This is a genomic window from Laspinema palackyanum D2c (genome assembly GCF_025370875.1).
In the GTDB taxonomy this organism is placed as follows: domain Bacteria; phylum Cyanobacteriota; class Cyanobacteriia; order Cyanobacteriales; family Laspinemataceae; genus Laspinema; species Laspinema palackyanum.
On sequence record NZ_JAMXFD010000001.1, the window covers coordinates 438784 to 490213 of the forward strand.

Here is a 51430-nt window from a genome sequence, read left to right on the forward strand (position 1 = left end):
GTCATCGGGAAGAAACGACTAAAGTCGTTACTACAAACAGGGGAAATTCAATTAATTAGTTCGTAGTGACGACTTCACGTCAATCCGGAAGAAACGACTGAAGTCGTTACTACAAACAGGGGAGAATTGCTTAAATTTTAGTCATGATTAGGCAGGGAATCACCGGATTAGTCCCGACGAATCCAGCTTAATAGCCAAGAAAATAGGGCAAAAACAATGGTACCTACGGCAATACTAATCAGGATCACCATGACAAATAATGCCACGGAGGGGGACCGATCGGGGAGATTGAGGGGGGTGAGGGGTTGATCTAAACTGAGGTAAATGGAACTGGCAGCGACAACGGCAGCAGTTCCCACTCCAACCGCGATCGCTTCAAGTTTGGTTTCCAGATGTCGTTCGCGATCGATGCGTTCGATTTCCACAATCCCCCGGATCGTGGCGATCGCGCGATCGACCAGTCCCTTGCCATGCACAAAATAATCTAAATCCGCTTTAATTCGTTCTTGAAAATAAGGCACTTCTTGGCGCGTAAAATTCTCAACAAAACTTAAATCAATCGGTTTTAAATAAAACACATCTAAATTTTGCTTGCGCTGAATTTCATCCAGGGATGCATCGTATTTTTTAGCATCAATGGCAATCGTATTCCGATTTCGTTCTAAAACCTGCTGGAGTCGGGAATACTCTAAGGCTAATCCAGGCATAATTTTTAGTTTCTGCTTCAGGCTTTCTAAATATTTATACCCAAGCCTTTTATTCGGCACTAAATTACCTATTTGTTCATTAACATCCGAAATGATTGCCTCAATTTCCTCATATTTACGATAAGTTTCCTGGTATCCACTTCGAGTGAAATCAAAACAAGTTAATATTTTATTGCGATAATAAAACAACTCAATTAAATCCCAATAGGCCGATTCAAACTTTCGTTTGAGGGTATCATCTCGAAAAAATAGAACTAAAATATGACGATAATCGGACTGACTTTCTAAGGTCTCAATATCTCCAAATTCAAAAATAGGACTGCCAAACAACCGACCTTTGTTGCTATAAGAGGGCCGCTTTTTTGGGTCCTCAATCAATTCATCCACACATTGGCAAGCCAAGTTCTTTAACCCTTCGGGAGAAAACTGTTTTTGTTCATCAGTTAAATCCGCAGTGAGGAGGAGGGTTTGGCCTAAAGAACTTTGAAGAAAATCGGGGAGTAACAGATTCGCATCGGTATTAAATTGTCCATAAATTGAAATAGGAACAGCATCGGTTTGGCGCTCATTTTCTTTTTCGGGCCGACGAATATTCAAGGCTAAGGCATAACTATCATACACCCGACGCGGACAAGCAATTCCGGTGAAATTGACGGGATATTCATCCACTTGCAGAGTGCCTTTAAAGTCGATCAGGCCGTTTTTGTGGAGATTGACGATATACCCAGGTCCTTCTTCTTTGGGGTCGTAAGCCTTGTCTCCTTTCGGTGCATAATAACCCAATAAATCCAAAGGAGTGTCATACCCATATTTGTTGAGAATTTGCCCGAGTTTTTTCCATAAATTTTCGGCCCCAGGGACGATTTGGGGTTCCGAACGAATGCTGCTTTCATGGCGCAAATGAAAGGCAAACAAATGAATATTTGGGGCGTTTACTTTTGGAAGATTCATCACTAATTTTCTATATTTCTTGATTAATGCTGTCGCCAATGAAAAGTGAAAATTGGGGGATTTACCAGCAGGGAGACTGGTTGTTTTGGTTTAAGTTCCCTCCTTTATATTCCCTTTCTTGAGCGGTTTCAAACCCTCATATCTTAGCGGAAGGGTTTATTTCCGGCAATCCGTCGAGAGGGGGAAATTATCATGTTTTGCTGAGGGCTTCTCCCACTTGGCTACGCCTAAACCCAACCCCCGATCGCCTGACTGCTGAACTTTAATTTAGGTCATGAATTGTCCTGATAATTGTGATAAAATATTAGAGTCTTAAGTCAGAAGGTTTTATCCCTCGCCATAGGGATGGGAAAACTGCAAACTAAACTTTTGTATAAGATTTTATAAAACAGTAGAGAATCTCCAATCTATGAATAGGTAAACCGATGAATGGATCCTTGAATATTTGTGCAGCCCCACGCCAGACCCGATTGCGATCGCTACCTGAATTGATTTTATCATCTTCTTGCCATCAGAGGGCTATTTTTAAACCCCGTTGACTCCCTTGAGAATCCTTCAATATCCCTCAGCTTCAATTTGCCGAACTGCCGTGAGTGCGGAATAACTCACCCCAGCAGTTCCTTCCCCGGGATGGGTGGAATCTCCCACTAACCACAGATGCGGAATTGGAGTCCGAGTGGCTAGTCCAAAGGGTCCGAACGTTGCCACACGCTGACCCACGCCTCCGACAATCCCGCGATCGCGTCCGGTAAACCGGGCCCATGTGCGCGGCGTCGCCGATTCCTGATAAACAATCGTCTCTGGATTCAGGGCAAAATACCCTCCCAACCGGGCAATTGCCTCAGTTTCATACTGTTGCTTTAACTGGGAATAATCCTCACAATTGTCCCAAATTTGCGTATCTGTAAATGAGGAAGCGGTAATCGTTGCCCTACCTTCGGGCGATCGGCCATCTCCCACCCGACTCACGGACACAAATAAAGAATTATTCTCCCCAATTTCTCCGTCATAATCATACAAAAATTGTAAATGCGGCGGACAATTCTCCGGAATCGCTTCCTGTTTCACTCCTAAATAAACCACAAATGCCCCGGATGCTGGAGGTAAATTTTCCACCCGACGCCGATACAACTGCTGAAATAGATTCTCTGAACCTTGGGGCATCTCCACCAGGTTAACAAGATTTTGCACCGGCACATTGGCCACAATTAAATCCGGTTGTTCGGTCCAAATTTCCCCGGTTTTTTGATTGAGAATCGTCACCGTGGATGCGCCTGTTTCTGTCACCTGAATCTGTTTGACCGTATGGCGCATGAACAGTTCGCCTCCATGTTTCTCTAACCCTTCGACGAGGCGATCGCTCAACACCTGCATACTCCCTTTTAAATGCGATAACCCTTGGGGAGATTGGGACACCCCTAAAGCCGTTGCTGCATACAATAGCGCCGTTTCCTGGGCATTCACCTGGGAATATAATTTCAGTTGCAAATCCAGAAAGGTTTTCAGCCGCTTGTCTTGTTTTAATCCAAACCATTTCAAGGCATCCCCTACCGTCATTAACGTAAAGGGAACCGTCACCATCGTATCGGGACGGAGGGCTTTAATTAACTGCCAAACATCCCAGAAATTCCTCGGAGGTAACACCGGATCTCGGCCTTGAAACTGCCAGGAAGCCTGAAATAAAGTAGCCATTAATTGCCAAAAAGGTTCGCTACCGGGAAACTGGCGCTGCCGTTCCCGTTGCCATTGTTGCGGGTCCCGCCAAATATTAATTGGGGTGGTTTCTCCAGGCAGAAACACCGCGCAGGCAGGGTCACAATCGGTTGCCTCGGGGAGATTGATTCCTAATTCTGAAAAAATCCGGTGATGAATCCCCCCCGGTTCTAATCCAGCGACTTGTGTTGCCCCCACATCAAAGGTAAATCCCTGTCGTCGGAAGGTCGAAGCGCATCCCCCTGGAACGATCGCCAGGTCGAAAACCCGCACTGCATAGCCTCTTTTGGCTAACAATGCCCCGGCAGTTAACCCGCCAATTCCTGCCCCAATCACAATAACGCGCGGTTGGTTTTTACCCTGATGATGGCTTGACATTCGAGATCAGCTTTACATTTTTTAATATTTTTTTAATTGTAAAGGATTTTTCACAATTTGGGAACGGTGGGCGAGGGGCAAAAATCGACGAACTAAAAGATTCAGGGTCTGATGCCGACTGTCTCCTCCATCTGAGATTGGAGAATTTTAACCCGAATTTAACCAGGGTTATTCTGTAATTTTAACAAAAATAGGGCAACGGTTAAGGGGCTCTCATGAGGGCGAATGGCTGTCACTCCTGAGTGTTAGATAGAGTTGGCATAGTAGATGATTCCCTGATAGGGTGAAGGCGATCGCCTTGTGAATTAGACTTGGATGGTTGTGCCGACTCGAAGCATTTCATCCTCGGACCCGGACTCTACAATATCGAGTTCACAGGCGAGGTCACTGATTTCCAAAATGTATTGAACGGAAGTATTTAAGTTGCACAAACTTAAGCGTTTGCCAGTTTTGCGAACTAGGCGATCGACCGCCAATAAGGTGCTAACCCCACAATGACCTAATGACTTGACCCCGGCCAAATCAATGAAATAATGGTTATAGTTTTCCGCCACTAAAGCTACAATTTTTTGCTGAAGCATCGCGGAGACTTTTACATCTAAATTGCCCTGGGGTTTAACAATGACGTTCATGCTGGTTTTCCTCCAAAACAGTCCATTGAATGGTTACCCTGATTCGCGATTCATCTGATGCCCCTGATAAAATAGGCCAACGGGTGTTGGTTTTTACGGGATGAGGGAAAAATCCTATCCGTTCCTATTATATGGGGATGGGGGGGATGCAGGGGAAATTGGGGGATGGGGGAGATGGGGGAGAATTGGGGAATATAACGGGTTAACAATTCAGTATATTTGGAGATGCAATAGATCAAAAGGCTAGATATTTGGGGCGATCGCCTAGGGGTGAAGTAGCTTAATCAAGGAGAAATCTGTGATTGTCCCCTCCCCATTGCGTGAAGAATGATTAAGATAGAAGAAGAAATCTCAAATAAACGAGTATCTAATGACTTCAACGCTTGTTAAGTTTTCCTCTCTCCCTCGTCTGAACTGCCCCAAAATCCATCGACTCCCCAATGGATTAACGATTATCGCAGAACAGATGCCAGTGGAGGCGGTGAACCTGAGCATTTGGGCAAATGTTGGTTCGGCGGTGGAATCCGATGAGATCAACGGGATGGCCCACTTTTTGGAGCACATGGTTTTTAAAGGAACCCAGCGCCTCGAAAGCGGGGAGTTTGAACGCCGCATTGAGGAACGAGGTGCGGTGACAAATGCTGCTACAAGTCAGGATTATACGCACTACTATATTACCACAGCCCCCCAGGATTTTGCTGAACTCGCTCCTTTACAAATTGATGTGGTACTCAATCCGAGTATTCCTGATGATGGGTTTGAACGGGAAAGACTGGTGGTGTTAGAAGAAATTCGGCGATCGGAGGATAATCCCCGGCGTCGGATTTATTCTCGGGCAATGGAAACTGCCTTTGAACGATTGCCTTACCGTCGCCCGGTTTTGGGTCCGACGGAGACGATCGCCGGACTGAAGGCACAGCAGATGCGGGATTTCCACGGAACTTGGTATCAACCGCGATCGCTCACTGCCGTTGCCGTGGGCAATTTACCCGTGGAACAATTAATCGAGATTGTGGCAGAGGGGTTTGAAAAAAACGGACGACCCGCCTTCTCTCTCAATCCAAACTGGCAACTCGCCACCGATGACGAACAACTCATCCCCGAACCGAATCAAGTCATTGGCGCAACCGGAGAACCCGCATTTCAGAACATCGTCCGTCGGGAATTCATCGATGAAAAACTGCAACAGGCTAGACTGGTGATGATGTGGCGTGTTCCGGGATTAACGGAATTAAATAAGACTTACGCCTTGGATGCCGTCGCCTCGATTTTGGGACGGGGACGGATGGGACGATTAGTCCAGGATTTGCGAGAAGAGAAAGGGTTAGTTTCGGGCATTTCCGTCAGTAATAGTTCCTTTCATCATCAGGGGATTTTCACGATTTCCGCTCACTTGCCCTCAGAAAATCTGGAGAAAGTAGAAGCGGCAATCCAGGAACATCTTCGCAGATTCCATCGAGAGGTGGTGCGTCAATCGGAAATCGATCGCATTGTCACTCAGGTAGTGAATCGGTTTATCTTTAGTAACGAGACCCCTAGCGATCGGGCCAACCTCTATGGATATTACCACTCCATGATCGGAGATTTAGAACCGGCATTCAATTATCCCACGCACTTACAGTCTCTCACTCCCGAAGACATTCAGCAAGCAGCATTAGATTATCTGCCTGCGGATGCTTATGGGGTGGTGACGATTAAACCGGCTGTATAAGAAATACCGCCTAAAGGTTAGGAAGACGCGAATTATCGCGTCTTTTGTATTTTATGGAGATTTGCGATCGCCGGACCCTTTGACAAACCCGATGGGATATAATTGGGGGTGGTGCAACCCTAGAGAACCCTAGAGGGCGATCGCACCCTTGCTCCTTTCCTCGGCTATATCCCCCTACCCCGGAAATTGAATATGGATGCATCAAATTTAGCCCTCAAACAATTATGCAGACATTTGGCCGGTTATCAATGCGAATTGTCCGAAATCAATAACTCCTTACTGATTGGGTCAATCCAGAATGGATTACTTGAACTAGATTATTATGTCGATGTTGAGGATGAATTCTATGAAGAAATCCTCGAACTCCTCGCCTTTTCCGACTTTGCCCCCTTTCTAGGAGTCCTGCGCCTATCTGCCCCAGATAAAGGCATCAACGGAACGCGATCGTGGAAATTAGAACCCTTAACCCAAGGAGAAGGAACCTATCAAAATCTGAGACTTTTAGACATCCAAGGCACCCAACCTCAACACCTCAATCGCACCATTCTAGGCAACTTTGACGAAGATGACATCGCCGCCCGACTCCTGGATAAAATGCCCAATTTAGAACAACTCTCCATTCCCTCCGCCCCCAGTCCCGCCTTTTTTGATCGACCCCCCCACCCGTTAAAACATCTCACCCTCCAAACTGGCTACGATACGCAAAATTTTATTTTAAACTTAGCCCAATCCACTTGCTTTAATCAACTAAAAACCCTAGATTTCACCGACTATTCCGAAACCTCTATCCCAGACTACCAACACCACAAAACCCCAATCTCCCATTATTTACAACTCTTTAATTCTAACGCACTCCCCCATTTAGAAAGCCTAACCATCAGACATTCCATTATAAACGAAAAAGATACAAAAGAATTAAAGAAAACCCAATTGGGAACCCAACTAGACCTCCTAAAACTCCTCCCCTGTTCGTAGTAACGACTTCAGTCGTTATCTTTCATAAGCTCAAAACAACAACTTCAATCGTTATTTTTCATAAATTCAAAGCAACAACTTCCACCAATAATTGCATCGCTCATGTTAAAATGTTGCTGTAATTTTCTATGAAAAATACGGGCAAAATATGCTATACAAGCCCGCTCAAATTATCAAAACAGTCAAGGGCGGCTGTTTATAAAAACCCATCTGACCTCTCTAATTTTAACCCCAGATTTCCAGCCAGATGATGGAACCCACCTCCTCACATTAAATATCCGAGGTTAATAACCTGTAATATTCAAAATTTATTGACAAAACTTACTTTCTATGATAATAGAAATTTACCCTGCAAAAGGAAAATCACAGCCCACTTCCCCCGGAAAAAGGAGAGATTTGCAGAATTCGACAATTATGATTGCCTTGTCGAGGCGTCCTTTCTATGATGAGGGAAATCCCGTGCAGTTAGTGTGAGGAAATAATCGTGAACCTGGAATATCCTGAAGATCTCAAATACCTTGATAGCCATGAGTATGTCCGCCTAGATGGGGAAATTGCTACCATAGGGATCAGTGCCTTTGCCCTGGATCAACTGGGGGACATCGTGTTTGTGGAACTGCCCGATATTAGTGAAGCCCTGGAAAAAGGCTCGACTTTTGGTACGATTGAGTCAGTTAAGGCAGTAGAAGACCTCTATGCCCCTATATCCGGAACGATTGTAGAACGGAATAATGAAGTGATTGAAGCCCCAGAACTGATTGGAGACGACCCTTACGGTGAAGGTTGGTTGCTGAAGGTGCGTGTTAATGACCCGGATGAACTTGAGGAAGCGATGTCCGCGAATGAATATCGCGCCCAAGTTGAAGGAGAATAGCTTTGGGTTTGCACCACTGCTGTCTGAATTGCTAATATCAGCCCCCCATCCGGAACCGATATAAGAAATTTTCAGAATCATGATGCTTCCGGTGATGTTGTAGGGGCGCACCACGGTGCGCCCTCCCTGTTAACCCCTCTCCCCAATTCCCCAACTCATGCTAAATTTCGAGACAACCGTGAACGACACAGATTTAGTCAGACAGTCTCCCCCTACTCCCGAATCTCAACCCGTCATGACGCCGGATGCCTTTGTCCACCGACACAATGGACCCTCCTCGGATGAAATTGAGCAAATGCTGCAAGAAGTCGGGTTTTCCAGTCTGGATTCCCTGATTGAGTCTACGATTCCCAGTCGGATTCGCCGCAATATCCCCCTGAACCTGCCGCAACCCCTCAGCGAAACCGCCGCATTAACCAAACTCAAACAAATCGCCTCCCAGAATCAACTATTCCGGTCCTTCATTGGCATGGGATACCATGACTGCATCACGCCGCCGGTGATTCAGCGGAATATCCTGGAAAATCCTGGGTGGTACACGGCATATACGCCCTATCAGGCAGAAATCGCCCAAGGACGATTGGAGGCCCTGCTGAATTTCCAGACGATGATTGTGGATTTGACAGGATTGGAAATTGCCAATGCCTCTCTGTTGGATGAGGCGACGGCAGCAGCGGAAGCGATGACCCTGAGTTATGGGTTTTGCAAAACCAAGGCAACTGCTTATTTTGTCAGTGAGGATTGTCATCCGCAAACCATTGAAGTGGTCCAAACTCGCGCTAGACCCCTAGGGATTGAGGTCATTGTCGGCAATTTTAGACAATTTAACTTCGATCGCCCGGTGTTTGGGGTGTTGTTACAATATCCGGCAACCGATGGCGCGGTTTATGACTATCGGGAATTTGTAGAAAAAGCGCATACTGCTGGCGCGATCGCCACGGTGGCAGCAGATATTTTGAGTCTGGCATTACTCACCCCTCCCGGCGAATTTGGGGCGGATATTGCCTTGGGAAGTACCCAACGCTTTGGAGTCCCCTTGGGTTATGGGGGACCACACGCCGCTTATTTTGCCACCCGGGATGAATATAAACGGCAGATTCCGGGACGAATTGTGGGAGTCTCTAAAGATGTCAATGGCGATCGCGCCTTACGGTTGGCCCTGCAAACTCGCGAACAGCATATCCGTCGAGAAAAAGCAACCAGCAATATTTGCACCGCCCAAGTCTTGTTAGCGGTAATTGCCTCCATGTATGCCGTGTATCACGGTCCCAGCGGAATTAAACGAATCGCCGAAACCGTCCATCATCTCACGGTAATTTTGGCCGCAGGATTAAACCGTCTGGGATACAACCTCGGTTCTGAACCCTTTTTCGATACCTTGCGGGTGGAGTTGGGGACAAAATCTCAGTCACAACTTCTTGCAGCAGCAGCGAATCACCAGATTAATCTCCGGGTTCTGGATAAAACAACCCTGTCCATTAGTTTAGATGAAACAACCACCCTGGAAGACTTACAGAATCTCTGGGCAATTTTCGCCAGTGGGGAACCGTTGCCGTTTACGGTGGAACAATTGGCAACAGAGGTGAATAGTCGCTTTGACTCGACCTTTGCCCGGACTAGCAGCTATCTCACTCATCCGGTGTTTAATCGCTATCACTCGGAAACGGAACTGTTGCGCTATCTGCATCGCTTGGAATCCAAGGATTTATCTCTCACGACTTCGATGATTCCCTTGGGGTCTTGTACCATGAAGCTGAATGCAACAGCAGAGATGATTCCCATCACTTGGCCAGAATTTGGGAAAATACACCCGTTTGCACCAGTCGCCCAAACCCAGGGATATCAACTATTATTCCAGCAGTTAGAGGCAGGGTTGGCGGAAATTACCGGATTTGCTGGGATTTCTTTACAACCGAATGCCGGTTCCCAGGGGGAATATGCGGGATTGTTGGTGATTCGTCAGTATCACGAACATCGCGGGGAATCTCATCGGAATGTCTGTTTGATTCCGACTTCCGCCCACGGAACAAATCCGGCAAGTGCGGTGATGTGCGGGATGAAGGTGGTTCCGATCGCCTGTGATGAGAATGGAAATATTAATGTTGAGGACCTGAAGGCGAAGGCGCAGAAGCATTCTCAGAACTTGGCGGCGTTGATGGTGACTTATCCTTCGACTCATGGGGTATTTGAGGTGGGGATTAAGGACTTGTGCCAGGTTATCCATGATTGTGGCGGTCAGGTGTATATGGATGGGGCGAATATGAACGCCCAAGTGGGGTTATGCCGTCCGGGAGATTTTGGGGCGGATGTCTGTCACTTGAATTTACATAAAACCTTCTGTATTCCGCATGGGGGTGGCGGTCCAGGGATGGGTCCGATTGGGGTGATGCCCCATTTGGTGCCGTTTCTGCCCGGACATTCCGTGGTGAAGGTGGGGAGTGATGAGGCGATCGGGGCGGTTTCGGCGGCCCCTTGGGGAAGTGCGAGTATTCTGCCGATTTCCTGGATGTATATGGCAATGATGGGTTCGGCAGGATTGACCGCAGCGACTCAGGTGGCGATTTTGAATGCGAATTATATTGCCAAGCGGTTAGACCCTTATTATCCGGTGTTGTATAAGGGGAAAACGGGTTTGGTGGCCCATGAGTGTATTTTGGATTTGCGATCGCTGAAAAAATCCGCCGGAATTGAGGTGGAGGATATTGCCAAACGGTTGATGGATTATGGATTCCATGCGCCTACGGTTTCTTGGCCGGTGGCGGGGACAATTATGGTGGAACCGACGGAAAGTGAGTCTAAGGAAGAATTAGACCGCTTCTGTGAGGCGATGATTGCGATTCGGGAGGAGATTCGGGCGATCGAGATGGGGACGATGGATGGGGAGAATAATCCCTTGAAGAATGCGCCGCATACGGCAATGGTGGCGATCGCCTCGGATTGGAATCGTCCTTATAGTCGGGAACAGGCGGTATTTCCGGCCCCTTGGACGCGAGAACACAAGTTTTGGCCCTCGGTGGGACGGATTGATAATGCCTATGGCGATCGCAATTTAGTTTGTTCCTGTTTACCGATGGAGGCCTATTCCCAGGAGTAATTTCAGGGACGCGGAAATTTAGGGAAAAAAAGGGTGCGATCGTACCCTTTTTTTCTGGGGAATTTTCTCTGATGAGGATTTAAACTTTCTTGAAAAAGGGGAATTTTTTACCCGAAATTTTCTCTGATGGAGATTTAAACCTGGGTCAATTTGAGTGATTTTAAAGATTGGTGTTGAGAGAGAGGAAGTGGCGATCGCCTCGGGTTAACGATATCAAATAGGGGTAGGAAGCGAGTAACTACAACTTGGCCTACAATCCTTGCTACAGCGATTATTTTTCTCAACGCTTAGACTGGGCGATTTTAGGGCAGTCGGGAATGGATGAAACCCTTTCTCCTTCGGAACTCCAACAGAAACCTTCCAAATTTTTCCCCGGTACCCGGAAAATAGGGAACCCATCCCCCAAGGGAGACGTCTCAATTTCGGAAGTGACTAAAAATCCGATTTAAGCCATCCCTCTAGTTATTGCACTTATTAAATGTAATTATTTCAAGTTAAAATCCAATCCCTGACTCCCAAGATGATTGATTTCTGCCCTAATCTGGAAAAAATCGCTTTTCACAAACTTGTCACTTTATTATAGGGACTTAAGTGAACTTCACTTAGAAAGTATTTAAAGGAGTAAATGAGTAGGAGGTTGACAAAAATTAGACAGGACAAACCCGGGCAATTTCTTCTCCTTCCCCAATTTTATAGGCAGATTTTTTTTAAAGAATTACCCCATGATATCTCTTTCTTAATTTTAGTTCCCAATTTTATTTAATTTTTTTCTGTTTTAATTCTCTTTAAAAAAATATTTAACAATAACCGAGTTTTATTCAAATTGCTGCACCCCTTAATTAAAGGCAGTTTTCGGGATAAGAGATTAATTTTCGCAGACCCTTGGCAGAATTTTTCCCCACCCCCCTCTCTTAAAGCAGGAGAATCGGTGGGGACTTATTCCTCAGGATGCAAGGGGTCTAAATTCTTATGGATTATTAACCTTTAAGTGAACTCAATAATTCCCCTGATTATCACCTGTAACTCTCTGGCAGAGCTAATTTCAGACGAAAGAGGATGGGAGATATCCCGTTTTATTATTCAAATAATGTACTGACATTTTCAGGGATTTACTTAATGTTCATGGCCGGATTAAACTTAGAACAAAAAAATAAAAATCCGCAAAAATACGGAAGCCAACTGATTCTCATGTTGGGTAAGGTAAAACGTAGGTTCTACAAGTCCCTAAAGGTTCCGATATTTAAATTTAATCCGATGGCGCTTGCCCAGAAAATAAATTTAAACCCTCGGAAACATTCTCGGAACAATCAAGTCTAACCACTTAACCGGAACATCCGGGATTTGGCAAATGTCAAGGAAGGGAACAAGAAAAATCAAAATCTGGTCTTTCCTTGATGTACCGCTTTATAAGCAGATAAGTCAAGATACAACCCGGGGTGTTTAAAAGTGGACATCACTATTAAATTAGGAAATTCCCAAGTTCAAATTAAGGATGATGCTCAAGATGTCCTCAGACAATCTAAGCGAACGAATAAACATTGTAAATCAGGGAATCCCTACCTCTTATAGGGAGCATCTATAGCGAAATCAGTCCCGGAAACGGGAAACCGGGCTTTCCGTTTCCACCGACGCAGTTCCTTGACTCTTATTGACTCTCAAACACTGGAGCTTTTTTATGTTGACCCAAGAAGAACAATTGCTTCCCCATATCAACGACACCACCACTGGGGTAGAAGCCACACAAACCGATGATGGAACCGTGATGGTAACCGCTACTGAAACCAGCGCAGAAACAGCAACAAAGGAACCAACCGTAGAGACAACGGATGCGACCCTTGAAAAACCTGTAACCGAAGAGTCTGCTACCCCTGACGCCTCAATCCGAACGGTAGCAGTGGGGACAGACGACGCAACAACCACACAAGATGGCACCGCCACGACTTCTGTTGTGCAAGATGGCACCACAGCCGATGCCACGGTCACGGATGATGACCTGATGACCACGACTGCTGTTGTGGAAGATGCCACCCCAGCCGATCCCACCGCAGAATCTGGCACCTTGCCCGAAGGTGACCCGATCGCAACCACAGCCATTCCAAACGAAGATAGCGAAGGTGAAGCCACCCCAGAAGATGACACCGACACCGCAGGGGAAGAGATGATGGAAACCACTGCCATGACGGAAGAAGAAATGGCAGAAGCCGAAGCGATCGCAGAAATAGAAGATTCCGGCATATTTGATCCAGACTACTATCTGGCCGCAAATCAAGATGTCTTAGAAGCAGTGATGCGCGGAGAAACCACTGCAATTCGCCACTACGCCCAACACGGGATGAAAGAACTCCGCAGTTTCAACGCCTTTATCGACATCAAAGGCTACGTTGCAAATAACACAGACGTTGAAGAAGCCGTCGAAAAAGGCGAGTTCACTGCGTTCAGTCACTTTAAGCGCCACGGCCAGTTTGAGAAACGGTTCGCCCATGCCTTGTTCAAAGCGGAAGAATACGAAGCCTTCCATCCAGACGTTCAGCAAGCGGTTGCCGAGGGTAAAATCACGTCTTGGGGTCACTTCCAGAAGTTTGGCTGGAAAGAAAACCGCCAGTTTAGCTCATTCTTTAATGCTCAATATTATCTCCAGCAAAATGAAGATGTTGCACAAGCTGTAGCTGCCGGTGAAACTACTGCGATCAAACATGCGTTTGAATTTGGCCTGAAAGAGATGCGCAAGATCCACCCCTTGCTCAACCTCAAAGTGGTGGCCGAAGCCAACAGCGAGAAGATTAAGAGCTTTTTCAATGTGGGTGAACTATCCGCCGTCAGCGGATTTGATCTCATCTCTTATGCCATCAATGTAGCAATTCCCCAAGGATTGCCCACCTCTGAATCCTTCAGCTTGAGCAGCCTGGAATCTCTCTTTGGGTCTCAGTTGACAAGCATTTTCAAGGTCAGCAGCTTCTCCCAAATCAGCATCCAGCAACTGTTCGCCTTCTTCGGTAGCGCTGAAGGTCAAGAACTCTTAGCTAGTGCCGGTGGCGATGCCCTGAGTGATGGCAGCGGCAGCAACCTCAGTGGCAGCGGTGGCCTCAGCGGTGGTAGCGAAGACCTGGATGGAGAGGATGAGGGAGATGACGCCCAAGAGGGATCCGGTCCCCAAATCGTCTTTAATATCCCCACTGCCGGTCCGAGTGTTCCCAGCACTAATAACAGCAGCGGCGAAACCCCTGATGACCCCACAGGCGAAACCCCTGCTAACCCAACCAGTCCAGCACCTGCTCCGACTGCGTTATTCAACGTTCAATACATTGTCAAGAACAACCTAGAGGCACTCCGCGCACAGTTTGCCAGCTTTGATTTCAACAATTTGACGGCTGAACAGGCCGCGCAAATCCAACAATACGCTGCGGCACAAGGATTGAATCCTTCCCCCTTCGTCAACTTGAGCTACTTCCAGTCTGCGGTCAAGACCCAAGTTGAGACCAAACTCCTAGAGCAAGGTATGACGGCAGAGCAAATCTCCAGCCTGAGCTTACAAGAGTTGCTGGAAAAATCCCTGGAACTCGGATTTAGCCCATCTCCCTTAATCGATTTGTCTTTCTTCAAATCGTCCAACAGCGTTGAACTGACGAAACTGGCGACTAAACTCGGAGTAGATATCTCCACCTTCACCAACAAGGAACTGTTTGAGTTCATCGTGAAAGAAGGTATCGAAGCCGGTTTAAATCCGTCTCCGTTCTTCAGTGTTGGCTACATCAAGAAACTTTACATCGAAAGCATTCGCGAGTTTTACAGCCGCGAGAGTATCTCGGAACTGGAAACCCCTGAAGTTTTGGATCATGTCTTCAGTAGCGGTAACTTCGTCCTAGATCTGAACTTCTATCGCACCAAGTACACCGCAGAACTGGATGCCTACGCCAAAGAATTGTTAGGTGATGAGGCCGCTACCGGGGAAGACCTCAGCGACGATCAGGTGAAAGCTTATGCCTTTGGGGAAGGGAAGGATGCTGGTTTACAGACTTCTCCATTCGATATCGAAGGCTTCAGCGTAGAATTTGAGGCCCAACTGAAGGCTTTCTACACCGTAGAGTCGGTTGAAACCCTCAGCGAGCATCAAATTTACCGCTTCATGGTTACCGAGGCGATCGCCCAAGGACTCAATGTTAGCGAATTTATTGATGTCTCCTACTATCAAAGCACCTTCGAGGCGGCCCTCGTTGCCACCTTTGAACTCACCGCGATTACTGAAATCACCGCAGAACAAGTGGTCAGTTTCATGTTCGGTGATGCTGCTCCCTTCGTAGATTCGGACTACTTTAAGCTGAAATACGGTGAACAAATCACCGCTGACGGCACCGCCGTTAAAGACCTCAGTGGCAAAGAACTCCAGTTCTACATCTTCAGCGAAGGCTGGGAAGCCGGATACACCAGTCTGTCTGCCTTCGACCTAGAAGCGATTACCGCTGACGCCACGATTTCCAGCAAACTTCTGACCTTCTACGCTGCTGCCTCCATCGAAGAGGTTACTTCCTCCCAGATTATCAGCTACATGACTGAGGAAGCCTGGAAAATCGGCATCGACCTGTCTGCGTTCGTTGCGGCAGAAGATATCGAACTCTATCGTGACCAAAATGCTGCTCTGCTGGCGGAATACTACGGCATTGAACTCACGGCAGTGGAAACCCTTAACAGCGAACTGGTCCTCGACTTCCAGTTTGGCGGTGCCACTGAGGTTGCTGACATTGAGTACATCCGCGCTACCTTGGGTGAAGAAATCCTGACAGCGGTGAATACCGCAGGTGGTACCCTGACCGATGTGAGCCAACTGACTAAGCTGCAAATCGTCGAGTACCTGTATGCACAGGAAAGCTTAGAAACGGTCAAACTGTCTGCCTTTGATGTGGCCGGATATGTAGAAGCCAATGGTGAGGCGATCGCCGAAGCCTTGGGTATCGAAGTTGATGCTCTCAGCGAAATTGACAGCAAGCAAATCGAGAAGTTCATGCTTAAAGAAGGCGTGGCCCTCGGTCTAAGCTTAGAAGGATTCGTGGAAACGGCTTACCTCAAAGAGGCTTATGGTCTGGCGATCGCCGAATCCCTCAACATCACCCTAGAGGAAGTCGCCACTCTCGACAGTGCAGCAGTTCTCAACTGGGTCAGCAGCGAATTCTCCGGACTTGATGTGAACTTCCTCGCCTACCAGTTTGAGCAACTGACTCAGGAGCAACAAACTCAACTGTTGACTGGATTACAAATCACAGTCACCGAAGGCGCATCCTTGAGCGTCGAACAAGTCCTTCAAATTGCCTACAGCGAAGAATTCAAGGCTGTCTTAGCGGTTGAAGAACTCAAACTGAGTGCGATCGATATTAACGCCTATGTGACCGCCAATAGCGAGGCATTAGCAGCCTTCTACGGCGGTGAAAGCAGCCCCATCAAAGTCAAGAGCGGTTCCTTCAAGCTCGGTAAGAGCGGTTCATTCGGCTCATTGAAATCCATGAGTGGTTCCGCTAAGTTCAAGAGCGGTTCGATCAAGCTCAAGACTGGTTCTCTGAAACTCAGTGGAGCGCTCGACGAGGGGGGTGAGTTCGATGTCAACTCCCTCACCGATAAGCAAATCATCAAGTTTGCTCTCACGGAAGGCTTGAAACAAGGAATCGACCTCACCCAGTATGTGGATGTTGATTACCTCAAGCAAGAGTTCACCGTTGACCTGGCGCGTCACTACAATATTGAAGTGAGTACCGTGGTTGACCTCAAGCAAGAACTGGTTCTTGACTACCTCTATGGCGGTCTCTCTAGTGAGATTGACTTCGAGTTCGTCGGTACTCAGTATGCAGCGGAAATCGCAGGCCAGTTTGGAGTCACCGCTGACCAAATCACCGATGCTCAAATCCTGGAATTTGCTTACACCCAGGTTGCTTCGGGAGCAGACTTCTCCTTCACCCCGGTTGATATTGAAGGATTTGTGGCGGAATACGGGACTAAACTCCTGGAAATCGCTGGTGCTTCCTCTACCTCTGGCGTCTTCAGCAAGTCGGATATCGTCTCCTTCATGTTCAACCAAGCGTCTGAACTGGGAATTGATATCACCCAATTTGTCGAAATGGATTACTATACCGAGAAGTTCTCGGATAAGATCCTGGCGAACTACAGCCTCGAAAATGTCTTCAATCTCAGTGGTGAGCAAGTTTATAACTTCATGACGACTCAAGGGATTGGTGAAGGGTTAAATACCTCTGCTGTGATTGACTTAGAGTGGTATAAGACAGAATATGCCACGGTGCTGGAGGAAGACAAGGCACTAATCGACGTCGATGCCAACGGCGAAATCTCTAACGACGAACTCTTCGACTATGTAACGGGTGCCGGGTTAGAAAAGGGTCAAAATCCATCGGAGTTGGTTGACTTCGCGTCCTATCTGGCGGAAGGATCGGCCTCAGCGCAATCCCTACTCACTTGGGCTAATGCTTCTTCCCTCGAACAAGTCAGCTACTCACAAACCCTGGAGCATATGTTCAGTGCCGGATTAGAAGCAGGGTTCGCGCCCTCTGCTGGTCTGGATGTGAATGCACTGAAAACTCAAAATGCTGAAGCCCTGACTCAGTTCTACAAAGCCAGCTCCCTTACCGAAGTGACGAACGTCCAAGCGTTCAACTTCGTCTACGGTTCCGGTTACCAACAACCCGAAGAACCCGCCGGGGTGTAACAGGACTCACAAAGAGGGCGGAGGCGATCTCGCCTCCACCCCCCAAAGGACAACTTGGGCTAATCTAAGCGATTTCAGCCCCGGTTGACAACTATAGGCCACCCACTCGCTCAACATTGCTAGGTGGGTGGCTATTTTTATGGCGGTACAAGTACAATATCGGATACTAATAAAGAGCAACAACTTATGGCTTGGCAACCCGGAGAACAATTACTCAACGGTAAGTACACCATCGAATCCGAACTCGGCCAAGGCGGGTTTGGAATTACCTATCTCGCTCGGGACGATCGCGATCGCCCCTTTGCAATTAAAACCTTGGGGCGCAAAGCTCGCTTTACTCAGGAACTCGTTAAATATAAAGAAGAATTTCTCAAGGAAGCAGACTGTTTGTCTCGCTGCATTCATCCCAGTATTGTGCGACTTGAAGAGGTGATTGATACGGACTCCCTCTGCTGTATGGTGCTTGAATACATTGATGGCACGCCCCTCGCCCGCTTGGTTAAACAAAAAGGCCGTTTATCTGAACGGGAAGCCTTGTTTTATACCTATCAAATCGCGGATGCTCTGCGCCTGGTTCATCAACAAGGCTTCTTACACCGAGATGTTAAGCCGATGAATATTGTCTTACGTCAAGAACGGTCCGATGCGGTGTTGATTGATTTTGGATTAGCCCGGGAGTTTTCCCAAGATGGGGTAGATATTCATCCTAAACAAGGGTCTCGGGGATTTGCCCCCCTTGAACAGTACGATATGCGAGCAGTGCGGGGGGCTTATACCGATGTATATGGATTAGCGGCTACTTTATATTCTTTATTAACGGCTAAAGTCCCCCCATCGGCCAGTTCTCGCGATCGCAGTTGGGTGAAAACCCAAACCGACCCCTTACTTCCCCCCAAAACCCTCAATCAGTCGGTGAGCGATCGCGTTAATGCAGCGATTCTCAAGGGGTTGGCATTAGTCCCGGAAAATCGTCCCCAGTGCATCGATGCTTGGTTAGAATTACTCCAAGAGCCATCGGATTCCTCCCCCCAACCCACGGAGATGACACCGGCCATCCCGGAAATCGCCAGTTCCATCTCAGCCGTCGGCATGGACTATACCACCCTAGAGACTCTATTAGCGGAGGGTCAATGGCAGGAAGCCGATCGCGAAACCGATGCACTAATGCTTCGAGTTGCGGGTCGAGAAGCCGAAGGCCGACTCAACATAGAAGATGTTAAACATTTTCCCTGCCGAGATCTCCGCACCCTCGATCGCCTCTGGACCGAATACAGCAATGGACATTTCGGCTTGAGCATCCAAAGACAGATGTGGAGCAAAAGCGCAGAAGACTACGAACAATTAAGCGATCGCCTCGGATGGCGACGTGATCAGGAATGGGTCTCTTATGCCGACCTGACCTTTGATATCACCGCACCCGTCGGACATCTCCCGAGTTGGGGACGGCGCGGTCGGTTATGGTCATTTTTAGCCACACGACTGAAAAAATGTAGCCTATAAGGGAAAATATCACCACAGGGTGCATCCTTCCCATCTCCCCTAATCCCTAGCAAATTGATCTCCGTAATTTCCACCGGGCGATCGCCGAGTCCCATCCATTCCCCCCTACTCCAAAAGGTCAACCCAGATCATGCCCAGGTTAGGTACAATTTTCTACAAAGCCCTTCTGGGCTATCCCAATCTTGCACGGCAGTAGCTTCCTCTGCTTTCTCAAAAACCATGAACCCCGAGCCAACCCCTAACTCGTCCAACCCCAACCCTAGAGACAACTCCTCTTCAGTTAACCCTTCACAGAGAGGAAACAACCCGGGTACTCCAGAACGACCCCAGGGATCGATGGCGAATGCCACCCCTGAACTCCAGGCGAGCTCCAGTCATAACGGTGGCACCACAGAACAGCTAAGTCCATCGGACGCATTAGCTGAGTTGAATGAATACCAACAGAACCTGGGGAGGCAACAGCTTTCGATGATCAGCTTACCCCCCCTGGAGGACAACCCCAGATCTAGCCCTGGGGGAGTTCTAGTTTTAATCGCGATCGCCATCATGGTCTTCGGTTTGGCGATCGATAATATCTTACTCGGGTTCGCCGGTGCCGTCGCCACTTTTGCGATTTCCCTGCGAATCATCTGGCCCAACTGGAGTCGGATTTGGATCCAGTTAGTCCCTAACCCTTGGCGGGCCGTGGTGATTGCTTTTGTGGGATTGCTGACGGGGATCATCGGTCTGCTGATGCTCAGTGGCTCCAATCAGGAACCGGGAAGCCGGAATATCCAGATTAACTGGGAGGCGATCGGGGCGGTTGGGGAAATCGTCGGTGCCTTGGGTCAAATCTTGATTGCCATTATCGCCGTCTATGTGGCATGGCGACAGTATGTGATTTCCAAAGAACTGACCATTCAGCAAAACCGGATTACCCAACAGCAAACCATTGATACCTTCTTTCAAGGAGTATCTGACTTAGCCTTAAATGCAGAAGGATTACTAGAAGACTGGCCTCAAGAACGGGCGATCGCCGAAGGAAGGACTGCCGCGATTCTCGCTAGTGTCGATAGTGAAGGGAAAGCCAAAATTATCCGATTTCTCTCCCAGTCTAGGCTCTTGACCCCTTTAATGCGCGATCGCCATCTCGGTCGTCCCATCCTCGATGGGGACGGAGGCTATGCAGAGGACCGGGTTGATGGGGTTCGCGTTATCGCCCTGGGCGTCATGTTAGCGGGTTCTGACCTCTCTAGCACCGATCTGCGTTGGACCGAATTAAGCGAAGCCAATCTCGTTCGCGCCGATCTCCAGAACTGTGATTTGGTCAAAGCCAATCTCTCCCGGGCTATTTTGTACGAAGCCAACCTTTCCGGTTCCGACATCAACGGGACCCGCTTCTTCTACGGACCTGTAGAAACCGCTTCCCCCCGTAGTCGGACCAAACGGCCTAATTATCAAACCGGGGAACATACCGGCACAGTCGTCGAGAATGCCAATTTCTCTAAAGTTGAGCGGATGTCTGAGAGTCAACGCTACTATATCTGTGCCTGGGGCGGTTCCAAAACCCGACAAACGGTGCCGGGGGGGTGCGAAGGCATTCCGAATCTCTTAGGTCGATAACGGCTCAGCCCTCATCCCCCAACCCCTTCTCCCATCTTGGGAGAAGGAGAGCCGGATTCAAAGAGTCAAAGTCCCTCTCCCAAGATGGGAGAGGGATTTAGGGTGAGGGTCCCCAGATTCCTTCAAAAATAATCCGAGGGCAAAATCCCTCGTTTTTTCCGAGCTTGCATCGCTTTTTCTAATAAGTCTAATAGTCCTGGTGCTTCTTCCTGTAAGGTTAACAGCAGCCGTTCTCCAATATCTTCATCCCCCGGGTCTTTCCCGGTTTCCATGACGGTTTTCAGCCGAGGCATGGCAATATCATCGACAATTTGAATTAATCCACTCAAACACCGATTAAATTGTCTCTCGGTTAACAGTGAATCTTCTAAGGGAAATTCAATAATGGCTCGGATTTCTCCATCGGTTGGATCATATTCCCATTGGAGCATTTTCGTTTCCCAGGAAATGCATAACATGGTTTGGAGAATCGACTCTTTGTAAGGATGTTTGCTGATTCCCGATAATACTTTCGGGGCAAATAATTTGAAAAATTCTCCATCTTCATCCAGTTGAATCACGATGGGGAAACTTTCTAGGTTTTCTGCTTGGACGCCAGTGATAATGCGATGATGTTCTGGATCAACTTCATATTGCCAAGCCCGTTTGTCAAGATAATCGGCGATTTGTTGGAGACTCGCGCCCATATTAATAACTCCCTTTGATTGCAGATTGGAACGGTGATGTTTCTATAGGATCTATTCTATTGGCATCAAGAAAGACAAACCCGAGAGTGCCTCTTTTATCGTAGCCGGAACTGTCGGAGCATGAGCAGGCGATCGCTGACGGGCCCCGGGTGGCGGTTACTACTCCCTCAAAGAGAGGGTCAAACAGAGGGTTCCGACTCCCCCTCCAAGGCGATCGTCCTTCCGGTTTCCGAGGCAAGACGAGCAGCATCTGCAACTTTAAGGGTATAGAGACTGGCCCTCGGGTCAATATATAAGGGGGTTCCCTGGGTTAAATGCTCCAGGACCATCTGGGTATCTTTGGCAAATAGCCCCCGTCGGCTCCCGATTTCCAGGGGGGTAATTTCACGCTCCCGGATCAGTTGACCCTGATCTCCCTCAAATATCAGGGTTCCCTGACTTCCATGCACTTCTAATTTTCGTTCGCTGGCCCAAAAGATTTCTCCTTTGCCATAGAGGACGGAAGCGATCGCACCGTTGGTAAACCTTAACTGAGCGCTACATAAACAAGCCCGAAAATACTCCGGTTCCGTTGGGACCTCCCAAAATCGGCTTTGACAGCTCACTGTGGCGACTTTGCCCAAGACATCCGTCAGGCGATGCAAACGAGAGAGGGCCGCAGTCAAGGGAAAGCCGAATAATTCTCGGTGATAGCTCCACTTGCGCCCGACAAACCTTTGGGGGTTGAGGGTACTGTAGCGGGCATAGGCAACATCCCCCAGTTCGGACCAGGACTGTTTTAGGGCCTGATGAACTCCCCCCAACAGTTCAATATGTTCCACATGAAGTAGGCGTTGCCTTGCTGTTGCTAAGGCCAGCAGGGCCTCCGCTTCTGCCGGATCCAGACACAGGGGATATTCAACGACGACATGGCAATCGGCTAACAGGGCCGCCCGAATGATGGCACCGCGATCGCGATTGATATTGCAAATGATCACCAGATCCAGGTCCCCCCTGGCGATTAAGTCTTGCCAGGAGTTCATGGCAGTGGTCCGATGGATTTGGGCAAATTCCTCGGTTTTTTCGGGAGTATGTCCCGCCACAGCCACTAAGCGCGATCGCTCATCCTCTTGTAAGGTTTGCCCTCGGAGTTTGGCCACAAAACCCGTACCCACCAGACCCACCCGAATCGGAAGGTGGGTGCTTGGGACCAAGGAGGGCGATCGGTTCTTACTGGGACTAGAGGATGTCGTCACGGTCTGAGTTTGCTTTCTTCTATAGAATCGATACTACTCTAACTTCTGCCCGGTGGATACCTGCGCTAACTTTGGGGTGGGTCCTTCTTTAGGTATAAGTAATCAGGATTAAATTAGAAATTTTTATAAGGGATTTTGTTGGTATAAAGGGGTCACAGGGTGTTGCAACCTTTGATTTTTCCCCTAATATCAGAGAAAGGCTGATCCTACCCGCAGACTGGCGCGTTAATCAAGGCGTGACCTCTGCATTAGCAAAACTTATAAGCCTGTCGATTATCTGGAGAAGATCACTAAATGGCAACTTACAAAGTCACCTTAATCAACGAAGCCGAAGGTCTCAATCAAACCATTGAAGTGGAGGATGATACCTACATTCTCGATGCGGCGGAAGAACAAGGTCTTGACCTGCCCTATTCCTGCCGTGCTGGTGCTTGCTCTACCTGTGCAGGCAAAATTACCGCCGGTACCGTTGACCAGTCTGACCAGTCTTTCTTAGATGATGAGCAAATCGAAGCAGGTTATGTCTTAACCTGTGTAGCTTACCCGAGTTCTGACTGTACGATTCTGACTCATCAAGAGGAAGAACTCTACTAAGAGAACTCCCCCCCTTAAAATTTTCCCATTTTAAAGAAGTAGGGGCGCACAACAAACGGTGCGCCCCTATTGTTGTTCTTAGGCAACAACCGGCGGGGGATTTATCCCCCGCCTAACAGAATCAAGTCGTCTAAAGACGACTGAAAGTCTTACCCAATGGTGTTTTTAGTCGGTTTCAACCGACTTTAGCTATTAGGCGGGGGATAAATCCCCCGCCGGTCGGGCGCTTCGAGAAGCGCCCGACAGACAGAGATCTCAACCCCTGTCCGGTGTTGCTAAGGGATCACGCCAAAAAATAATCTCTTCAGAAACGGGTTGAATTTCGGTCCCGGGATAATAGAACTTGAGAATGCGATCGCTGGTCCATCCTAATTTCGCGAGTCGGTGCGAACCGCTTTGGCTTAATCCCACCCCATGTCCAAATCCGCCTCCGACAAAGACATATCCCTTAAAGCTTTTATCCTCTCCATACATCCGTTCTAGGTAAAAGAATGTACTTAACGGGGCCCAGAATGCTCGGAGGATTTCATCTTTAACCAGTTTGACCGAACCCCGGTCTGTGGTCACATTGACGGCGATCGCTCGACCGGCATTGCTTCTTTCCACCACTTCCACCGCCTGAATCGTCTGGAAATTGGCCTGGGGATGCTGCTTCTCTTGGAGATAATCCTTGAGGTTTGTGTTCATTTGCGCCAGACTGCTGACTTCGCGCCACCGAAATACATCCCATCCTTCTTCATTAAACCCTTTATCCAGGGTAATAAACCGGCGGAAGTTCTGCTCGTTGGCTAAACTGTAGCGGGATAGGTCCCAGATATTGCCTACAGAGTCGAGGACCGCTGTCAAATACGGGCGATCGGCACCATCCCACATATCCTGGAAAGGGGCGGTGATCCCCCCGGTTGTCGAGGAATAGAGGGCGTCGATTAATTCGTTGTTGTAAGTCAGGACTTTCCCGGCAGTGGCGGCGATCGCGCGATCGGACCGATCCCAGGTTTCGCCAATTCCTTTATAAACCTGACACTCCGTACTGGCACAGAGCTCGTAGTTATCCACCGCAAATCGTCGCAGGTTCCGCAGAACATAAGTCCGAGCAATAATCGCCTGCGCTTCTACTGCGGGATAAGGCGCTTCTGCTCCAATTTCATGAGGGACGACTCCCCGTAAATACTCTTCGATGGGGACCTTATTTACCAGGGTAAAGCTGCCGTAGGCATTCGGCTGGACTCGCAATGTCCCGGGATACAGGATGGGGTTACGGTCCTCTTTTTCTCGGCTAACCTGAATCCGATTGGTCCCTGCCCAAATCTCTAGGCGATCGCGATTATATCGGAACCCGTCAAAGACCCAACTCGGTTGCGGAGTCTGCTGTAGAATCGCCGTATCCAAAAAGGCCGTTTCATGACCCTGAGCTTGCAAATTTTGCAGCAACAACCGTCGCAGTAAGGGGGTTCCGTAGACTTCGCGTTTGGCCCAAACTTGCCAACGTCCTGGATGAGCAAGTTCTACCTCAATCCCCTTTTTTCGCCATTCATCGGCACTCTGTTCCGCATTCTCGAAACTGCGATGGGTACTCAACACCAGCCGTTCTTCCAGGATGGGTTCAGCGAGGGGTTTCATGATGATTTCTAGCTGCATCTCGCTCACTTCCTGGGTTTGAGGCGTCCCATCACCCCCCTCAAAGCGGACATAAAGGCGATCGCCTTCTACGGCTTTCAGAATCAGCTTATCCGTCGGTTTGCTGCCAAAGCGCTGCACCACTCCTATCTGTAGTTCTCGATTTTGGACTGAGTTTGCGCGAACGACTTCCCCAGGCAGGCCCCAGAAGCACAGGACCGTGAACACTACGCCAGATATCCGTCCCAACCATTGGCCCCCTTGAGCATGGACCCCCGCCTTCCGTTCTTGATATGCTGTTGATTTCACCGTTGGATCCCCTTTTGTTTCGTTGAAATATCCCGTCTAAACTCTCGACAATGGCCTAATTTTTCCCCCTCAGCAAGCATTTCACGCCCTGAACCTCGAAGTGGGCGATCGCCCTCCAAGGCCATCATTAAATTTTATCCCCTCATATTCTGCTCAAAATTCCCCCCAACTTTCAACCTTTCTTCCCCCCATCCACCCCATCCCCTAGTTGCAACTCATACTCATTCCGACTATGATATAAGAAAGCCAGCTAAAACCCAGAAATCACCAGTATGAGAGTCGAAGAAATCCCGATCGCCAAGATTCGGCGTCCATTACCGCGCCAGAATAACCTCCAAAAAGTCGAGACACTGATGGCGTCCATCCAAGAAATTGGATTATTAGAACCAATTGACGTGCTAGAAGTAGAAGGGGAATATTACGGCTTTTCCGGTTGTCATCGCTATGAAGCTTGTCAACGCCTAGGCCATAAAACCATTCGCTGTAACGTCCGTCGTGCTCCGCGCTCTGTGCTAAAAATGCACCTAGCCTAAGTCGATGCGTCCTAGAAACCCAGTACAGGATTCAATAAATGGAACAGTGACCGGGTTTCTAGAGCTTTGTTTGTTCCAGCGGAACCAGTATGTTTTCCAGAAACCCGCTTGCTCACCCATCCTGTACCGATACGCTAGTAATCCCGTTAACAATATACTCGTTCTAAAGGAGACCGAATCATGGGAAAAGATAAAGACAAAGATAAAGACAAAGACAAAGATAAAGACAAAGCCTCAAAAATCAATACTGGCATTGATGTACAAGACCGGCAAGAAATCGCTGGCTCAAAAATCAATACTGGCATTAATGCACAAGACCGGCAAGAAATCGCTAACGGATTATCGCGACTCCTCGCTGATACTTACACCCTCTACCTAAAAACCCATAATTTCCATTGGAACGTCACCGGGCCAATGTTCCAGACCTTGCACTTGATGTTTGAGCAGCAATACACCGAATTGGCTTTAGCAGTTGATCTAATCGCCGAGCGGATTCGGGCCTTGGGATATCCCGCACCCGCAACTTACAGCGAGTTTAGTCAGTTAAGCTCCATTCAAGAAACCCTCGGAGTTCCGAAGGCGAAAGAGATGATTCAATTGTTAGTGGAAGGACAAGAAGCCGTAGTGCGGACTGCTCGTTCTGTCTTCCCCACAGTGGATGCCGCCAACGATGAACCAACGGCTGATTTATTAACCCAACGGATGCACATTCATGAAAAAACCGCTTGGATGTTAAGAAGTCTGCTCGAAGAATAAACCATCAGTTAAATCTGGCCCACCCAAATACAAAAATCCGGTTTTTGGGTGAGTGATAACCAACAAGATAACGACTGAAGTCGTTACTACAAACGGGAAAAATCCCCTGTTCGTAGTAACGACTTCAGTCGTTTCTTCCCAGTTTGTAATATGATATCCAAGATTCCATTAGATTGCTCAACTCGAACTTATGAGTGATACTTCAGACGCCAGCCAACAATTACAAGCATTAATGCAACAGGTGGGAGTCCCCAGTTTTCGCGCCCTCGCTCGTCAAGCCGGGGTGTCTCACTGGCAAGTGAGGCAACTGCGCCAGGGAAAGGCGTTGCAGATGCGTGTAGAACCCTTGCTCGTCCTGGCTAATGTGCTACAAGTCACCCTATCGGAGTTATTAGTGAGATGCGCTGGAGTTGAGGCGGGGGAAACAGTGCCGGAAAATTCGACTATGCAAGCGGAATACGATCGCCTCCAAATTCAGATACAGCAGCAACGGGAGACGCTGTTGCAGGAATTCCAACTGAGTAGTTTAGATATTTTAGAGTCCTGGTTAAGAAATTGGCCCACTGCTGCTTATGCCGCTACCCAAAATCCGGAGTTGCCTGCGGTGCGTTTGCTGCCGTTGCTGCATCCGGTGGAACGGTTGTTGCAAGAGTGGGGAGTGGAGGCGATCGCCTCCGTGGGTTCGGACATTCCCTACAATCCCCAGCAGCATCAATTACGGGAGGGAATGGCTGAACCCGGGGAACTCGTGAGAGTCCGCAGTACGGGATATCGCCAAGGGGATAAGCTGCTATATCGAGCAGAGGTCAGTCCCATCCCAAATCAGGGATAAGAAAGAGATTAGTTTAAAGGTCTGATAGATGGGATAGGATTGAGCCAGCGCAGGATTTCATCTTTGAGGCGAACGGGTTCGCGATACATTTCTAGGCGAACCCACTGGGCGATCGCATCCAAAGGAGAGAATTCCGTCCCCGACTTCCACCCCGGGTCTTGACTTAAAGGAGTGAGATGGTTTCCCGGCAAAGTGAGCATAGATACCATATCCGGAAAGCGGTCTTGAACCACCGGAAACAACAGCAGAGTTTGGTCCAGAGTATCGTCTTTAAATTTAACTATCAAATTTCGCTTAATTTGATAGTCTTGGGCAATTATTTGGTTCGTTTCTTCGGGAGAAGGGGTAAATTCCACCGAGAAAGCCGTCGGTAATTTAGCCCCCCAAGTTGTGGGTAATTGTTCCACTAATTCTAAGAAAGGAATGGAACGACGGGCGGGGTAATTATTATAGGAAATCAGGATATTCCCAGCGCGTTCGACTTCAAATAAACTGCCAATCAGCAAGTGGAGTTTACAACCCATGCTATGCCCGATTCCATAGATGGGAAGATAGCGTTGAGGCAATTTCCCGGACAGGTGCAATTGTTCAACACACCACTCGAACCGTTCTACGATATCAGCGGCGATCGCACCGTGGTCAAAGTTACTGACAAACGGCGTAGCGATCACGGCATATCCTTGGAGACTCAGTTGTTCGAGTAACCATCGATAGGTCACTTGAGGCGCTGCCGCCAGGAATGCGCCCCCCAAAAAATGAACAATGCCCCGAGTACGGGGAGGAATATGGACCCAATTACCGGATATTTCTTGCCAATTCATGCCCAAACTCAATAAAAGTGCAGTTGTTCCCCAATTTTAGTCCATCGCCCGGGTAAGTACCCACTGGGAAACGAGGAAACTTGGCTATACTGGGGACGAGAATCTGGATAGGCGATCGGTCCATTCAGTTTAATACCAAATTCCCTTGTAAAACCTCCCTTTTCGCTATTAGCCCGCGCAGGCGGGCTTCGTCCGTATAGCCCCAGGCTTCAGCCTGTGGGTTGTTGTTTACCCTGTTTAGGAGAAAACCATTATGACACCCTCAATTGAATCCCCCACTGAGATTACCCTAGAAGAATTTTTGCAGTTACCCCAAACCAAACCCGCCAGTGAATATATCAATGGAGTAATTTATCAAAAACCCATGCCACAAGCCGAACATAGCTGGATCAGAACGAATCTGGGTACTGCTATCAATGAAGTGGGTAAATTCGATAAAATAGTATTTGCCTTTCCCGAGTTGACTTGTAACTTTGGTGGGTCTTCCATTGTGCCAGATTTAGCAGTATTTGAATGGCACAGGATTCCCCGCAAACCGGATGGCAGACTGGAAAATCGCGTGACCATTGCACCGGATTGGACCATTGAAATTTGGTCTCCTGACCAAATTGTGAATCAGATGATGAGAAGAATTATCTTTTGCCTCAATCACGGAACCCAGCTAGTATGGTTAGTCGATCCAGAGGATGAATCGGTGATAATTTTCAAACCCAATCAAACCCCCGAGGTAAAAACTGGGGATGATGCGTTACCCGCTTTACCTGTATTAACTGATTGGCAACTATCCGTCCGAGATATAATTGGATGGCTGTATTTTGATTAAAACTAGGAGGACAGAGGGATGATGATTTTAACAGAATCTCCAATAATCAAGTCTCTGGATGATTTTTTAGAACTACCCGAAACTGAACCTGCCTGCGAGTATATTGACGGCAAAATCTATCAGAAACATATCCCCCACGGGAAACATAGCAAACTGCAATCTGAGTTAGTATCGACCATTAATAACCAGGGAAAACCTTCAAAGTTAGCCTATGCCTTTCCAGAATTAAGGGTAACATTTGGGGGGCGTTCTTTGGTGCCAGATATTTCTGTGTTTGAGTGGTCCCGCATTCCCTTGGATGAAAGGGGAGAAGTTGAGAATCAGATTAAAATTGCCCCGGATTGGGTGATTGAAATCTGGGTTCCTGGACAAAATCAGACCCGGGTGATGGATAAAATTATTTTTTGCATGAAGCAGGGGACGGAACTGGGTTGGTTTATCGATCCGCAAGACCGATTAATGATGGTATTTAGCGGCGATCGGCTACCCAGCGTTAAAGCAGAATCGGATATTCTGCCTGTTTTAAGCAGTTTGACCGATTGGGAATTATCGGTGAATCAAGTTTTTGATTTATTAAGTTTTTAAAGCTATAAAATCATCTTCAAAAGAGGGAGATTTCTGAAATAATGACTATCACAATATCACGCCAGCTACTAATTTGGAATTAGCGAGAGTTGAATCGCTGACGGATGAGACGATAGAGGATTACCAAAACAACCCAAATCACGGGAAAGGGAAAGGCGACAATGCCCCCCATAAAACACAGAATTAGATTAAATTTACTGCGTTGGGCAAATTTAGCAATTTTTTTCATCCAATTTGGAATCGGGTAAGCGTCAACAGGGAAATCTAGTTCTTGATAAATTAATTGTACTTGCTGTAAGGCTGCAAAACCTTCTTTGATTCTGCCTGCTTTTTGATACAAACGACCTAGGGCCAAGAGTGTTTTGGCTTCCTCCCGTCTGTCGCAGATTTCCCGATCAATTTCCAGAGATTGTTCGTAAAAGGCGATCGCTTTGCTGTAGCGTCTCAGGGAAAGGTAAACGTTACCTAAACCCCTTAAAAAATACCCTTCCCTCCCTCTGTCGCCAATTTCCCGCTCAATTTCCAGAGATTGTTCGAGAAAGGCGATCGCTTCACTGTAGCGTCCCAGTGAATTGTAAGCGATACCTAAATTGCCTAAAGAAAGGGCTTCCCCCCCTCTGTCGCCGATTTCCCGTTTGATTGCCAGAGATTGTTCGAGAAAGGCGATCGCTTCACTGTAGCGTCCCAGGGACTGGTAAACCTTAGCTAAATTGTTGAAGGAAGAGGCTTCCCCCCCTCTGTGGCCGATTTCCCGTCTGATTGCCAGAGATTGTTCGTGAAAGGTGATCGCTTCACTGTAGCGTCCCAGGGAATAGTAAGCGATACCTAAATTGCCTAAAGAAGAGGCTTCCCCCCAACTGTCGCCGATTTCCCGTCTGATTGCCAGAGATTGTTCGTGAAAGGTGATCGCTTCACTGTAGCGTCCCAGGAAATTGTAAGTACCACCTAAATTGCTTAAAGAAGTAGCTTCCCCCCATCTGTGGCCGATTTCCCGTCTGATTGCCAGAGATTGTTCGATAAAGGGGATCGCTTCACTGTAGCGTCCGAGGGACTGGTAAGTGCTGCCTAAATTGTTTAAAGAAGTAGCTTCCCCCCATCTGTCAACGATTTTTCGTGAGATTGCCAGAGATTGTTCGTCCAAGGCGATCGCTTCGCTGTAGCGTCCCAGGGAATCGTAAGCGTTACCTAACGACCTCAAAGAGGCAGAATATCGCCAATCTTCCCGATTCGGGAGATTGTTGATTAATTGCTGATAGAGTTCTGCACGGAGTTGGTTGTTACCCCGTAACTCAAGGAAATCATTGACATTATCACCCTCCCGAATCACATCAAACGCCACCTCATACTCCCCCAACTCACACCTATGATAAAACACCTCCAAATATTCCCGCACATCCTCGACCGTCTGCCACTCCTGGCGGGACTTAAACCGACTCTGATAAAACTCGATCGCCCGTAAATGCGCCGCCCGCAAGTCCCCCAGCCTAAACTTGAGATAGTCCACAATAAACGGCTGGAACGTATAACCCCCCGCCTCCGCCACCCAAAATCCCCGTTTCCCCAACTCCCGCAATTCCTTCTCCGTCACTGCCTCCCCAGTCATGGCACTCGCCACCACCGCATCAAATCCTTGACGCAACACCACCAGAGACAGCAACACCCGCTGCCACTTCTCGGACAACCGCTTAAAACTGGCATCCAACACCGCCACCAACTGCACCACCTCCCGACGGTGGTATCCCTCCAACCGGGATATCAACGCCCCCACATCGGGGATTCCCAACTTTGCCAAATCTCCAATGGTTGCCCCCTCGCCTAACTCCCCATTCAACAACCCCGCCACCAGTTTTAGGGTCAAAGGATGTCCATTCACCTGGGTGACAAATTCCGCCAATGCTTCCTCCGTCCCCTCAACCCCCAACTCCCGCAACAGTTGCGCCCCCTCCGCTGCCGACAGTCCCGACAGGGCTAATTCCGTGGGTTTCTCCTGCACCAAATTGGGCGGAATTTGAGTCGTGACCAGAATTTCCGTGTGGTGACAGTCCCCCACCCACCGCTGCAAAACCTCTCGATATCCCTCATCCTGCAACACCGACTCCAAGTTATCCAACACCAGCAAAAACCGCCGCCGTTGCAGACAGTGAACCAACACCTCGGTTAGGCGACTTTCTTCGATTTGTTCCAACTCCTGGGGTGAAAGTTTTCCCAACTGCTGCAATATTCCCCTCGCCACAATGGAATAAAGCGGACGCCGCCCCAAGTCCAGCCACAATTTATCCTCGAAATCCGTCCGTTCCCAATACACCTTCGCCGCCAGGGTGGATTTCCCCATTCCCGGCATCCCCACGATGACACCGAGTTTGGTATTCTCATCATCCAGCCAACGGTTAACGGTGGTCAATTCCGCCTCCCGTCCCTGCCAGTTGGTCACCTTGGGGGGGTTGGTATCCAAACTGAAGGAAATCGCTTGAATGTCCGGTTTTTCTCGGTCTAAAAACGCGATAACCGTCTCGAAACCTGTTTCAACGGTTTGTTGTAATTGTTGATTCTGTTGACTGACCGTTTCCAATCCTTCTCTGACGGTTTGTTCCAGACTCCGTAATTCCTGCTGCAACCAACCCCGCATCTCGGTAATTGCTGCCCGAGTGATACCCAACTCCTGCAACACCGCCTCAAACCCGGACTCAATTTGTCCCCCCAACACCTGAAACCGTTGGGAATTTCCCTCCAACTCCTGCCGCAGTTGCGTCACCGCCGCCAATTGTGCTGTTAAGTCTTCTCGCTGTGTCTGGGAACTTCCCTCCACCAACTCCTGCAAAATGCCGCGCATTTCCCCCAGCAGGGAGAGAGTCAACCCGGCGAAAGCTTTCCCTCCCTCTTCAAAATCCGCTTTCAACACTTCCCGCAAGGCGAAAGCAAATTTATCCCGCAACTGGGTCGCCACTTCTTGCAAGACATTATCGGGAAATTCCAAGTTGGCCCCAGGACAAAGCCAACTGTTTAACAAGTCGTGCCAATCTTCTTGCATCAAGACGGTTTGACCCACATAATCCGTGCTTCCCCCTCGAAATAGGGTACTTAGGTGGGCTTCTTGGATGGGGTTAAATTGGGTCTCTTCTACCTGTTTCAGGTTGTAGGCGACTCCCTGCCATGCTTTGACGGTATATTTGGCGAGGTCTTCCAATTTTTTGGTGGAGTTTGGATAGGTCCCCGCTTCGGCAATACTTTTGATAATTAGGGCAATGGCGAACCCTGTCGCTGCGGTTAAGTCATGATTTTTTAACTTTTCCTGACTGCCACGCAAGCGGACGGCAACATCGCTAAGATGTAGGGGAACCATGTCGTTGGCGGTGATACCCGCAGCAACTGAGGCGGCGATCGCACCTAAAGGCCCCCCGCACAAGGTCCCGCCAACCACTAAAGCACTGGCAGTTAACAATCTGGTTGGACGTTCTGTGAGAATATCCATCGCCGTCCCCCGGGCAACAATTAGAAAGTTTCAGTCTTATTATAAATGGCGATAGTGTTCCTAGGGCAGAGTTAGCTTATCTAAATTCTGCTTGACGAAGGAACGCCTCAGCCAACCACTAACTCCTACCAACTGCCTCACCAATATTTCCTAACCCATTCTCCTCTAATTTCTGCACCAATCCTTCTAAAATGCGCCGCACCATCCAGGGTCCTTCGTAAATTAATCCGGTGTAAATTTCTAACAAACAAGCCCCGGCGGTTATCTTTTCCCAGGCATCTTCAGCTGTGAAAATTCCGCCGGTTCCAATGATTGGCATTTGTCCTTGGGTTTGTTGATGAATATAGCGGATAATTTCAGTCGATCGCCCTCTTAATGGTGCACCACTCAATCCTCCCGCTTCTTCCGTAACCGGATTTCCCGTTAAATTAATCGTTTGGGTTTTTAATCCATCCCGGCGAATGGTCGTATTCGTGGCAATCATCCCCGCCAGTTGATAGGTTTGAGCCACGGTTATCGCTTCAGAAATCGCTTCCCATTCCAAATCTGGGGCAATTTTGACTAATATCGGTTTAACCCCTTGATTCTCCTGTTGCAAGGCATCTAAAATCTCGGCGAGTTGCTTTCCTTCTTGCAGCGATCGCAATCCCGGAGTATTCGGCGAAGACACATTCACCACAAAATAATCCCCCAACTCTTTCAACAGCCGAAAACTGCCTAAATAATCCCCCGGTGCTTCTTCTAACGGAGTAATTTTCGACTTCCCTAAATTAATTCCAATAATCGGTTTTACTGAAGTAACTTGTCCTTTATTTTTATCCTCAATCAGGCGTTTTGCTAATGCTTCTGCACCGCCATTATTAAACCCCATGCGATTGATTGCCGCTAAATCCTGCGGTAACCGAAACATCCGGGGACGAGGATTACCCGGTTGTGCATGAAACGTCACCGTCCCCAGTTCCGCAAACCCAAACCCTAAATTAGACCAACTTCCACCTACAGTTCCATTCTTATCAAATCCCGCAGCTAACCCAATGGGATTGGGGAAATTAATATCCCACAGGGTTTGTTCTAACCGGGTATCAACCACTGTAGAAGTGTGATTTAATTGGGACAAAATTGTGCTAATGGTGGCGCGATCGCGATTCCGATGCAACCACTCCATCGCCACCATCGTTTGATGATGCCACCACTCCGGATCCGGTTGCACCCCAGAGAAAATAATCGGACGTAGTAGAGTTTTATAAATATCCAAGGTTACAGATGCAGGTTAGGTAATTTTAAAAGTTTGAACCCAAGTTGCCACAACCGGCGGGGGATAAATCCCCCGCCTAACAGCTAAAGTCGGATAAATCCGACTAACAACATCTGCCGAGTCTGGTTTTAGTCGGTTTCAACCGACTTTAGCTATTAGACGGGGGTTTTAACCCCCGGCGGTTTGTGGCAACTACTACCGTTCCGCCACAGCAGCTTGCGCCTGTTGCATTTGCGGTTGGAATTGGAACAGCGAATACACCACATTCCGACGAATCGCCGTCATCATGTCCAGGAACAACTCATACCCCTCACTCTTATACTCCAACAACGGATCTTTTTGACCATAACTCCGCAACCCAACGGATTCCCGTAAAGCATCCATTTGTTGCAGATGTTCCCGCCACAGAGTATCAATTTGTTGCAGAATAAAGAACCGTTCAGCTTGGCGCATCAGTCCCGGTTGAATGCGATCGACTTGCGCTTCTTTCAAATCGTAAGCAATCCGGATTTGTTCATGGAGAAAGGTTTTAATTTCATCAATGGATAAGTCTTCCAATTGAGACGGTTCCAAATCCGCTAACAGGTAGACAAACTCCTTAACCTTATCCACCATTTGATCCAGTTGCCATTCTTCCGAGGGTAAATCGGGGTTGACGTAGGCTTCCACGATATCATCCATCGTTTGTTCTGCGTACTTAATCACCTGTTCTTTTAGGTCTAATCCTTCCAAAACTCGGCGGCGTTCGGCATAGATGGCGCGGCGTTGGTTGTTCATCACCTCGTCATACTCAAACACCTGTTTCCGGATGTCGTAGTAATAGGTTTCCACCTTTTTCTGTGCGCCTTCTAGGGAACGAGTCAGCATTTTCGACTCGATCGGCATATCTTCTTCTACCCGGAACATATTCATCATGGACTCGACGCGCTGACCGCCGAAAATCCGCAATAAGTTATCCTGTAAACTGAGGAAGAATTTGGTGGAACCGGGGTCCCCTTGCCGTCCGGCGCGTCCCCGTAATTGGTTATCAATCCGGCGGGATTCGTGCCGTTCCGTCCCGATGACGTGCAGTCCACCGAGTTGAATCACTTCTTGATGTTCACTGCTGGTAAACGCTTCGTATTCTTCGCGAATTCGGTTGTAGATATCCCGGAGTTTTTGAATGGCCGGGTCGTCGGTGGGGGCTTTTTCTGAGGCGACGGCGACTTTATCTTCTGCCTCTAATTCCGCCAGCTTTCGTTCCCCATATTGCTGGACGGCAAATTCTACCGCTTCCTTGAGTTGCTGTTCCGTTTCCCGGGAAAGTTGGGTGGGGAAAATTTGCGGGGAAACTTTCCAAGTTTTTACTTTTTTATCAGAAGTTGCTGCAAACCCTTCGGGTTTATTATTGCGGGAATCGGTTCCGGCAATTTTCATCGGGTTGACATCTCCTTCTTCTTCGGGTCGCACAATGCGAGGTAACAGGTATTCCCGCACTTTCAGGCGGGCCATATATTCGGCATTACCCCCGAGAATGATATCGGTTCCGCGACCCGCCATATTCGTGGCGATCGTCACCGCACCTTTACGACCCGCTTGGGCAACAATTTCTGACTCCCGTTCGACGTTTTCGGGTTTAGCATTGAGCAGGTTGTGAGGAATCTCCAGTTGATTCAGCAGTCTGCTGAGGACTTCGGATTTTTCCACACTGGTTGTACCCACCAACACCGGGCGTCCTTCTCGGTGCATTTCCGCACATTCTTCGGCGATGGATTTCCATTTTCCTTCTTCGCTTTTATACACCACGTCAGACATATCCCGACGTTGGAGGGAGCGATTTGTGGGAATTACGGTCACTTGGAGGTTATAAATCCGCTCAAATTCTGCTTCTTCTGTTTTGGCAGTTCCGGTCATCCCCGCTAACTTCGGATACAACAGGAAAAAGTTTTGATAGGTAATGGTGGCCAAGGTTTGAGTTTCTGGTTGGATTTCCACTCGTTCCTTTGCCTCGATCGCCTGGTGCAATCCATCACTCCAGCGCCGTCCAGGCATGACCCGTCCGGTAAACTCATCCACAATCACGACTTCATCCTGCCGGACGATATAGTTTACATCCTTGATAAACAGTTCCTTCGCTTTAATCGCATTAAAAATATAATGCGCCCAAGGATCTGCCGGATCATAGAGGTCCGTCACCCCCAGCAATTCCTCTGCTTGGGCAAACCCTTCATCGGTCAGCAGAATATTTCGGGCTTTTTCATCTACCTCGTAATGCTCCTCGGTATTCAGCGCCATCGCAATCTCCGTGGCGCGGGTGTATTTCTCGGTGGGACGTTCAATTTGCCCAGAAATAATCAACGGGGTCCGCGCTTCGTCAACGAGAACCGAATCCACTTCATCGATGATGCAGTAATTGAAGGGACGTTGCACCACCTCTGCCATCGAGGTTGCCATGTTATCCCGTAGGTAATCAAACCCCAGTTCGGAGTTGGTGCAGTAGGTGATATCGCAGGCGTAGTTTTTCTTGCGTTCCGTGGGGGACATTCCCTGCTGAATCAGTCCCACGCTTAACCCGAGGAACCGATGCACTTGTCCCATCCATTCCGCATCTCGTCGGGCGAGATAGTCGTTCACGGTAACCGCATGGACGCCTTTGCCATTTAATGCGTTTAAGTAGGCGGGTAAGGTGGAAACGAGGGTTTTTCCTTCCCCGGTTTTCATTTCGGCAATCTGTCCCTCGTGCAGGATAGTCCCCCCTAGCAACTGCACATCAAAGTGTCTCATGCCCAAAACCCGCCTAGCGGCTTCTCGCACCACGGCAAATGCTTCGGGGAGGATGTCGTCTAAAATCTCTTTTTCCTGGGCGATGGTTTTGGCTTTGGAGAGCATTTCTTTGAATTCTGCTGTCTTAGCCGTTAGTTGTTCATCGTCGAGGGCCTGGATTTCTTCTTCAAGGAGATTGATATCAACGACGGTGGGTTGATATTTTTTTAACTTGCGTGCGTTGGGGTCGCCTAGCAGATTTTTAAGCATATCAGGACAGTAGCACTACTTTTAAGAGGGTTTGATTCAGCCAGTTTTATGTCCCGTATTTTACACAGATTGGCTGACGGGAGTTGGAACTGATATGAATTTTATCATTTCTACCGAACGGATGAGTGAAGGATGGGGAGATGGGGGTATGGGGGATTGGGGGAGATGGGGGAAGTTCGTAGTAACGACTTCAGTCGTTCTCTTTTGTTCGTAGTAACGACTTGAGTCGTTACCGCGTTACTTGGCTGATGCCAAGTAACGCCCATGTCAGGCCCTGCATCCAGTTTCCAACCAGGCAAGCGGTAGATCCTGAGATTGCTCCTGTTATGGCGATCGCCATAACAGGAGAGCAACGACTGAAGTCGTTACTACGAACAAGAAAAAGAGCAACGACTGAAGTCGTTACTACGAACATCGCCCCCATCCTCCCCATCTCCCCCATCCCAAAATCATTCAGCATTCTCCCACTCTGGGGTTAAGCTGCGGAAATTGTATTGTTCTGCACCAGGATGGCATTGGATGCAGGTTTTGAGGGTTAGGGACTCGGGGAGTTCGACTCTCGGATGGATGGCTTTGAAATAGTTGGAGTCGCGGATGCGGTAGGGGATGGGGGTGTCGGGAGTTTGGAGGCGGGAGAAAAGTCTCAGGTAATTCCAGAGGACAAGGCGGCCCGGATCGACTATGGGTGGGATTTGGATGCCGTAGTGGTTGGTGTCTTGGATGATGTCCCGCCAGGTTTCGGTGGGGAAGATGGCTGGAGGGGGGGCGATATGGCAAGTGGCGCAGGTATTGAGGTAGAGTTCTTGTCCAAGTTGCAAGCTTTCGGGGACGGGGTCTACGGTGGTGATGGGGGGAGGTTCGATCGCCTCGGCGAGTTGCCAGGAGATGACGACACTCCAAAACAGCAGCAATAGAAACAGGACGAAGGGCGATCGCACCCCCTGTCGTCGGAAGATTTTTGTTCTTATAAACCTTAATATCATGTTCATCATCATGGAGCGCAAATTGATATCTCAAGCTAGAGGGATGGATGCTGAAAGCTAACTCAATAGCTTCTGGTACTCAATACTCCATCCCTCCCCTGTACCCGTTAAGGAATGGAAACCGATCGCAAGAGTTGCTCCACAATGGTTTTAGCACGACGTCCTCCCGAAGGAATCAGGCGGTGGCAGAGGACATGAGGCGTTAAAAATTTGACATCATCGGGAACCGCATAATCTCGACCCTCCAGAAAAGCCAGCGCTTGGGTGGCGCGTTGCAAGGCGACTGCACCCCGGGGACTGACACCGAGGGTAATATCCTCAGACTCTCGGGTAGCGCGAACTAGATTGACAATGTATTGCTGCAAGGAGCGATCGACCCGCACCTGAGAACAAAGACGTTGCAGTTCCAGGATTTCATCCAGTTCCAGGCAGGGTTGCAACTCCCGGAAGTTGGACCCTTTATGTTCCAGGCGCTGCAACATTTGCAGTTCTTCCCCTTCGCTAGGATACCCAATGGAAAAGGACAGGGTAAAGCGGTCCATTTGAGCTTCCGGTAAGGGAAAGGTTCCTTGATACTCAATGGGGTTCTGAGTCGCAATCACAAAAAAGGGATGGGAAACAGTCCTCGCAACGCCATCGACGGTGACTTGTTGTTCTTCCATCACCTCTAACAAGGCAGACTGGGTGCGGGGAGTGGCCCGGTTTATTTCATCTGCCAGCAGAATATTGGTAAAGACGGGCCCGGGGAGAAATTGAAACTCGCCGCTATTGGGATTCCAGATATTAGTCCCGGTGATATCGGTAGGTAAGAGGTCCGGGGTACATTGGATCCGTTTAAAGTCTCCGGCGATGGAACGCGCCAGAGATTTGGCAATCAGGGTTTTACCGACGCCGGGGACATCTTCGAGCAAGGCATGGCCCCCGCTGAAGAGGGCCACGAGCACCAGGCGAATAGCATCGGTTTTGCCGACAATGGTCTGGCTTAGGTTATGGGTTAGTTTTTCTACACGCTCTCTCATAATTCGCTCAATATCACCCAGAGTTAATCTTGGCAAGCGGGATTGATTTCAGACTCGATGATCGCGCCTTTGAGAACAGATCCCTGTTACCAGCTTACGGTTAAATTGGGTGATACGGAATCCGGTACTTGTATGAGTACCGGATTTGGTATGAAACGGGATTACTCTTGGGGGCTTAACAGGGTTCGGGCGGTGTCGCAGTCGGTTTGGATTTGCGCTTTGAGTTGGTCTAGGGAGTCAAATTTTTGTTGGGGACGCAAAAAATGCTCTAGGTGCAATGTCAAGGTTTGTCCATATAAATCCCCGGACCAGTCTAAGAGATGGACTTCGACAGTGGGGGTGGCGATCGCATCGACGGTGGGACGAGTCCCAATATTCAGGGCCCCCATCGCCGCCTTTTCTTCCCCGAGGCTGGATACACCATAAACCCGCACGGCATAGACCCCGTGGCGGGGGAGAAATTTTTCTGGGGGAAGTTGGAGGTTAGCGGTGGGAAATCCAATGGTGCGGCCAATCTGCTTGCCTTGCACCACCTCTCCAATCAGGCTGTAGGGTCGTCCCAGAATGGAGTTGGCTTGTCTGAGGTTGCCTTGGAGGAGGGCTTCGCGAATGGCCGAACTACTAATCCGATCGCCGTTGGCCGTTTTTAAGGGAACGAGGTGAACTTTGACCCCGTAACGAGCGGCGATCGCCTTGAGTTCAGTCACCGTGCCTGAGCGTTGCCGCCCAAAACAAAAATCTTGCCCCACACTAATCTGTTGAGCGTTGAGCTGTCCTACCAGAATCTCTTCCACGAAGGCTTCTGGGGTCATATTGGCTAAATCCTGGTCAAAGGGCAGCAAAACGAGTTGTTGAACCCCGATCGCTTCTAAATATTTAACCTTTTCACTCAGGGGGGTTAACAGAGTCCTCCGTTGCCCGGAAAAAAATTCCTGGGGATGGGGATTAAAGGTAACGAGGGTGGGGTACGGTTCTAAACTTGTTTCCGAGGCATCATCGAGGGATGCCTTGGGATTGGGGGGAGAATTTTCCCCATAGCTTTCTGCCGTCAGAGGAGGGACAGAAAGCGGCTGACGGCGCAAGGACGGACTTAAAATAGGCTGCATGACCTGTCTGTGTCCCTGATGAATGCCATCAAAATTTCCCAGGGCAACAGAGGCGGGAGTCAGAGCCGTTGTTAGAGAAGAGGTAATCCACACAGTTTACATTTTGACACATAAATGGAAACTCCCCAAACTGTACCCAAAATTTCTCCCGTGAAAAGGGTGCGGATTTTGAAAATTCTGTGGGGCGATCGCCCGTAAAATCGGGTGATGCTTCAGCAGCGACTGGACCATTCCATCTCTACCTCAGTGATGTTGAAGCCTCACCCGTTTGAGTTTAGACTGACCTGTGTAGATTAGACCGAGGCTTTGGCCTGTTGCGGTTCATGAACCGCTGGTTCTTCCCCGGGGGTAATTAACTGGACTGAGAGTCCCTCCCTTGCCATCAGGGAATTCGGAAACTGTTGAGCCGCTTGCTCACCGATCCGATCTAGGAAATCATCATTATGCAGGGGGTCATGATGGAAAATCACCAGTCTTTTCACGTTGGCTGCCTTAGCAACTTTGACCGCTTCCTGCCAGGTGGAATGTCCCCAACCGACTTTACTGGAGGTGGGGGAGTTGTACTCATCATCGGTATAGGTCGCATCGTAAATCATCACATCAGCATCGCGAGCTAACCAGAGGACATTTTCATCGAGGCGATCGGGAAAATGTTCTGTATCCGTAATGTAAGCCGCGACATACCCGCGCCAACTTACCCGATAGCCGACTGCCTCTCCGGGATGATTCAGGAGGGCATTTTCAACCTTGACCTCTCCAATTTGCACGACTTGGCCGATTTGGATATCGTGAAATTCTAGTTGAGCACCCATAATCTGCAACGGCACCGGAAAATTTGGGTGCAACATTTGATCGTTGAGGCGTTGCTCGATGGTGGCTCCATTAGGCGCGACTGCTCCATGAATACGGAACCGATTGTTTTTAATAAAAGCGGGTACAAAAAAAGGAAACCCCTGGATATGATCCCAGTGGGAGTGCGTGAAGAACATTGAAGCTTTGACCGGCATCTGTGATAGCAGGGATAGTCCTAGAACCCTTAAGCCCGTCCCTCCATCAAAAATTAGGCGCTCACCACCCACTCGCATCTCAATGCAGGGTGTATTACCACCGTACCGAACGGTTTCGGACCCGGGACAGGCTATGCTCCCTCGCACGCCCCAGAAGTGAACTGTGAATTGGTTTTGCATCTCTTGCATGGGTGTATTTCGGTTGTAGTCGCAATGGGGTCTATCAGTCAGGTTGTACGTTTGACGCTAAATCTCTAAGAAGGAGAAAATAGAGATAACTATATTCAAAGTTAACCAGGTTTTAGAAACTTATGGCAGCATTCTCCTGTTATACCCGAAAAAGCGGAAATTCGGATGAAGGTCACAAACTTATTTAACAATTTCAAACTCCTTGGGTTCTAAGGATTGACTGGGGTGGGGTTCTCTGGCTTCTGTGAGTGAGTTTTCACTCCGTAGAAACCCGGATTGGGGTAGCTCATGCGATCGCAATTTGCCTTCGGTGGAAGGGTCTTGCTGTTGCAGTCTTTGAATCGGTGGGCGATTGACTGTCGGGGTGATAAGTTCAATCCCTGATCACGCCTGGTGCTTCACCAACGACAGAGGACGGAGCATTTTGAGGTCTGATTTCCCACTCACCCTATTTACCCTGAAAGGATTGAATGTTCACAGTTACGCCGGATTTCGGTTTGGGGCGGCGATCGCCATCTTTCTTTGAGGCCCTAGGGGAGATTTCACCTCACCTGGGCTGACCCCAAAGGGTTCTGAACCCTCCCCCTGCGCTGATACTGCCCTCCCTATTCCTGACAAGGGTCCCAGGAGGCCAGGATTCTGCTCTAGCTGGGGTCAAACCGGGCCCATTTGAGCAACCCCCTATCCCCTGGGGTAGCTCACTCCCGGTGGGAACGGGTAAATCGCCCCCTGTTCCTGATGAGAATTGAGTCCTAGGGTGGGGACCTGATGCCCGAGGGCGTCTAAGGCTATCCCTGTGCCTTGCTTTCCCTTATTTCTACTCTCATTCTACTCTAACAAGATTGATAAACAAAGACTTAGATTAATTGTAAATATTTTGTGTTTTGAATCGGTGTCCCCTTGAGTTGCTCGACTTAAACCCCTTTTGCTGTTTGAGATTTTTTAGGTCAGTAAGTGGTGGCACTTGTTAATAAAAATTGGCCAGGGAGCTTTGAATCCATCCTGCTGTGCCTTGTTTAATCCGGGTTTGATTCCTGGGTGCCTTGAGCTTACCCTGTGATGATCCCATCTGGCCCCGACATTCATTCTATCAAATGACTGGCCTGAGTCCGGTCTCCCGGCCCTGATCGTTGAATCGCATTGTCTTTGAACTTTATTATAGAGCAGGTTGAACTCAGACTGGGGTCGAGGGTGAAGTTTAATTAACGAAGGAACCCGAACTCAATTGGGGGGAGATTGTCCGGATTTTTCTAAAATTTAACGATTAAATTAGCTTGAAAATAAGCTATTATAAAAATAGCCCGCCTGATTTCTTCCTTTCTACCTTCGGTGAGTGGCGATGAACGAAATTGCAGAATCGATGAAAGCTCAAACCGTCATAACCGACTGCGATCGCCCCGAAGGACTGGGGAATCCGTCCCCATCCCTAGAATTCCCTCAGAATCCAGCCTAGCTAGAACGCTCAGCCCGGATTGGGGGAAAGCGGTGGCAATCTGACCCGATCTGGCTGAATTCAACAAAAACTCCCCCCTTAATCTTCAGCGAACTTTTAACGGAAACGCCAACAGAATCGGGACGCCGGGATACTGCCGTTTTTGCACGTTACCCAACCCGTCCTCATCCCCAGAGGACTTATCCATTTGGGGAGAGCAAACCCTGAATGTAGAGGCGATTCCTTTGCTCGCCTCTACATTTAGCTTGAATTTTCAAAATCTGCGTAAGTCCTGCCCAGACATCGCCCCTACCTTTCAGGTGGATGGGGAAAATATCCCGCAATCCTGCCATTGTTCCAAAAAACCCCAGTCAAAAGCGTTCCAGGGTCTTGGGAAAATGAGAAAATAGTAACAAAAGTTAAAATTTCCGACATTTTCACCGCATCGTGATTCCATGACAGCCCTCCCTCCCCCCGACCTGTTACTTCCTGGGCAAGCCCCTCCTGCCCCTTCCAAGTCCTCCCTAACGAGTTTTCTGAACCGATTGCAGCCCACCCCAGAAACGGTTGTGCTTCTGCTGGCTGTCTTCATTGGCAGTAGCACCGGGATGGGAATCGTCACCTTTCATTACCTAATTCACCTCATCCATACCCTGATGCTGGAGGATGTCATGGGCATCATTTCCCCAGGCGGACCTTGGACCTTGGCTTGTATTCCGGCCCTGGGGGGAGCCGTGGTGGGGTTGATGCGCTGGCATCGGCCCGATTTTGGTCCAGGCATTTCGGCATTAATTGCGGCAACTCAGGGCCTGCGGGAACTGCTGCCCCTGAGACCTGTTACGAAAATGGTAGCAGCGTCGGTTTCTTTGGGGACTGGGGCTTCTTTAGGGCCGGAAGGTCCCAGCGTGGAAATTGGGGCGAATTTTGGGATGCTGTTGGGGGAAGTGCTGCAAGTCTCGCGAGAACGCCAGCGTTTACTCTTGGGTGCCGGTGCCGCAGCTGGGTTGGCAGCGGGATTTAATGCCCCGATCGCCGGAGTGTTTTTTGCCTTGGAGGTGGTCCTGGGAACCACGTTTGCCACTTCGGCAGTGAGTGTCGTCTTGCTGGCGGCAGTGGTAGCAGCGTTAATTGCTCAAATTGGCTTGGGTTCTCAACCGGCTTTTACCCTGCCGATGTATGACGTGCGCTCTCCCTTGGAACTCCCTCTGTATTTAGGCTTGGGTTTATTGGCCGCAGGAGTCTCGATCGCCTTTACAGAAACCATTCAATTCGCCCGTCACTGCTTTCGAGGAGAGGTGCCGCTAGTGAGATGGCTGGGTCGAATTCCCCGCCCGATTCATCCGGCGATCGGTGGAGTTGCGGTGGGGTTGGTGGCGCTGCAATGGCCCCAAATCTTGGGCATTGGCTATGAAACGGTAGAGGCAATGCTTCAGGATGTGGAGTTTTCCCTGCCGTTGTTAATCGCCCTGCTGGTGGTCAAGTTGGGGATAACAGCGTTCTGTCAAGGGAGTGGGTTGGTGGGTGGGGTATTTGCTCCCGCGATGTTCCTGGGGGCTTCCTTGGGTTCAGCTTATGGGAAAGTTTTAGCCGCCAATTTACCGGCGATCGCCCCTCATATAGCCGCCCCTCCTGCCTATGCAATGGTGGGAATGGCTGCGGTATTGGCGGGAACGGCTAAAGCACCCCTGACGGCTATTTTATTGCTGTTTGAACTCACAAGGGATTATCGGATTGTGCTGCCTTTGATGGCGGCAGTGGGTTTGGCCGCTTGGTTAGTGGAAGGGTCAAAGGTTCGCAATGATTCGGAGTTGAATCCAGAACAGATGGGGTTTAATGTTGCGCCCGATCGCAATCTGGAGATTTTACAGCAAATGTCTGTGGCGAAGGCGATGCATGAGTCTTGGGTGATGTTGAAGGATACTCAGTCGGTGTTGGAGGCGGGGTTAGCTTTGACTCAGGGGAGGTCTTACAGTGCTTTGGTGTTTGATTCGAGCGATCGCCTGATAGGAATTGTTAGTTTACAGGATATTGAACGGGCGATCGCCTTGGGAGAACGACCGGGAAGTACCCGGGTAGAATCGGACTCAGGGGCGGTGCCTTGGACTGAACAGGCGATCGCCGAGATTTGTACCCTAGAAGTTTTGTATGCCTATCCCGATGAGTTGCTGAGTGAAGCGTTAGACCGCATGGCGGCCCGAGGATTGCGGCAATTACCTGTGGTAGACCCGGATGATCCGCATCGGGTTTTAGGGTTGCTCGATCGCGAGGGGATTTCTTTAGCTTGCAATGTTGCCACGGTTTCTGTGGCGTTGGCACCTTATGTCCTGTTGGCCAATGCTGCACCCTCTCTGGAGTTAGCCGAAGGCGATCGGGCGGCTTAGAGAATTCCACCTCATCCAATTTTCCATAGGACTGATGCAATCTTTAAAGTTAACCCCTAAATGCGGTAAAGGCGATTCGCTTTCTCGCCTCTACCGCATTTAGCGTCGATTTTCAAAATTTGCGTCAGTCATGAACGTGCGATCATCCCCTGGGATTTGCCTTGTTTGGGGTTGGGTTATTGATTTCTAATCGCGGTTGTAGGGGGATTAACGGTTTTTAAATTTGGGTTAGAGTTGCGGTTGATGTGGCGCTGGCGAGGAAAGATTGTTGGGGGTTGTGACCCATCAGGAGAGTCTTGCAATGGTCCTGAACCTGCGATCGGTGTGGATCATCAATTTTTCTCAACCCTTTTGTTGAAGGCGCTCTATATATGTCAGGTAGCGATCGCGACCATTGCTCAGATTAGTAGCCTGAATGGAGAGGGAGAGGGGTTGGTGAATCCTCAAGAAATCCCCCTATAGGGGAATAGACGGTCAGGGTGGGAAGGGTAATATTTATGTTGCGGGATCCCCCCGATGCGGGAGAGTACAGGGGAGGGAATCGGCTGATGCAATCCGATTATTCGCGATCGCCTGATTTGAATTAACTGACAAAAGAGAATGGTAATTCCGTCCTTATCCTTGTTTGGCAATGGAACTCCAGGGATTTTTTCAGAAACCCCAATAGTTTTTGAGGGATTTATGGGGGTTTCCTCGGATCCTTTGCTTGCGATTGGAGGATAGACTGAGGGAACGAAGCGGGTTAAAAATTGATGAATAGATTTACGGGGTGGTCCGGGTCAGGATGAGATGAGATCGCCGAACAAGGGATTTTTTGCAGTGGCGATCGGCAAGCCGACCTGTTCATCTCCAGGTCAATGGATGACCCGGGAACTGATAGATTCACCTCCAATCCAACACCCACCCCAACGATTCTTCCCTTGGGGGTGATCAGATTGAAAGCCAGGGTCCGGTTATGACAGGACGGAAAGCCAAATTAGAACCGTGAATCCACTGAGATTGCTGGTGACAGCACTGAGGGTATTGAATTAGTTTGCTCTGGACTTCAGGAGGCATTAACCACTCACGGCTGAACTCTTCAGAACTAGATGCGGCAAGGATTTTGGCACTTGCCGCCGCTCCAAACCAAGCGTCAGAATTACTCAAAAGACTAGGTAAGGGTTGGGATACAACCCTCTTTGTCCTCTACCCGATGAGTCGGCTTTCTGTCGCTGGTTTAACTGCGGCGACCTGATTGGCAGTAGCCGTTACAGAATCGCCGTCTGGAACTCATTCGTCGTCAGAATCTTTATCGATTTGGCGCAGGTGAATGTGTTTGCGTCCTAGGGAAATTTCAAATTCATCACCGGGATTGAGATCCATTTGCTTGGTGTAAGCCGATCCGATCAGTAAGTTGCCATTTGACTGGACGCTAATCCGATAGCTGGCGCTACGTCCGCCACGACCTTGACCATTTTGCTTGCCATCGAGTTCAATACCCTCAGCATCAATCAGGGCATTGAGGAATTTCATCATATTGACGCGCTCTACCCCATTTTTTGTAACGGTGTAGTAGCCGCACTCTCTGGCTTTTTCTTCTTTGCTGAGGTTCTCTAGATCTTTGACTTTCTGGAGAAGATCTTCACCAACTAGGGGTTCCATCTTTTTCTTTTTACTCATTGACTTACAACGACCGCCATGAACAATAGGTCTAACGAGTTCTATTTTAGCCGAGTGTTGCTAAAAATTAGAACTTTTTTTTCGGGCAGTCAGATTATTAAACTATATTACACGAATCTGATTGGATAGTCACTGGATTTTCACCCTATCTGTGGCATCAGGAATGGTGAAGGCTTCACGGGAATCGGCAAACGTGAGTGATAGCTAGGGGTGGACTGATAAGAGGTACTGCCCGGTCCAAGTCGAATTGACCCTAACCTATCTGAGGATAGAAAGGGAACAGGGGTGAATGGTGGTCTAAAGATGGGGAGGATAAACGAGCGGATCTCCGGTTAAGGAAGGTAATGGTCTCGAATCGAGTTGTTCAACGGCAGATGAAAGAAGCGCCATTGATTGAAGAAGGGGTTAACATCGGTCAGTTATCCCGGAAATAGCCACTGTGCTAATTGAGTTGGGACTTGAAGCGCTCAGGAAGAGAATGGGTAGGAACACAGAGAGTTAGAGGGACATGATGAGGCGTTAAAGGGTTACGTTTAAAAGCTTGAGTCGGGTTGCACTCCTGTTGACAAGGGGGGGTTTGTAATGGGGCTGATGTCATCTTATGCCAATCAGAATCAATTGAGAAAGGGTTGGGTTAACCCGAGGCGGATTTTGTTTGTAAAGGTTGCTTCTAGTGAAGAGAAAACAAGTCAGTATCCTTCATCGGAGTCTTGACGGTATCGCTTTGTTACTATATAGACGAAATAGAAGGCAAGGGCTATAAATCCCGGAGGGACAGGGGTCCCCGGATGAGGGGAATGGATAAATTGGGTGGGTTCCGTCCCATAAAATGAGGGATAAAGCACAGGTATCTGCTTCAGGGAGAGAACATTCAAGGCAAGCAAGGGTGGATACTCTATCAAAGATGAGATCGCATTGCGGCTTGGAAAATTTGAGGGGTATGAGGAAGGAAAGCATCCAACGAAGGGAGCAGAATATTTTCAATATAAATCCCTCTTCCGGTTGAAAAGGGTTATAACCAAGTTTTGATGCAGTATCAGATTCTATTTAAGGGATGAAGCTAACAACCCGAGGACACTATAGCGTTAAGGCGCTGCTGGATTTGAGTTTACAGCCAGAGTTTGGCCCAACTTCTGTAAAAGCGATCGCCGATCGCCAGGATTTACCTGCCCCTTATTTGGAAAAATTATTGATGGAAATGCGCCGCGCGGGTTTAGTCAAATCCCTGCGCGGTGCCACGGGCGGTTATCAACTTGCCCGACATCCGGCACAAATCTCTCTGGGTCAAATTTTAGAAGCGGTGGGTGAAACAATTGATCCATTCCCAAGAACCTCCCCGGGTAGCGAACAAGCAGAGGATTGGGTAACCGATCGCCTCTGGCATCAATTGCACCAAAAGTTGAAGGAATCTCTCTATACCATTTCCCTCGAAGATTTGTACTTTGATGCCCGAAGTTGGCAAGCATCCCAAGGAGAAGAAACCAATTTTGTGGTATAACCCCTGGCGGTTTGATTCCTCTGTTCCCCAAGTAAAATGAGTGTTTAGACTCAGATTGAAGCCAAAAGCACCGATCGCTAATAATATAGATGAGTTAATGTCCTCACCGATAAGGTTAGCTGTATCAATCGTGCAACCCACAGAATTTGCACTGGGCGTTTTGGCGATCGCCGCTTATCTGGATTTTTTGATTGGCGACCCTTGGGGTTGGCCCCATCCAGTTCAAGGGATGGGTTGGGTAATTTCTCACTATAGCCAATGGGTTTTAAACCGCTGGAAACACCCGGTTATTCGCCGAATTGCAGGGATTATTCTGGCGACTGGGACAGTCGCCTCCACCGGATTAATCGGATGGGGAATTATTCAGGGGTCCTATTATTTGCATCCTTTATTGGGAATTGCGATCGAAAGTATCCTCCTTGCCAGTTGTTTCGCGGGTCGCAGTTTAAGAACCGCAGCAGAAACCGTCTTAGCACCCCTAACCGACTGCGATTTAGAAACAGCGCGGCAAAAATTAAGTCTATATGTAGGTAGAGATACAGACAATCTCAGCCAATCTGAAGTGATGCGCGCCGTCTTAGAAACCGTTACCGAAAATGCCGTGGATGGCGTCATGGCCCCCTTATTTTATGCGATCGCCGGGGTGATGATTTTTCATGTTGGGGCCTTACCCTTAGCTTTCGCCTATAAAGCGGCCAGTACCCTCGATTCTATGGTCGGGTATCGGGATGAACCCTATACCGATTTAGGATGGTGTAGCGCCAAACTCGAAGACCTTCTCACCTGGTTTCCCTGTCGCTTAACGGTAATTACTTTAGGACTTTTAAGCAACTGCCTCCCAGAGATTTGGCGCATCTGTCAACGGGATGCCACCCAAGACCCCAGTCCCAATTCCGGTTGGAGTGAATGCACCTACGCCGTCATTCTCGGTGTTCAACTCGGTGGCATCAATTACTATCGCGGCATCCCTAAACCCAAACCCTTCTTAAATACCCCCCTCAATCCCATCACTCCAGAACGCATTCACCAAGGAATGTTACTCACCCGATGGTGCTTTTTAACTTGGTTGAGTATCACTTTGAGTTGCGGATTCCTCTTCATCCAGTTTGGAGGTTAACACACCGATGAATAGTGTTGCATTTGATGAAAACTTTTACCGAACTGCCTATCCGGATGTCCAATCTGCTATAAATTCGGGAAATTTGCGATCGGGACTCGAACACTTCCAAATGTTTGGCCGCCAGGAAGGTCGAACCCAAATCTCTCCCTTCTATAACGAGCAATTTTATCTGAATCGTTATCCCGATGTTGCCAATGCTGTCATTAATCGGGCGTTTATTTCCGGGATAGACCATTTTCTCCAATTTGGATTGGCAGAAAAACGGGCCGGATCGCTCTTGTTTGACGAAAATTGGTATCCTCAGCGATATCCTGATGTCGCTAATGCCGTGACTGCGGGACTGTTTCAATCGGGATTAGAACATTATCGATTATTTGGACAAACCGAAGGACGTTCTGGCACTTCCTTCAATGAATTTGGCTATAAACAGAAGAATCCAGATGTTAATGCGGCGGTGGAAGCGGGGAGTTTTAATTCAGGATTAGAACATTACATTGCCTTTGGACAATTTGAAGAACGCCTCGGGATTTTTACCGGGACTGCTGGGGATGATACCATCACCGGGTTCGGGTCTGTGAGTGAATTATATGGCGTGGATGTCGTTCCGGGTCCCTGTTTCATTGGAGGTTCCCTGACTGGGGGGGAATGTTTAACGTTTCAAAGTCTTGGGGTGAATGAGGTTGATGTCTTAATTGGAGGTCCGAGTCAAGATACCTTCATGTTAGGACGACTACAAGTGACCCGCAGTCTTGTCCTAACGGTTCCTTTTTATGTGGGGAGTGGGAATCAGGATTTTGCCCGAATTCAAAATTTTGAAGTGGGTCAGGATACAATCCAACTCGCCGGTGCACCGAGTGACTATTTATTGGAGTCAATTGAGGGAAATGTGCATATTCTGCGGAATAATGTGGGATTATCGGCATCCTTACCCGCTCCCGATTTAGTGGCGATCGTTGAAGCGGTCCCCAGTTTGGGTGAGGAGAGTTTAACCTTTGTGAAAGGGACTTTGGGATGAGGGAGATATGCACAGTCACGACTTGAGGGGTTTCTTACTCCCCTAACCAAATCTCTCATTTTGCGCTATGACTAATAAATTCTCCAATCCAGACTTGACATGAATGCTAACGTGATTGAAATCCTCTCCGCAGAAGAACTGCGCCGGACTGTGACCCGTCTGGCGTCCCAGATTGTGGAACGGTCGAATGATTTGTCAGAATTGGTGCTGATTGGCATTTACACCCGGGGGGTTCCCTTCGCGCAGATATTGGCAAGTCAGATTGAACTCCTCGAACAGATTCAGGTGCCGGTGGGTGCTTTAGATATTACGTTTTATCGCGATGATTTGGATAATATTGGGATGCGAACTCCGGCAAAAACGGAGATGCCGTTTGATTTGACAGGGAAGGAGGTGATGTTGGTGGATGATGTGATTTTCAAGGGTCGCACGATTCGCGCGGCGTTGGATGCGATCGCGGATTATGGCAGACCCTCTCTGATTCGGTTGGCGGTCCTGGTCGATCGCGGTCATCGCGAGGTTCCCATTCATCCGGATTTCATCGGCAAAACTCTCCCGACGGCAAAGGAAGAACAGGTTAAGGTCTTTTTCAATCAGGTAGACGATCGCGATGGGGTTGAATTGATTAAGGTGATGTGAAGTGAAGTGGCAACA

The 51430-nt window shown here is 48.8% G+C and carries 34 protein-coding genes; 19 read left to right on the plus strand and 15 right to left on the minus strand.

Annotated features, from left to right (window positions below; translation table 11 throughout):
- Positions 1–167: 167 nt before the first annotated feature.
- The 3 genes from NG795_RS01960 to NG795_RS01970 form a co-directional block, all read right to left on the minus strand.
- On the minus strand, positions 168–1658 hold the full coding sequence (locus NG795_RS01960) for a hypothetical protein (protein WP_367286983.1): 1491 nt from the start codon (positions 1656–1658) through the stop codon (positions 168–170).
- Between the two features lie 555 nt (positions 1659–2213).
- Positions 2214–3749 carry a C-3',4' desaturase CrtD gene (gene crtD, locus NG795_RS01965; protein WP_367286984.1) on the minus strand — a complete coding sequence of 512 codons (1536 nt, stop codon included), beginning with the start codon at positions 3747–3749 and terminating at the stop codon, positions 2214–2216.
- 305 nt (positions 3750–4054) lie between these two features.
- Positions 4055–4381, minus strand: coding sequence for an STAS domain-containing protein (locus tag NG795_RS01970; RefSeq protein ID WP_367286985.1), 327 nt, complete (start codon positions 4379–4381; stop codon positions 4055–4057).
- Positions 4382–4751: 370 nt separating this feature from the next.
- Here NG795_RS01970 and NG795_RS01975 point away from each other — a divergent pair, with 370 nt between their 5' ends.
- From NG795_RS01975 to NG795_RS02005, 7 genes are all read left to right on the plus strand, one after another.
- Positions 4752–6092: a M16 family metallopeptidase gene (locus NG795_RS01975; RefSeq protein WP_367286986.1), complete on the plus strand. Its 1341-nt coding sequence runs from the start codon at positions 4752–4754 to the stop codon at positions 6090–6092.
- Between the two features lie 192 nt (positions 6093–6284).
- Entirely contained in the window at positions 6285–7067 is a 783-nt protein-coding gene (locus NG795_RS01980) for a hypothetical protein (protein ID WP_367286987.1), read from the plus strand.
- Between the two features lie 484 nt (positions 7068–7551).
- Positions 7552–7941, plus strand: a complete 390-nt coding sequence (gene gcvH, locus NG795_RS01985; protein ID WP_015150537.1) for a glycine cleavage system protein GcvH — start codon at positions 7552–7554, stop codon at positions 7939–7941.
- 235 nt (positions 7942–8176) lie between these two features.
- Positions 8177–11035, plus strand: a complete 2859-nt coding sequence (gene gcvP, locus NG795_RS01990) for an aminomethyl-transferring glycine dehydrogenase (RefSeq protein ID WP_367287149.1) — start codon at positions 8177–8179, stop codon at positions 11033–11035.
- 1675 nt (positions 11036–12710) lie between these two features.
- On the plus strand, positions 12711–17738 hold the full coding sequence (locus NG795_RS01995) for a hypothetical protein (RefSeq protein WP_367286988.1): 5028 nt from the start codon (positions 12711–12713) through the stop codon (positions 17736–17738).
- Positions 17739–17924: 186 nt separating this feature from the next.
- Positions 17925–19238, plus strand: a complete 1314-nt coding sequence (locus NG795_RS02000) for a GUN4 domain-containing protein (protein WP_367286989.1) — start codon at positions 17925–17927, stop codon at positions 19236–19238.
- A gap of 219 nt (positions 19239–19457) precedes the next feature.
- Positions 19458–20840: a pentapeptide repeat-containing protein gene (locus tag NG795_RS02005; protein WP_367286990.1), complete on the plus strand. Its 1383-nt coding sequence runs from the start codon at positions 19458–19460 to the stop codon at positions 20838–20840.
- A 122-nt stretch (positions 20841–20962) separates the two neighbouring features.
- On the opposite strand, the gene NG795_RS02010 is transcribed toward NG795_RS02005, so the two are convergent.
- Both NG795_RS02010 and NG795_RS02015 read right to left on the minus strand, forming a co-directional pair.
- Entirely contained in the window at positions 20963–21526 is a 564-nt protein-coding gene (locus NG795_RS02010; RefSeq protein WP_367286991.1) for a hypothetical protein, read from the minus strand.
- Positions 21527–21705: 179 nt separating this feature from the next.
- A complete protein-coding gene (locus NG795_RS02015; protein ID WP_367287150.1) occupies positions 21706–22695 on the minus strand; it encodes a Gfo/Idh/MocA family protein in 990 nt (329 codons plus the stop codon).
- 360 nt (positions 22696–23055) lie between these two features.
- Between NG795_RS02015 and NG795_RS02020 the strand changes: the two genes are divergently transcribed.
- Positions 23056–23355 carry a ferredoxin gene (locus tag NG795_RS02020; protein WP_367286992.1) on the plus strand — a complete coding sequence of 100 codons (300 nt, stop codon included), beginning with the start codon at positions 23056–23058 and terminating at the stop codon, positions 23353–23355.
- A gap of 255 nt (positions 23356–23610) precedes the next feature.
- On the opposite strand, the gene NG795_RS02025 is transcribed toward NG795_RS02020, so the two are convergent.
- Positions 23611–25281, minus strand: a complete 1671-nt coding sequence (locus tag NG795_RS02025; RefSeq protein ID WP_367286993.1) for a SpoIID/LytB domain-containing protein — start codon at positions 25279–25281, stop codon at positions 23611–23613.
- Positions 25282–25553: 272 nt separating this feature from the next.
- Here NG795_RS02025 and NG795_RS02030 point away from each other — a divergent pair, with 272 nt between their 5' ends.
- From NG795_RS02030 to NG795_RS02040, 3 genes are all read left to right on the plus strand, one after another.
- Positions 25554–25814 (plus strand): ParB N-terminal domain-containing protein, encoded by a 261-nt coding sequence (locus tag NG795_RS02030; protein ID WP_367286994.1) that lies wholly within the window; start codon positions 25554–25556, stop codon positions 25812–25814.
- A gap of 180 nt (positions 25815–25994) precedes the next feature.
- Entirely contained in the window at positions 25995–26570 is a 576-nt protein-coding gene (locus tag NG795_RS02035) for a Dps family protein (protein WP_367286995.1), read from the plus strand.
- A 190-nt stretch (positions 26571–26760) separates the two neighbouring features.
- Positions 26761–27402, plus strand: a complete 642-nt coding sequence (locus NG795_RS02040; RefSeq protein WP_367286996.1) for a helix-turn-helix domain-containing protein — start codon at positions 26761–26763, stop codon at positions 27400–27402.
- A gap of 8 nt (positions 27403–27410) precedes the next feature.
- Here the strand turns inward: NG795_RS02040 and NG795_RS02045 are convergent, their stop codons facing one another.
- On the minus strand, positions 27411–28223 hold the full coding sequence (locus NG795_RS02045; protein ID WP_367286997.1) for a DUF1350 family protein: 813 nt from the start codon (positions 28221–28223) through the stop codon (positions 27411–27413).
- Between the two features lie 253 nt (positions 28224–28476).
- Here NG795_RS02045 and NG795_RS02050 point away from each other — a divergent pair, with 253 nt between their 5' ends.
- Positions 28477–29046, plus strand: coding sequence for a Uma2 family endonuclease (locus tag NG795_RS02050; protein WP_367286998.1), 570 nt, complete (start codon positions 28477–28479; stop codon positions 29044–29046).
- An 18-nt stretch (positions 29047–29064) separates the two neighbouring features.
- Positions 29065–29631, plus strand: a complete 567-nt coding sequence (locus NG795_RS02055) for a Uma2 family endonuclease (RefSeq protein WP_367286999.1) — start codon at positions 29065–29067, stop codon at positions 29629–29631.
- A gap of 79 nt (positions 29632–29710) precedes the next feature.
- Here NG795_RS02055 and NG795_RS02060 read toward each other — a convergent pair whose 3' ends face one another.
- The 7 genes from NG795_RS02060 to NG795_RS02090 form a co-directional block, all read right to left on the minus strand.
- Positions 29711–33100, minus strand: coding sequence for a tetratricopeptide repeat protein (locus NG795_RS02060; protein WP_367287000.1), 3390 nt, complete (start codon positions 33098–33100; stop codon positions 29711–29713).
- A 118-nt stretch (positions 33101–33218) separates the two neighbouring features.
- The gene (locus tag NG795_RS02065) at positions 33219–34355 is read right to left on the minus strand and encodes a quinone-dependent dihydroorotate dehydrogenase (RefSeq protein ID WP_367287001.1); all 1137 of its coding nucleotides are present in this window, start codon (positions 34353–34355) and stop codon (positions 33219–33221) included.
- Positions 34356–34550: 195 nt separating this feature from the next.
- The gene (secA, locus tag NG795_RS02070; RefSeq protein ID WP_367287002.1) at positions 34551–37367 is read right to left on the minus strand and encodes a preprotein translocase subunit SecA; all 2817 of its coding nucleotides are present in this window, start codon (positions 37365–37367) and stop codon (positions 34551–34553) included.
- Between the two features lie 449 nt (positions 37368–37816).
- Positions 37817–38350: a diheme cytochrome C gene (locus NG795_RS02075; RefSeq protein ID WP_367287003.1), complete on the minus strand. Its 534-nt coding sequence runs from the start codon at positions 38348–38350 to the stop codon at positions 37817–37819.
- A 107-nt stretch (positions 38351–38457) separates the two neighbouring features.
- A complete protein-coding gene (locus tag NG795_RS02080) occupies positions 38458–39369 on the minus strand; it encodes an AAA family ATPase (RefSeq protein ID WP_367287004.1) in 912 nt (303 codons plus the stop codon).
- Positions 39370–39530: 161 nt separating this feature from the next.
- A complete protein-coding gene (locus NG795_RS02085) occupies positions 39531–40568 on the minus strand; it encodes a bifunctional riboflavin kinase/FAD synthetase (RefSeq protein ID WP_367287005.1) in 1038 nt (345 codons plus the stop codon).
- 200 nt (positions 40569–40768) lie between these two features.
- The gene (locus NG795_RS02090) at positions 40769–41671 is read right to left on the minus strand and encodes an MBL fold metallo-hydrolase (protein WP_367287006.1); all 903 of its coding nucleotides are present in this window, start codon (positions 41669–41671) and stop codon (positions 40769–40771) included.
- A 1887-nt stretch (positions 41672–43558) separates the two neighbouring features.
- On the opposite strand from NG795_RS02090, the gene NG795_RS02095 reads away from it, so the two are divergent.
- Both NG795_RS02095 and NG795_RS02100 read left to right on the plus strand, forming a co-directional pair.
- Complete coding sequence (locus tag NG795_RS02095) at positions 43559–45484, plus strand: chloride channel protein (protein ID WP_367287007.1); 1926 nt, start codon at positions 43559–43561, stop codon at positions 45482–45484.
- 243 nt (positions 45485–45727) lie between these two features.
- The gene (locus NG795_RS02100; RefSeq protein WP_367287008.1) at positions 45728–45946 is read left to right on the plus strand and encodes a hypothetical protein; all 219 of its coding nucleotides are present in this window, start codon (positions 45728–45730) and stop codon (positions 45944–45946) included.
- Positions 45947–46753: 807 nt separating this feature from the next.
- Here the strand turns inward: NG795_RS02100 and NG795_RS02105 are convergent.
- Positions 46754–47143 (minus strand): AbrB family transcriptional regulator, encoded by a 390-nt coding sequence (locus NG795_RS02105; RefSeq protein ID WP_015150561.1) that lies wholly within the window; start codon positions 47141–47143, stop codon positions 46754–46756.
- 1054 nt (positions 47144–48197) lie between these two features.
- On the opposite strand from NG795_RS02105, the gene NG795_RS02110 reads away from it, so the two are divergent.
- The 4 genes from NG795_RS02110 to pyrR all read left to right on the plus strand — a co-directional run bounded on the left by NG795_RS02110 (position 48198) and on the right by pyrR (position 51415).
- Entirely contained in the window at positions 48198–48641 is a 444-nt protein-coding gene (locus NG795_RS02110; protein WP_367287009.1) for an RrF2 family transcriptional regulator, read from the plus strand.
- Positions 48642–48738: 97 nt separating this feature from the next.
- Positions 48739–49758: an adenosylcobinamide-phosphate synthase CbiB gene (gene cbiB / locus NG795_RS02115; protein ID WP_367287010.1), complete on the plus strand. Its 1020-nt coding sequence runs from the start codon at positions 48739–48741 to the stop codon at positions 49756–49758.
- A gap of 7 nt (positions 49759–49765) precedes the next feature.
- Positions 49766–50776: a hypothetical protein gene (locus NG795_RS02120; RefSeq protein WP_367287011.1), complete on the plus strand. Its 1011-nt coding sequence runs from the start codon at positions 49766–49768 to the stop codon at positions 50774–50776.
- A 99-nt stretch (positions 50777–50875) separates the two neighbouring features.
- Positions 50876–51415: a bifunctional pyr operon transcriptional regulator/uracil phosphoribosyltransferase PyrR gene (gene pyrR / locus NG795_RS02125; RefSeq protein WP_367287012.1), complete on the plus strand. Its 540-nt coding sequence runs from the start codon at positions 50876–50878 to the stop codon at positions 51413–51415.
- The last annotated feature ends 15 nt before the right edge of the window (positions 51416–51430 follow it).

Excerpts from the sequence above, each read along its gene's own strand:
- NG795_RS02100 (WP_367287008.1), top strand. The coding sequence starts at position 45,728 with ATGTGGCGCTGGCGAGGAAAGATTGTTGGGGGTTGTGACCCATCAGGA.
- secA (WP_367287002.1), bottom strand. The coding sequence starts at position 37,367 with ATGCTTAAAAATCTGCTAGGCGACCCCAACGCACGCAAGTTAAAAAAA.
- NG795_RS02000 (WP_367286989.1), top strand. The coding sequence starts at position 17,925 with ATGGCTTGGCAACCCGGAGAACAATTACTCAACGGTAAGTACACCATC.
- NG795_RS02045 (WP_367286997.1), bottom strand. The coding sequence starts at position 28,223 with ATGAATTGGCAAGAAATATCCGGTAATTGGGTCCATATTCCTCCCCGT.
- NG795_RS02105 (WP_015150561.1), bottom strand. The coding sequence starts at position 47,143 with ATGAGTAAAAAGAAAAAGATGGAACCCCTAGTTGGTGAAGATCTTCTC.
- NG795_RS02020 (WP_367286992.1), top strand. The coding sequence starts at position 23,056 with ATGGCAACTTACAAAGTCACCTTAATCAACGAAGCCGAAGGTCTCAAT.
- NG795_RS01960 (WP_367286983.1), bottom strand. The coding sequence starts at position 1,658 with ATGAATCTTCCAAAAGTAAACGCCCCAAATATTCATTTGTTTGCCTTT.
- NG795_RS02095 (WP_367287007.1), top strand. The coding sequence starts at position 43,559 with ATGACAGCCCTCCCTCCCCCCGACCTGTTACTTCCTGGGCAAGCCCCT.
- NG795_RS02090 (WP_367287006.1), bottom strand. The coding sequence starts at position 41,671 with ATGCAAGAGATGCAAAACCAATTCACAGTTCACTTCTGGGGCGTGCGA.
- NG795_RS02040 (WP_367286996.1), top strand. The coding sequence starts at position 26,761 with ATGAGTGATACTTCAGACGCCAGCCAACAATTACAAGCATTAATGCAA.
- NG795_RS02120 (WP_367287011.1), top strand. The coding sequence starts at position 49,766 with ATGAATAGTGTTGCATTTGATGAAAACTTTTACCGAACTGCCTATCCG.
- NG795_RS01975 (WP_367286986.1), top strand. The coding sequence starts at position 4,752 with ATGACTTCAACGCTTGTTAAGTTTTCCTCTCTCCCTCGTCTGAACTGC.
- pyrR (WP_367287012.1), top strand. The coding sequence starts at position 50,876 with ATGAATGCTAACGTGATTGAAATCCTCTCCGCAGAAGAACTGCGCCGG.
- NG795_RS02035 (WP_367286995.1), top strand. The coding sequence starts at position 25,995 with ATGGGAAAAGATAAAGACAAAGATAAAGACAAAGACAAAGATAAAGAC.
- NG795_RS02030 (WP_367286994.1), top strand. The coding sequence starts at position 25,554 with ATGAGAGTCGAAGAAATCCCGATCGCCAAGATTCGGCGTCCATTACCG.
- NG795_RS02055 (WP_367286999.1), top strand. The coding sequence starts at position 29,065 with ATGATGATTTTAACAGAATCTCCAATAATCAAGTCTCTGGATGATTTT.
- cbiB (WP_367287010.1), top strand. The coding sequence starts at position 48,739 with ATGTCCTCACCGATAAGGTTAGCTGTATCAATCGTGCAACCCACAGAA.
- crtD (WP_367286984.1), bottom strand. The coding sequence starts at position 3,749 with ATGTCAAGCCATCATCAGGGTAAAAACCAACCGCGCGTTATTGTGATT.
- NG795_RS01970 (WP_367286985.1), bottom strand. The coding sequence starts at position 4,381 with ATGAACGTCATTGTTAAACCCCAGGGCAATTTAGATGTAAAAGTCTCC.
- NG795_RS02010 (WP_367286991.1), bottom strand. The coding sequence starts at position 21,526 with ATGGGCGCGAGTCTCCAACAAATCGCCGATTATCTTGACAAACGGGCT.
- NG795_RS02080 (WP_367287004.1), bottom strand. The coding sequence starts at position 39,369 with ATGAGAGAGCGTGTAGAAAAACTAACCCATAACCTAAGCCAGACCATT.
- NG795_RS01995 (WP_367286988.1), top strand. The coding sequence starts at position 12,711 with ATGTTGACCCAAGAAGAACAATTGCTTCCCCATATCAACGACACCACC.
- NG795_RS02050 (WP_367286998.1), top strand. The coding sequence starts at position 28,477 with ATGACACCCTCAATTGAATCCCCCACTGAGATTACCCTAGAAGAATTT.
- NG795_RS02110 (WP_367287009.1), top strand. The coding sequence starts at position 48,198 with ATGAAGCTAACAACCCGAGGACACTATAGCGTTAAGGCGCTGCTGGAT.
- gcvP (WP_367287149.1), top strand. The coding sequence starts at position 8,177 with ATGACGCCGGATGCCTTTGTCCACCGACACAATGGACCCTCCTCGGAT.
- NG795_RS02075 (WP_367287003.1), bottom strand. The coding sequence starts at position 38,350 with ATGATATTAAGGTTTATAAGAACAAAAATCTTCCGACGACAGGGGGTG.
- NG795_RS02005 (WP_367286990.1), top strand. The coding sequence starts at position 19,458 with ATGAACCCCGAGCCAACCCCTAACTCGTCCAACCCCAACCCTAGAGAC.
- NG795_RS01980 (WP_367286987.1), top strand. The coding sequence starts at position 6,285 with ATGGATGCATCAAATTTAGCCCTCAAACAATTATGCAGACATTTGGCC.
- NG795_RS02060 (WP_367287000.1), bottom strand. The coding sequence starts at position 33,100 with ATGGATATTCTCACAGAACGTCCAACCAGATTGTTAACTGCCAGTGCT.